The 47,155-nt window shown below is 53.8% G+C and carries 35 protein-coding genes; 13 read left to right on the top strand and 22 right to left on the bottom strand.

What is annotated here, in order from left to right:
- Positions 1–3,010 (top strand): hypothetical protein (locus tag ABTW62_RS07455; protein ID WP_430903968.1); only part of this gene is annotated, 3,010 nt, incomplete at its 5' end.
- A gap of 214 nt (positions 3,011–3,224) precedes the next feature.
- Here the strand turns inward: ABTW62_RS07455 and ABTW62_RS07450 are convergent.
- The 5 genes from ABTW62_RS07450 to ABTW62_RS07430 all read right to left on the bottom strand — a co-directional run bounded on the left by ABTW62_RS07450 (position 3,225) and on the right by ABTW62_RS07430 (position 8,528).
- Entirely contained in the window at positions 3,225–4,670 is a 1,446-nt protein-coding gene (locus tag ABTW62_RS07450; protein ID WP_430903967.1) for an efflux transporter outer membrane subunit, read from the bottom strand.
- Positions 4,671–4,860: 190 nt separating this feature from the next.
- Positions 4,861–5,571 carry an ABC transporter ATP-binding protein gene (locus tag ABTW62_RS07445; protein ID WP_430903966.1) on the bottom strand — a complete coding sequence of 237 codons (711 nt, stop codon included), beginning with the start codon at positions 5,569–5,571 and terminating at the stop codon, positions 4,861–4,863.
- Position 5,572: 1 nt separating this feature from the next.
- Positions 5,573–6,775, bottom strand: coding sequence for an ABC transporter permease (locus ABTW62_RS07440; RefSeq protein WP_430903965.1), 1,203 nt, complete (start codon positions 6,773–6,775; stop codon positions 5,573–5,575).
- Positions 6,772–7,923 carry an efflux RND transporter periplasmic adaptor subunit gene (locus ABTW62_RS07435; protein ID WP_430903964.1) on the bottom strand — a complete coding sequence of 384 codons (1,152 nt, stop codon included), beginning with the start codon at positions 7,921–7,923 and terminating at the stop codon, positions 6,772–6,774. The genes ABTW62_RS07440 and ABTW62_RS07435 overlap by 4 nt, the downstream gene beginning before the upstream one ends.
- Positions 7,920–8,528, bottom strand: coding sequence for a TetR/AcrR family transcriptional regulator (locus ABTW62_RS07430; protein ID WP_430903963.1), 609 nt, complete (start codon positions 8,526–8,528; stop codon positions 7,920–7,922). Before ABTW62_RS07430 ends, ABTW62_RS07435 begins: the two co-directional genes overlap by 4 nt.
- Positions 8,529–8,841: 313 nt before the next feature.
- Here ABTW62_RS07430 and ABTW62_RS07425 point away from each other — a divergent pair, with 313 nt between their 5' ends.
- The 5 genes from ABTW62_RS07425 (at position 8,842) to ABTW62_RS07405 (ending at position 17,211) form a co-directional block, all read left to right on the top strand.
- Entirely contained in the window at positions 8,842–10,350 is a 1,509-nt protein-coding gene (locus ABTW62_RS07425; RefSeq protein ID WP_430903962.1) for an alkaline phosphatase PhoX, read from the top strand.
- A 440-nt stretch (positions 10,351–10,790) separates the two neighbouring features.
- Entirely contained in the window at positions 10,791–11,537 is a 747-nt protein-coding gene (locus tag ABTW62_RS07420) for an ABC transporter ATP-binding protein (RefSeq protein WP_430903961.1), read from the top strand.
- Positions 11,538–11,565: 28 nt separating this feature from the next.
- Positions 11,566–13,683, top strand: coding sequence for an FtsX-like permease family protein (locus ABTW62_RS07415; RefSeq protein ID WP_430903960.1), 2,118 nt, complete (start codon positions 11,566–11,568; stop codon positions 13,681–13,683).
- 370 nt (positions 13,684–14,053) lie between these two features.
- Positions 14,054–15,541: a potassium/proton antiporter gene (locus ABTW62_RS07410; protein WP_430903959.1), complete on the top strand. Its 1,488-nt coding sequence runs from the start codon at positions 14,054–14,056 to the stop codon at positions 15,539–15,541.
- Positions 15,542–15,636: 95 nt separating this feature from the next.
- Positions 15,637–17,211 (top strand): porin, encoded by a 1,575-nt coding sequence (locus ABTW62_RS07405; protein WP_430903958.1) that lies wholly within the window; start codon positions 15,637–15,639, stop codon positions 17,209–17,211.
- A 1-nt stretch (position 17,212) separates the two neighbouring features.
- Here ABTW62_RS07405 and ABTW62_RS07400 read toward each other — a convergent pair whose 3' ends face one another.
- Complete coding sequence (locus tag ABTW62_RS07400) at positions 17,213–18,721, bottom strand: protein adenylyltransferase SelO (RefSeq protein ID WP_430903957.1); 1,509 nt, start codon at positions 18,719–18,721, stop codon at positions 17,213–17,215.
- Positions 18,722–18,900: 179 nt separating this feature from the next.
- On the opposite strand from ABTW62_RS07400, the gene ABTW62_RS07395 reads away from it, so the two are divergent.
- Complete coding sequence (locus tag ABTW62_RS07395; protein ID WP_430903956.1) at positions 18,901–19,188, top strand: PepSY domain-containing protein; 288 nt, start codon at positions 18,901–18,903, stop codon at positions 19,186–19,188.
- A 400-nt stretch (positions 19,189–19,588) separates the two neighbouring features.
- Here ABTW62_RS07395 and ABTW62_RS07390 read toward each other — a convergent pair whose 3' ends face one another.
- A complete protein-coding gene (locus tag ABTW62_RS07390; protein WP_430903955.1) occupies positions 19,589–20,371 on the bottom strand; it encodes a TSUP family transporter in 783 nt (260 codons plus the stop codon).
- A gap of 357 nt (positions 20,372–20,728) precedes the next feature.
- Between ABTW62_RS07390 and chrA the strand changes: the two genes are divergently transcribed.
- Positions 20,729–21,934: a chromate efflux transporter gene (gene chrA, locus ABTW62_RS07385; protein WP_430903954.1), complete on the top strand. Its 1,206-nt coding sequence runs from the start codon at positions 20,729–20,731 to the stop codon at positions 21,932–21,934.
- Positions 21,935–21,977: 43 nt separating this feature from the next.
- Here the strand turns inward: chrA and ABTW62_RS07380 are convergent, their stop codons facing one another.
- The 3 genes from ABTW62_RS07380 to ABTW62_RS07370 all read right to left on the bottom strand — a co-directional run bounded on the left by ABTW62_RS07380 (position 21,978) and on the right by ABTW62_RS07370 (position 26,793).
- A complete protein-coding gene (locus tag ABTW62_RS07380; RefSeq protein ID WP_430903953.1) occupies positions 21,978–23,072 on the bottom strand; it encodes a porin in 1,095 nt (364 codons plus the stop codon).
- A 113-nt stretch (positions 23,073–23,185) separates the two neighbouring features.
- Positions 23,186–23,878 (bottom strand): response regulator, encoded by a 693-nt coding sequence (locus ABTW62_RS07375; protein ID WP_430903952.1) that lies wholly within the window; start codon positions 23,876–23,878, stop codon positions 23,186–23,188.
- Positions 23,875–26,793, bottom strand: a complete 2,919-nt coding sequence (locus ABTW62_RS07370; protein ID WP_430903951.1) for a potassium transporter TrkG — start codon at positions 26,791–26,793, stop codon at positions 23,875–23,877. Before ABTW62_RS07370 ends, ABTW62_RS07375 begins: the two co-directional genes overlap by 4 nt.
- A 170-nt stretch (positions 26,794–26,963) precedes the next feature.
- Between ABTW62_RS07370 and ABTW62_RS07365 the strand changes: the two genes are divergently transcribed.
- Positions 26,964–28,283, top strand: a complete 1,320-nt coding sequence (locus ABTW62_RS07365) for a cryptochrome/photolyase family protein (RefSeq protein WP_430903950.1) — start codon at positions 26,964–26,966, stop codon at positions 28,281–28,283.
- Between the two features lie 35 nt (positions 28,284–28,318).
- Here ABTW62_RS07365 and ABTW62_RS07360 read toward each other — a convergent pair whose 3' ends face one another.
- Together ABTW62_RS07360 and ABTW62_RS07355 are read right to left on the bottom strand one after the other, a co-directional pair.
- Positions 28,319–30,040, bottom strand: coding sequence for an EAL domain-containing protein (locus ABTW62_RS07360; protein ID WP_430903949.1), 1,722 nt, complete (start codon positions 30,038–30,040; stop codon positions 28,319–28,321).
- A gap of 101 nt (positions 30,041–30,141) precedes the next feature.
- A complete protein-coding gene (locus tag ABTW62_RS07355; protein ID WP_430903948.1) occupies positions 30,142–30,861 on the bottom strand; it encodes an EI24 domain-containing protein in 720 nt (239 codons plus the stop codon).
- Between the two features lie 355 nt (positions 30,862–31,216).
- On the opposite strand from ABTW62_RS07355, the gene ABTW62_RS07350 reads away from it, so the two are divergent.
- From ABTW62_RS07350 to ABTW62_RS07340, 3 genes are all read left to right on the top strand, one after another.
- Positions 31,217–31,765: a hypothetical protein gene (locus ABTW62_RS07350; RefSeq protein ID WP_430903947.1), complete on the top strand. Its 549-nt coding sequence runs from the start codon at positions 31,217–31,219 to the stop codon at positions 31,763–31,765.
- A 14-nt stretch (positions 31,766–31,779) separates the two neighbouring features.
- Positions 31,780–32,325, top strand: a complete 546-nt coding sequence (locus tag ABTW62_RS07345; protein ID WP_430903946.1) for a hypothetical protein — start codon at positions 31,780–31,782, stop codon at positions 32,323–32,325.
- Positions 32,326–32,494: 169 nt separating this feature from the next.
- Positions 32,495–32,731, top strand: coding sequence for a thioredoxin family protein (locus ABTW62_RS07340; RefSeq protein ID WP_430903945.1), 237 nt, complete (start codon positions 32,495–32,497; stop codon positions 32,729–32,731).
- 123 nt (positions 32,732–32,854) lie between these two features.
- On the opposite strand, the gene ABTW62_RS07335 is transcribed toward ABTW62_RS07340, so the two are convergent.
- Genes ABTW62_RS07335 through purM form a run of 4 tightly spaced genes read right to left on the bottom strand, consistent with a single transcriptional unit; the run spans position 32,855 to position 36,580 of the window.
- Positions 32,855–34,138: an RsmB/NOP family class I SAM-dependent RNA methyltransferase gene (locus ABTW62_RS07335; RefSeq protein WP_430903944.1), complete on the bottom strand. Its 1,284-nt coding sequence runs from the start codon at positions 34,136–34,138 to the stop codon at positions 32,855–32,857.
- A gap of 16 nt (positions 34,139–34,154) precedes the next feature.
- Positions 34,155–34,874, bottom strand: coding sequence for a DUF3108 domain-containing protein (locus ABTW62_RS07330; protein ID WP_430903943.1), 720 nt, complete (start codon positions 34,872–34,874; stop codon positions 34,155–34,157).
- Positions 34,871–35,509: a phosphoribosylglycinamide formyltransferase gene (gene purN / locus ABTW62_RS07325; RefSeq protein ID WP_430903942.1), complete on the bottom strand. Its 639-nt coding sequence runs from the start codon at positions 35,507–35,509 to the stop codon at positions 34,871–34,873. Before purN ends, ABTW62_RS07330 begins: the two co-directional genes overlap by 4 nt.
- Before the next feature lie 12 nt (positions 35,510–35,521).
- The gene (purM, locus tag ABTW62_RS07320) at positions 35,522–36,580 is read right to left on the bottom strand and encodes a phosphoribosylformylglycinamidine cyclo-ligase (protein WP_430903941.1); all 1,059 of its coding nucleotides are present in this window, start codon (positions 36,578–36,580) and stop codon (positions 35,522–35,524) included.
- Between the two features lie 60 nt (positions 36,581–36,640).
- Between purM and ABTW62_RS07315 the strand changes: the two genes are divergently transcribed.
- A complete protein-coding gene (locus tag ABTW62_RS07315) occupies positions 36,641–37,699 on the top strand; it encodes an AI-2E family transporter (protein WP_430903940.1) in 1,059 nt (352 codons plus the stop codon).
- Between the two features lie 40 nt (positions 37,700–37,739).
- Here ABTW62_RS07315 and ABTW62_RS07310 read toward each other — a convergent pair whose 3' ends face one another.
- The 6 genes from ABTW62_RS07310 to ABTW62_RS07285 all read right to left on the bottom strand — a co-directional run.
- Complete coding sequence (locus ABTW62_RS07310; protein ID WP_430903939.1) at positions 37,740–39,065, bottom strand: TolC family outer membrane protein; 1,326 nt, start codon at positions 39,063–39,065, stop codon at positions 37,740–37,742.
- Between the two features lie 2 nt (positions 39,066–39,067).
- Complete coding sequence (locus ABTW62_RS07305) at positions 39,068–40,423, bottom strand: HlyD family type I secretion periplasmic adaptor subunit (RefSeq protein WP_430903938.1); 1,356 nt, start codon at positions 40,421–40,423, stop codon at positions 39,068–39,070.
- 107 nt (positions 40,424–40,530) lie between these two features.
- Positions 40,531–42,321, bottom strand: coding sequence for a type I secretion system permease/ATPase (locus ABTW62_RS07300; protein WP_430903937.1), 1,791 nt, complete (start codon positions 42,319–42,321; stop codon positions 40,531–40,533).
- 317 nt (positions 42,322–42,638) lie between these two features.
- The gene (locus ABTW62_RS07295) at positions 42,639–43,589 is read right to left on the bottom strand and encodes an SDR family oxidoreductase (RefSeq protein WP_430903936.1); all 951 of its coding nucleotides are present in this window, start codon (positions 43,587–43,589) and stop codon (positions 42,639–42,641) included.
- Between the two features lie 95 nt (positions 43,590–43,684).
- The gene (locus ABTW62_RS07290; protein WP_430903935.1) at positions 43,685–44,578 is read right to left on the bottom strand and encodes a glycosyltransferase family 2 protein; all 894 of its coding nucleotides are present in this window, start codon (positions 44,576–44,578) and stop codon (positions 43,685–43,687) included.
- Between the two features lie 205 nt (positions 44,579–44,783).
- Positions 44,784–47,155, bottom strand: a 2,372-nt coding sequence (locus ABTW62_RS07285) for a glycoside hydrolase family 99-like domain-containing protein (RefSeq protein ID WP_430903934.1), incomplete at its 5' end; no start/stop codon positions are given.

Genomic DNA, 47,155 nt, shown 5'->3' with positions numbered 1-47,155 from the left:
TTTGGTGTTGACAGCATGGAGAGCAAAAAACGTCACCCCGGTATTATATGACGCAACTCAGTCTCACCGTCTACTTCATCAATCACTTCATGTATGGTCGTCAATCTATCGTGATGGCGTTCGAGGCAAGGAGCGGCTAGTCACTCGCTACGCACGCAGGAATCCAAAGGAAACATCGACGCATGACGATTTCGTTGGCCGCCTGCTCTGGGCGCTGAGCGATCCGGATGGCCTGCCGGCCAGGCGCTTTGCCGACCTGGACCCAGTACCCTCACTGGATTGGCTGGAGCTCTTGAGCAAGGAGCGCTACCGGCACACCGACCTCGGCCGCTTCGGCGTCCCGCCCAAAGCCGTTCATGATGACAAGCTCGCCTTCAGTCTGCTCCGCAGGCCGTCGCCTTATCCGTTGGCGCCGAGAATGAGTATCGTCGATGCTGGCCGCTGGGATGAAGTGATGCAGCAATTGGCGTACTGGCTGATTCGTCATCTCGACGACCCGGCTCTGCTGTTATGGCTGGTCAAAGACTATGGTGAGCTGCACGATAAGTTTGTTCTGTTGCTGGATAACCGGCTAGACTATTTGGCCAAACTCGAACGCGATGGCAACACTGCCAAGCTGGCGCGCATTCGCGCAAGCGCATCCAACGCGATCCCCGGCCCACTGATGCGCACACTGTGGCGGCTGCTGCTCACCGGGCGGGTAAAATCGCGGGTTCCCAATCTCGATCTTTATCGCTGGCGCAGTCACTTACAGCGCGATGGGTTCACCACGACCTTGCGCCTGGAACTACGCGAGCTCCTGGTACCACGCGTATTGCTGCGTGAACCGTTCCGCTGGACAATAGCCGGTAATGAAAACGCCCAACCAGAGCGAATCAAGGACCTTGTTGAATGGGAAATCGTGCTGTTCGCCAATCATGTTCGTTCCGGTTTGCGCGATCTGTCCAAGGATAAGCACTGGAATACCGCCCTGCCCGAGCTGCTGTTCGATTTCAGTATGCTATTGCGTGACGCGTTCGATCTCATGCGCGAGCTCGGCGGAGCAGTGGATAAGCATGATTTGTCTTACACCTACCGGCCCTCGATCAGCGAACATCCGCAAAACGCGGACCGCCACGACTGGACAGTATTGATCGATCTGACCCTGGATGCGTGGATCGCCACTGCGGCGCAATCGCCGGCGCGGGCAGCGCTCGTGGCAGAATCCTGGTGGCACACGCCTTATCCGCTGTTCCGTCGCCTCGCGTTCTTCGCGGCGGCACAGGACAACGTGATTTCCCATCGCCAAGCACTCGACTGGCTGCTGGCGGACGATCATTGGTGGCTTTGGTCGGTGGAAACCCAACGGGAAGCCATGCGCTTGCTGGTTGCCCTGGCACCACAACTCGATGGAGCAATGCTGGCAGAACTAGAGCAAGCCATCCTTGCCGGACCACCCCGCGCCATGTTCAAGGCTGATATCGCCCCCGAACGCTGGTCCCAGATTGTGGATCACAAGGTTTGGCTACGGCTGGCAAAGATCGTTGAGACCGGAGCGGTGTTGAGTGCGGCCGGTAAAGAACAGCTGGGGGCACTTTCGGCCCAGTATCCGGAGTCGAAGCCGGCAGTGGATCAGCGCGATGAGTTTCCACTCTGGAGGGAAGATGGCAGTGAATTACAACAATTCAATGCCACACCACACCGCCGCAGAGATTTGATCGAATGGCTCAGACAGCATCCCTCTACAGATCATTTTAAGGAAAATGATGATTGGCAGCAGCGCTGCCGCGACCACTTCGCCACCACCGCATGTGCCTTGTGCGGATTGGCCCGCGAAGGTTTTTGGCCGACTGCTCGCTGGCAAGAGGCCCTGCAGGCTTGGTCCGAGAAAAAACTCCTCAAGCGTTCCTGGCGCTACCTGGCGCCAATTCTGAACCATGCCCCTGACGAGCTGCTGCAGTCCCATGGTATCAGCTGGTGGCTGCATGCCGTGGCCAAGGTTCTCGAAACTCACGAAACGATACTCTTTGCGCTTAGCAAACGAATTCTGGAATTTGATTATGAGATAGATACCGATGCCGGGGAGCCCGTTATGCGCGCCATCAATCACCAGACAGGACTTGTAACGGAAGCGCTGCTGCACTGGTGGTTCCGGAAAACCCCGGAGGATGAGCAAGGTCTGCCAGATCAACTCAGACCCATCTTCACCACACTTTGCGATACGAAAGTCGATAAGTTCCGGCATGGCCGCGTCCTGCTGGCAATGCATGTCATCGCATTGTTCCGTGTAGACCGAGACTGGACAATGCAATACCTGTTGCCGCTTTTCGACTGGCAGCACTCCAAAGAAGAAGCGCGCGCAGCCTGGTCCGGCTTCCTCTCGGCGCTGCGTCTCTATCGCCCCCTGATGGAAGTGCTCAAACCCCAATTTCTCGACACTGCGCGACACTACGCAGCGCTGGACAAATATGCAGGACAATACGCATCACTGCTGACATTCGCCGCCCTCGACCCTGGCGACACGTTCACCGTTGCCGAACTGGCCGATACCACCCGTGCACTACCTCCGGATGGGCTGCACGAGGCAGCTCGAGCACTGGTTCGAACGCTTGAAAGCGCAGGAGAACAACGCGCCGACTACTGGACAAACCGTGTAGTTCCTTATCTCAACCACATTTGGCCCAAGTCACGCCAGCATGCCTCAGCGGCTATCTCGGATGCTCTGGGGCGCTTGTGCATTGCGGCAAAAGATGCTTTCCCGGAGGCAATGCTGCTGCTTCATCCCTGGCTGCAACCACCTGAATATCCCGACTTCCTTACACACGAATTCAACCAGGCTGGCCTTTGCAGTAAATTCCCAAAACAAGCACTTGATTTTTTGAATCTGGTAATAGGCGAACTTACCCAGTGGCCGCCCGGCGATCTTTCGGCTTGTCTAAAAGCTATCCGAAATGAAATGCCGGCACTCGAGTCAGATGATCGATTTATCCGGCTCTCTAACTATTTGCGCAAACAAGGAATCGATATCTAATTGGTGCCGTTAACCAGGATCCGTTGATATTCGGTGATACATTGGTACTCAGCAGGTTAAGCGAAGCCCAGAATGATCCAACGTCAGTTTTATGGTGCGCAAGCGGCGCGGCAACCCAGAGATACCATGACGACGGAATTCTTACCGATTACACGAGCAAACTGGCTACGATCGGTAAATTTCAACCACTCTTTTCAGGATTCCTGTGACATAGTCAGTGAATGAAATTAGCCTCATCGCCGTCTGATCCCACACCTATCGCCTGATACAGGGCAATACTATCGAGAAGGCGTTGGGCTTGTGCGGCGATCAAGTTGATTTTGTTCTGTTGCATCTGTTGCATAGCAACAAGCAGTTGCAAATAGCTGGCAGCACCAAGCATATATTGTCTGCGCATCGATTCCATGGATTCCTGCGCGGCAGCATCGGCGGCTGCCAGCGCTACCAATTGCTGGGCGTCATACTGCAACGCGCGCAGAATATCGGCTACATTGCGCAGGGATTCGAGCACAACGTTTTGGTAATTAGCTGCAGCCGCATCGAATGCAGCCAAGGCTGCACGCTTTTCTGCCGACAAGCCAGGGTTGAAGAGAGGTTGAGTCAGTTGCCCAAGGAAATTCCAGATTAACGTGCCAGGGCCGAATAGAGCGGCTGTGGTCAATGCCTGTGAGCCGAGGTTAGCACTCAAGTTGATTTGTGGATAGAATTTAGCAATCGCCACGCCATATTCGGCATTGGCCGCTTGCAATAATGCTTCCGCCGCCTGTATATCGGGACGCTGGCGAACTAGCCCGGAAGGAACGACCCGCGGTAATTCGCTCGGCAAAGTAAAATCTGCCAATGTGAATTGGGGCATTTCCTCCGCCCCAGGCACCCGGCCAGCCAGCACCGCGAGCAAGTGTCGACTCTGCTCAAGTTGCAGGCGCAGCGGTAGCAAAGCAGCGCGCGTTTGTTCAACTTGGGTTCGTAACGCCAGCACTTCGTCTAATGAAGCTGCCCCCAACGCCTTCCGCTTTTGCTCGAGCTTGAGCCGCTCCATTTCAACTTGCAATATCGTCTCCATCGCCTCGACTTGAGCAGCCAACTTGGCCTGGGTAACGGCAGTGGTGATGAGATTGGCCACTAGCGCCAGTTGTGCGCCATGCAGCTGATAGCGTTGATAATCGATACGGGCTGCCAGGGCCGTCAGTGCATGCCGGTTCGCACCGGCTAAATCGAGCTGGTAATGCACACCGATGCCAGCGTTAAACAGGCTGAATTCCCGTGCATCCTCGGGTAGACCCAATGAACCAGGATTAAAACGCTGGCGCTGCCCACTCAAGCTTGCATCGATTTGAGGATAGCGCGCCAATCCCGCCCGCGCCGCATAAACCTCTTGCGCCTGCCGCAAAGTAGCTTGCGCAGAAAGCAGGGTTGGATTGGCTACCATAGCCTGTTCGATAAGTGCGTCTAGTTTGGGTGAACCGAAGCCATGCCACCACTGCGCGCGCACGCTCATGCTTTCGCTGAAACGCTGGGCCTCTCCAAGGAAAATCGGTGCGGAAGCGGTTTGCATCGGAAAACTGGTCGCCGTGTAATGTGCAGTATCGGGTGTGGCAGGACGTTTGAAATCGGGCCCGACAGCACAGCCAGCCAGTAATCCAACAAGAAGCAGTGTCATGAATACACGAACGAATGGGCTATCGCTACGCCTGCGATCGATGATGCAACTACTTGTCATACTCAGAGAATACGCACATGCTGAGCTTATATTCTGACTGTTGTTTCCTACAATAGCTTGAGTGGCTGGTGTGCCGTAAGGTTTCTCAGCGAAATGCCGGTTCTTCATCGAAAGCTCCTTGATTATCCACTCAATCGAATTCCCGGCCTTCGCCAATTTCTTCGTGAGTTATTCCGTCACGAATATGGTAGATACGCTTGAAAGTGGGGATAATTTTCTCGTCATGGGTGACGACAATAATGGCGGTCTCGAACTGACGCGCCATATCATTCAGAATCCGCACGACTGCCAAGGCACGTTCGCTGTCGAGCGGCGCTGTTGGCTCGTCAGCCAGAATCACTGGTGGACGATTGATCAGACCGCGGGCAATGGCCACGCGTTGCTGTTCCCCACCCGAGAGTTCTGATGGCATTGCCTGGGCCCGGTGTTGAATATCGAGCGCCTGCAGCAATGCCATTGCTTTTGTGCGCGCCACATCATTGGGTACGCCGGCCAGCATCGGCAGCAGGGCAACGTTATCGGTAACATCGAGAAACGGAATCAAGTAAGGCGCCTGAAACACGAACCCGATCCTGTCACGGCGCAGTGCGCGCAGATCCTTGATTTTCCAGCCGTTGTCATAGATTACCTCATTGCCCAGAATCATGCGTCCGGCAGTGGGCTCAATCACTGCACCCAGACACTTGAGCAGGGTGCTCTTGCCCGAACCCGAAGGTCCAATCAAGCCCACCACCTCGCCCGGTGCGACCCGCATGTCGACTTGCTTGAGTGCATCGACCGCTGTCTCACCCTTGCCGTAGCGCTTGTGCAAACCTTCGATACGGATGCCGTTACCCTCCATCTCAACCTCCTATGGCTTCGGCGGGATCGACCTTGAGCGCGGCGTGGATAGCAATAATGCTGGCAAGCACACAGATGATCATGAGTACTATAAAACCGCTGAACGCATCTCGCAGTTCGAGCAGCACATATTTTGGAAAGATTAACGCCCAGAAAGTAGCAGAGATCTTGCCCACCACGAAGCCGATGACACCCAATCCCAGCGCCTCTTGCATAATCATGCCGGCGATGGTGCGATTCTTGGTGCCGATGAGCTTGAGCACTGCAATTTCGCGGATTTTCCCCAAGGTCAGGGTATAGATGATGAACGCAACGATCGCTGCGCTGACAACTGCGAGAATCACCAGAAACATACCGATCTGCTGAGCAGAGGTGGCGATCAGCTTACCGATAAGAATATCTTCCATTTGCGACCTGGTATAGGCAGTCAAGCGTTTCCAGCGTTGGATCACTTCGGCGACTTCATCTGGAGCATAACCAGGCTTGAGTCTTATCAGTACGGCATTGACATAAGGATTGCTGCTTTGCGAAGTGATTACCGTATCCAACAGGTCGGGTATGGCTGGGCGGTTAAAGGCTGGATTTTCAGCAATGCGGCGACGATTCTGCAGAATAGCATCGTTATCCTTGAGAAACTGTGCCTCCTGCGCATCCTTGAGGGGAATGAATACCATCGGATCACCACTGGAAGATACCATCCGCCGGGTTAATCCCACCACGGTATAGTCATTGCGACGAATCTGGATGCGATCGTCCAACTTGAAACCTGTAGCCATATCAGCTACCGCTTCGTAGTGGCTACGGGTGATCTGGCGTCCAGCCACAAGATAGGGTGGCCACCCGGGTCTGCCCGCGCCACCAGGCGCAATACCGACTACCATTGCTCGAACATCGTTCTCGCCTTGACGAATTTGCATGGTCAAATAAGTGACATTGGCAGCCTGCGCGACACCCGGCAGGGCAAGAATGCCGCGATAGCTGTCATCGTAAAGGCTGGAAGGTTCCGCATAGGGTCCAAGTGTATTCTTTTGCACTACCCACAGATCGGCGCCGCTGTTGTCCAGCAACACTTTGCCATCGTCCACCATGCCTCGATAAACGCCGGCCATGGTCAAGGTCACACCAATCAGCAGCCCAAGACCTATACCGGTGAAAATGAATTTACCCCAGGCGTGCAGAATATCGCGTCCGGCGAGACTGATCATTGTGCCAATCCAGGAATATGTTCGACCAAGCGGAAGCGGCTATATGCATGCAATGCCTGCTCACTGTATACCACCACCTGGTCACCTGCCTTAAGCCCGACAAGAACTTGCACCTGGCCAGAGAGGTCGGCAGCCCCTAGCCTGACAGGGGTAAAGCGCAGCGCCCCAGCTTCGATTCGCCAAACCCCTATCCTGCCATCATGATGATGGATAGCGGCATTGGGAATCACTGGAGCAAGAGGAAGAGCGGGCAAATCAATCGTAACTTCGGCCAATTCGCCCACCGGCGGCAATAACAAAGGCTGAGAATCAAAAACCACTTTGGCAAGCATCTCCTCTGTCACCGCATCGGCCCGTGGTTCTACCCGGAAAACATGTCCGGTCAACGATTGGCCGCGCCGAGAGCGTAAGGCGATGTGCGCCGGCAGGCCAGCCGTGAGGCCTGAAGCACTGATCTGATCGAAGCGTGTATGGATCCATAAGCTCTTTGGATCGATTATTTCCAGTACAGCCCGCCCTGCTGCCACCGTCGTGCCGGGATCGGCGTCACGCACTGCCACCAAGCCCTCGGCCGGTGCAATGAAACGTAGATTTTCCCGTTGCACAACCGTTGCCGCAAGGTCAGCCTGGGCCCGGCTGAGATCTTCCTGTGCAGCCGACAACGCCGCATTGGCAATCTGTAATTCCTGCCGTTTGGTGGAAGCAATTTCCTCACTGGTCGAGCGAGCCGCCAGCAATTGCTCATAGCGATGCGCCTGGGTCTGTGCGTAGGCCTGCCGGGCCCTGGCCTCTCGCAATATCGCCTGCGCCTGCTTAAGCGTTGCTTCCCGCGAGCGAATACGCGCTTCAAAATCAACTGGATCCATCTCACCGAGCACTTGCCCGGCCGTCACCCGGTCGCCGACATGCACCGCCAGACTTTGGATACGGCCAGTAGTAATAGGGCCGATTTTATAGGTGTAGCGCGCCTCGATGGTGCCGATGCCAAAAAGAACCGGATGTATCGATCGTGCCTTGACTGTTTCAACAGTCACCGATACCGGCGCCAATGGGCCAGAACTTAGAGCGACATATACGAATAGGGCAAACAATGGAATGATTGCCACAAGTACTGCCAAGGTACGCCGTTGCAATGGCTGCCGCTTCATGGCCGGTAACCGATACCACATTGGTAAATCGAGAAAACCCTGGGCGCAATATGGCGCATTTGGTGTACATCACCCGCCAACAGTGACTGCATGACCAAACCCTGGATGCTTCCGATAAACAAGGTGACTGCCGCTTCAGTATCCAGGGTGGCAGACAATTCACCACAAGCCTTGCCCTGCTCAATGAGTACATGCAAGCGCTCACCATAACGTTGAATCAGCGTTTGCACCATCCGTTTGGCAGGAGTCGGCTCTGCACGTTGCAATTCACTTAACATCATCCTGGGTACGCCTGGATGTGCGACGACAAACTCGACATGACTCATAAACATGGCCTCCATTGCCGCCAATGGCGAATCAATTCCAGCCGAAGCCTGATCGATACGTGTCAGCAGACGTTCTGCCACCCATGCCATAACCGCCTGCCAAATGGCATCCTTGGTCGGGAAATGACGAAACAAGGCACCCTGGGTCAATTTCATATGCTTGGCGATAGCCGAGGTTGTAATTTCACTCGGATTTTGCAAAGCGGCAAGTTCAACCACGGCTTCGACGGTTACGGCCCGACGCTCGTCGGCGGAAAGATGCTTAGTGTGAATGTCCAAAACAACACCCCCAAAGATAGTAATTAATTACTATCTTATCATGTAAAATAACAACTGCAAGCAGATTTTCTGTTTGGTATTTGATAGCGATACAGACCTTTGACCTGATCATGCCCATCATCCAACCTTCATGCAACCGTCATTAACACGTCATCTTGCCCGCTTAACCTTCGAGCCTGATCCAGTTGCGACGAACAGGCATTGCCGTTCAATTCGCGTGTCTGGGCCAAGCGTGCGCCGCCATTTCAGGCTGGCCACATTGCTTTGTGATCCTCAATTCAGGATATCCAACGAAACCAACAGGAGCATACATATGACTGCTTTGAATCGACGCAAATTCCTGGCAATGCTTTCCGCCGCGACAGCGGGCACCGCCGTAGCGCCATTAGGTAATCTTTACGCAAGAAGTCATCCGCAGGGCATTTTTAACAAGCCAACACCGGGCCTGTGCATCGCCAATGGCATAAGCCAGGGCTTCGGGCCGATCGTCCCAAAACTGCCACTCAATGCCGCCGAATTGACCGATACAGTGGCAGGCGATTTGAGTCAGGCGCACTTGCTGGAGCTACCACAAAATTTTTCTTACACAGCACTTTCAATTACCGGCCAGACAATGGGTGATAGCTCGATTGTGCCAGGCGATCCTGATGGCATGGCCTGTTTTATGGGCCAGAATGGTAATTATGTGCTGGTGCGCAACCATGAGCTCAGTCGGGCTGAAAACAAATTCGGCAATCGTATCGGCTGTCAGCCACCCAACGGGAAAGTCTACGATCCGTTCAATTTGCCGGATGGTCAGGGAGCTGGCGGCACCAGCACGCTGATCATCAATCGCCAGGGCGAATTGGTCATGGACTACATTTCGCTAGGTGGCACCATCAGAAACTGCGCTGGAGGTCCGACGCCATGGGGTTCCTGGATCAGCTGCGAGGAAGATGTGTCAACTTTGTCGACTGCTGCCAATACCAAAATGCATGGCTACAATTTCGAAGTTCCCGCCATGCTCGGGCAAGCGGTCGATCCGATACCGTTGATCGATATGGGACGTTTCAACCATGAAGCAGTCGCCTGCGACCCTAGAACCGGCTATATCTATCAAACCGAGGATCGTGGCGACAGCCTGTTTTACCGCTTTGTCCCACATGTCAGACAGCCCCGCCATTTCGGCGACTTGCAACAGGGCGGTGAGCTCTATGCCATGGTAATCGATGCGCAGACCAACGCAGTTTGCGACGGATCGTCTCTGCCAGTGCTGAACGCTCATGACAGTGTCGATACCCGCCGCAACGTACAATCCTTCCTCGGCCAGCCCCTGCCTGTCAAATGGGTCAAGCTGGAGGATGTCAATCCGGCTGCCGATACCCTGCGCTTCGAGGGTCAAGCCAAAGGCGCTGCGATATTCGCGCGCGGCGAAGGAATGTGGTTCAGCAACAGCGATGGACTGGTTTATTTTGTCGCCACCAGTGGCGGCGACATCGGTCGCGGCCAGGTATGGGCTTACAATCCCAAGCAGGAAACCGTCACATTGCTGGTTGAATCGACGGATCGGGGCGTGCTGGATAATCCGGACAATATTACCGTCGGCCCAGATGGGGCACTCTACCTGTGTGAAGACGGCGGTGGCGAGCAATTCGTGGTTGGCGTCGACGAACAGGGCAATCTGTTCCCCTTCGCGAGAAACAACTACAACACCAGCGAGTTTGCAGGGGCCTGCTTCTCGCCCGACGGCCGCTTTATGTTTGTCAATGTCATGTCGTTCGGCGCAACCTTCGCCATCTTCCGCAATGATCATCGCCCCATCAAGCTTAACGCTCAGGCTTGATCACGCCTGGTAGCATCGCATCAAATGACTCTCTGCCTCTAAACTATTATCAGTGTCAGCACAGTGCATAAAATGCTTCCTGCTGAAAATTGAATAGCGGCATCAGCAACAATCCCCGGTGCAATGCCGGGGATTGTTGCATCAATCAATCGACCTTGATTGCACCAGCCCGATTGATTCAGTCCCACACTGCCTTACTGCACGCTACCGTTCAACACCTGCCCGCCGAAATCGCTCGAAAACAGGGTACACGACGAAGCAAGGCGCCATCGCGTTTGACAACTCATTCAACCTTAAGTACTTTCCCATGATGTAAGGCTTATATTGTGCTCACATGTCACGGGCCTTGTGGGCATCACGGTTTTTTCGGAATCATCTGGTTGCCGCAGGCACTGTGCATCTTTGCCTGCTGCCTGAACTTACTTCCTATCATATTACCCATGAACACAGCCTTGTTACATGTCGATGCTTTGGTCAAGGGTTATCGCCTGGGCCGGCAATCGATTGAAGTTTTGCGCGGCTTGACCTTGCATGTGGCGCAAGGCGAGATGGTCGCGATCATGGGGCCGAGTGGGTCGGGCAAAACCACCTTGCTCAATTGCCTGTGCGGGATCGATACGCCGCAAAGCGGGACGGTGACGGTCACTGGCGATATGATTGATTATCGTGACGAGCGTGCATGCACCCTTTTGCGAAGAAAACGGATCGGCCAGGTATTCCAGTTTTTCAATCTTATTCCGACGCTGACCGTGGCCGAGAATGTCGGCTTGCCGCTCTTGATCGACCGTGACATGCGCCATAGGGACGGCAAAAGAGTGCGTGAAATGCTCGCCCTGGTGGGGATGACCGAGCGCCGGGATCACCTACCGTTTCAACTCTCCGGGGGAGAAATGCAGCTGGTATCGATCGCACGCGCCTTGGTGCATGGACCGGACCTGCTGCTCGCCGACGAACCCACCGGCAACGTCAACCCGCAGGTGGGCCGCTCGATCATGCGCATTCTGCGTGACACCACACGCCGTCAGGGTAGCGGGGTGTTGATGGTGACGCACAGTCCGGAGCATGCAGCCTGGGCAGACCGGGTATGTTTTCTGAAGGATGGGATCATTGCGTCTGAACTGGTGCACAAGGGGCAGGCGGATGCTCCGGCTCCGATTCACGCACGCCTGCTGGCTTTGGGGATATGAGAACAAATAAACAGTACTGCAGAGTTATATGATGAACGGACGCCTGGCTGTTTATCTGGCCTTGCGCAGCCTGCGCCGCCACCCCACGGTAGCAGCCGCGACAGTGCTCGGCATTGCCCTGGCGATGCTGGTCATCGCGACCATTCTGATCGTGGATGCAAACAGCAGCGAGTCCCCCCTACCTAGGATGCAGACCCTGGATCTCGGCTCGCTTGCGCCCGACCCGGCAACCGGCGAAGAACGCCAGCTACAGGTCTGGATTGAACGTGCCAACGAGGCGCCGCGAGTGGCACGAAGCCTTGTGCCAACCCAGCAAGGCGCTGCGCGCGAGGGGTTGTCAGTGGCAGCGCCTCCCCCGCCGCGCGGAGAAGCGGACTATCAGGCCATGCGCCTGGCGGTGCGCTTGTCGGCTGTACTGGCTTTTGCGGTCGGCGCAGTGATCGTTTTCTACACCATGCGCTTCTCGGTGGCCTCCCGCGCGCGCGAACTGAGCCTTCTGCGGTGCCTGGGAGAGGAGCGGCACAACGTGGCCGGATCGCTCATAATAGAAGTGCTGATAATGGGCGTCATCGGCACTGCGCTGGGGCTGGCGCTGGCCTTGCCGGCTGCGCTCAGTTTGCTGGGCGCGGGGATATCCACCACCGGCCGCACGCCCTCGGCCGAGCTCGTGATTCCCTGGCTGGAGCTATTTGCCATGGGCAGTCTGGGGGTGCTGATTGCCTTGCTTGGCGTAATCGGACCGGTACGCTGGTTCTGGCGTTTGCCGGTGGTCGATATCCTGCAGCCGCGCTTTCTGGCGGAAACAGCACTGCATCAGCGCCAGCCGGCAGGGCTTGCGTGGTTGCTGCCCGCCGTGCTGGGCGCAAGCTGGCTGGCCTTGCGCCCTTTCGTACAATCCTGGCTGTCAGTGGTGCAGTTCTTCCTGGTCGAAGCCGTGGTCGTGGTCGGGGTGGCGATGCTCGCACTGTGGTGGGTGCGGCCTTTGTTGCGCGGCGCGATCCGCCTGGTTGAGGCTGGTCTGCGCATCGTGTTGCCTCTGGATGCGCAGCTGGTGGGTAAACGCATGGCCTTGACCAGTCATAAGCTGGTGTTCACGGTCGCCGCGGTAACCCTTGTGTTTGCGCTGCTCACCGCCTTGCATGACATCACCCGCGCCCTTAAACATGAGATCCACGCGTGGGCTGAAGCAGCGCTGTATCCGAATGTATTCTTGAAACGGGTGCCGAGTGCAATACCGGACCCGCAAACCTTTGCGCGCGCATTGGCCCAGCACGAGCTGCTGGCGCTGCGCCTGTCGCACAAGACGGGGGGAGAATTGCCGGTACGCCTGGTCGCGGCAACGGATATCAATCCCAACCGTCACGCCCAGGGCAAACTGCCACTGTTGCCCGGCGGGGTGATCTTGTCACGGACCCTGGCCGCGCGTTTCGATGTAACTGCCGGGGATCGACTGGTGGTGGACACCGGCGCGGCACAACATCGTTTCAAGGTCATCGAGGTCACCGATGAGGTAGGCTACTACGCTTATGACGGGCAGTATGCGGACATTAAGTCCTATGCCCTGTTCTCGGATGGCAATCCACTGTTTGCGGACAATCTGGAACCTACTCTGGGTGACTATCTGGTGGTGCGCAAACGCGATGGCAGCTGGGTGTCTGACGACGCATTGCAAGCCCTGTATCCCTATGTGCTGGATCGGCGCGGTGCGTTCCAGGCCTATTGGCAAATTCGCGAAATTGACCGTGATTTTCTGATTTTCGACTTCGTGCTTGTGATGACGGTACTGCTGGCAACCATCGGCGTGACCAACACCATGCTGATTCAGGTCCATGCCCGTGAACGTGAATTCGCCGTGCTGCGCACGCTGGGTATCTCGCGTGTGCAGATCGTACGCCTGCTGCTGGTTGAAGGGGCCGTGATCGGCACGGTCAGCGCCTTGCTTGCCCTGGTGCTGGGGCATACAGTCGGCGCAGTCAGCGTGGCTTTTCTGGATCGGTTTACACTGTTTGCGTACACGCTGGTTCTCTCTCCCATTGCTTCACTGGCGATCAGCGGCCTGGCTCTGCTGGCCTGCACGCTGGCCGCGTTGTATCCGGCCCTGGTTGCCAACCGGGTGTCTTCGGCTGAATCGTTGCATTACGAATAGGGGTCGACGGCAATTCTGGCTAACGCGCTATACTGGAGCGGCGCCAAATTCATTCAGACTGTTTGGCCGCAACAGCCACTGCTTTGCAATGGATGGAACTGTTTTGCCATTACCGAACGCTGGATGCATGGGGGTAAATACCCAGGTTGGCAGTCATCGCCGCTGACACGGCATAAGACACACTGCAATAATGTCGCATAATAATGCCCAGGCTCGGATAGAATTTATCCGGGACCGGATATGATGCGATATACCGGACCGGACCGGACCCGACCCAATCCCGGATCAATCCTTACCGAAATATCTCTGAGCAAGCCTTTCGTGCCGGAACAGCTTGCCTTTCCCCTCATTTTAACTGACAAGGAGGACCATGCTCTCGCTGGATTTTCTCGCTTTACCCCTGATGGCCGCTGCCACCCTGGTTTTTGTCGCAATATTGGGCGGCATCATTTCGTCCCGGATCGGGTTTCCGTTTCTGCTGGTTTTTTTACTGGTGGGCACCCTGGCAGGTGCCGACGGCCCCGGTGGTATCGTTTTTGATGATTTCAGCCTGAGCTTCTGGGTGGGCAACATCGCGCTGGCAGTCATTCTGCTCGACGGCGGCTTACGCACCGAATTTTCCACTTTCCGTACCGGCCTCAAACCGTCACTGGTGCTCGCAACACTGGGTGTGATTCTGTCTGCCGGCTTTACTGCCGTGGCAGGCGTCTGGCTATTTGCGCTCGACTGGCCACTGGCCTTGCTGATGGGGGCCATCGTCGGATCGACCGACGCCGCCGTGGTGTTTTCTTTGCTGAAGTCGTCCGGATTGCGGCTCAATGAGCGGGTCGCGGCCACGCTCGAAATCGAGTCCGGCATGAACGATCCGATGGCGGTATTTTTAACCCTCACTTTTATCAGTCTGACTTTGACCATGCTCGACACTGGCACAGCGCCGGACTGGCTGGAAACACTCAGCTATTTCGCGACCCAGTTCGTGGTTGGCGGTCTGCTGGGCGCCGGTGCGGGCTACGCCATCGCGGCGCTGATGAACAGTCTGCGCAGCCTGCTTGACAGCGGTTCCGGAATCCTGGCGCTCATGCTGATGTCGGCCGGCATTGGGGTGTTTGGCCTGGCCACCTGGCTGGGCGGCTCGGGCTTTCTGGCCGTCTACATTTTTGGTGTAATCGTCGGCAACCAGGGCCGGAAAGCGGTCCGGCAAGCACTCTCGGCCATGGATGGTTTCGCTTGGCTGGCACAGGCCAGCATGTTCCTGATTCTCGGCTTGCTGGTCACGCCGAATGAAATTGTGGCTAACCTGATACCCGCGCTCGGCATCGCCTTGTTCCTGATGCTGGTCGCACGCCCGCTGTCCGTCTGGCTGTGTCTGCTGCCCTTTCACTTTACCGCCAAGGAAATCGCCTTTATTGCCTGGGTTGGCCTGCGAGGAGCCGTGCCGATTGTGCTTGCCATCTTCCCCTTGATGGCAGGCGTTAAAGGTGCGGAAACGCTCTTCAATGCCGCGTTTGTAGTAGTGGTCGCCTCGCTGTTGCTGCAGGGATCATCGCTGGCTTGGCTGGCCCGTCGCATGGACCTGATTCTGCCGGAAAAAGCCGACAGCCAGAACTGGCGGCGGGTGTTCGGCGATTTTGTACTGGATGGGCGCATCACGATGGAGCAAGTGTGCGGTTTCTACGATCTGCCGCTGCCGGAGGGGCAGGAGGGGCCGGATCAGACGCTCGGCCATTGGCTGGCGTCCGAATTGCGGCGGCCACCGATCGTCGGCGACAAGGTAAGTCTGGGCCACGCGGAAATCGTGGTCCGCGAGATCAAGGGCACAGATATCAGCTTGGTCGGTCTCAAGCTGCCTCAACATTGAATCCGGAAACCTCGATGAGTCGTTAACAGAAGAGACTCCTGGCATGAATCAGCAAGCAGATGCAAATCATGCCCCGGATCCCAATGGTGAATCACATGATAAAATCGAAAGCGCGCCGTTGCACAAAGCATGTCTCGACTGCAATAGGGTCGACATCGGCATTGCAGGGCATTATGTTCAGCTTGGCATGCAGCATGCAAATGGCATCCGTCATGGCCGACGATGGCCAGCATGTGGAACTGTATTATGATCCGGGCAGCCGGCAAGTCGTCACCGAGCCCGGCCGCAACAGGATCAGGCTGAATACCTCACCGTCTCTGGAGAGCCTCGAAAGAAAAAAACAAGAGCTGCTGACAATCGAGAATCGGCTGGATGCCAAGCTCAGGGCACTGGATGAAAAATTGCAGCGACTGGAGCAATTGGAACCGGTTGCACCCACTGCCGGTACTGCACCACCGAAAGAAAACTTACCGACTGCTCAGACACAGGAAGCCAAGCCTCTGGCCGCCTCCACGGCCGCCCAACCTGCCAGCAAGTTCCCGGTCTCGGCCAGCTACAGCGACCGGGGACTGATGTTCAGCACCAAGGATGGCAATTTTGCGCTTCGGGTCCAGAACCGGCTGCAGTTTCGCTATGTCAACCCGTTCGATACCGATCCCCGCTCGCTGCAGGATTTGCAACGCGACCAAGGCGCTTTCATGGTTCGCCGCGCACGTTTCCGATTAAACGGACACGCTTTCAGGCCATGGCTCGAGTACTCCATGCAGTATGACTGGAGCCAGCCGGTGCTGCGCGATTTTTATCTGGATATCACCAAATTTCCCTGGGCGCAACTGCGCATCGGCCGCGGCAAAGTCATATGGAATGACGAACGGGTGACTTCCTCTGGTCGGCAGCAATTCTCCAACCGCTCGATCGTCAACGACATCTTCACGGTCGACCGGCAACAAGGCATACAGCTTCTTGGGCGCGTCTTTCCTGGCCGATGGTACGATTTCAGCTATGCTGCGGGAGTGTTCACTGGCCTGGGTGTCGGAGAACGCAGCAATGACGACAACAACATGATGTATGCAGGCAGATTGCAATGGAATTTTCTTGGAGAGGTGCTGGATTTTTCGCAGTCGGATCTCGAGTTTTACGCAAAACCAGCTGCCAGTCTGGCCTTTGCGGCCGCCACCAATCGCAGCAAGTGTACCGCCTTCGAAACTGACAAGACAAGCTGCCGTGCCTTGCCGGGATTTGGCATCGGTCAGGCTGGCCAGTTCCGGATCAACCAGGCCATGCAGGAATTTCGCCTCAAATGGCAGGGATTTTCGCTGCAAAATGAGCTGCACTGGAAACAGGTGATCGATACGCTCAAGACCAGCGATGACCCCGCGAAATCGACCCATCTTTTGGGTGCTTATGTCCAGGCGGGCTACTTCCCGCATTATTTGATCCCAGTCATGCCCAAACAGCTTGAGTTGGCGTTTCGCTACGCGTTTGTCGATCCGGATATCGATCAGCCCAAGAACCGGCAACGGGAAATATCCGCGGCGATCAACTGGTTCTTCAGCGGCCATGCCAACAAACTGACTCTGGATTTCAGTCATTTGTCAGTCGAAGACCCGCTCCTCCTGATCGAACAATCCGAACAAAGGGCCAGGCTGCAATGGGATATCTCGTTCTGAATCAGGTGCCGCAAAAAGTGCGCTGTACGCATTCCTCTGGTTTGGGCGGCAACCGATACTCGCGCCATTGCAGCTGCTCGTCATAAGGCCGGCTGAGTACTTCAAGCAATTCCTCGAATCTTGAAAAATCCTGCTGCTCGATCGCAGCCTGCAACGCCTGTTCAACACGGTGATTGCGCGGGATATAGGCCGGATTGACCTGCCGCATCACTTGCGCGCGCTGCGCGGGACTGATTGCTTCCTGGGCCAGACGGGCTTGCCATTGTGCCAGCCAGGTAACGAAATCAGGCGTATCGGGCAATATTCCCTGCGCACCGAGTTTTTCCACCTTGTCGCACAAGGCCCGGAACGTGTTCGTGTAATCGGCCTGGTGGCGGTGCATGAGTGCCAGCAGTGCGTTGATCAACGCCTGGTCCTGATCCTGGGCTGTGAACAGTCCCAGCTTGCGGCGCATGCCGTCGAGCCAGTGCCATGCATAGCGGTCTGGGTAACGGCCGATAATATCTTGCGCCTTCGCAAGCGCCCGTTCTTGCTCGTCGTCCAGCAGCGGCAACAGACACTCGGCCAGCCGGGCCAGATTCCATTGCGCGATATGCGGCTGATTGCCGAACGCATAGCGGCCGTAGGTGTCGATCGAGCTGAAAACCTTGTCCGGATCGTAACTGTCGATAAATGCGCATGGGCCATAATCGATGGTTTCACCCGAGATCGTCATGTTGTCGGTATTCATGACGCCGTGGATAAAACCGACCTGCATCCAGCGAGCAACCAGTACGGCCTGCGCTTCCAGCACCCTTTCCAGTAAAGCGCTATAGGGATTCAGTGCGGCTTTGATTTCCGGATAGTGACGGTCAATCGCATAATCGGCCAATGTTTTCAGCCCCTCGGTATCGTCGTGCAGCGCAAAATACTGAAAGGTTCCGATCCGAATATGGCTGGCAGCGACGCGCGTCAGAATCGCGCCTGGCAGTACCGTCTCGCGGTAGACCGGCTCGCCGCTGGCGACAATGGCCAGGCTACGCGTGGTGGGGATGCCAAGCGCATGCATCGCATCACTGATGAGGTATTCGCGCATGACCGGCCCGAGTGCGGCGCGGCCATCGCCACGACGCGAGAAAGGTGTTTGTCCGGATCCCTTCAAGTGCAGATCCCAGCGTTTATGATCGGCCCCGATCACCTCGCCCAGCAAGATCGCCCGCCCGTCACCCAGTTGTGGCACCAAATGACCGAACTGGTGACCGGCATAAGCCATTGCGATCGGCTCCGCGCCTGGCGGGAGGAGGTTACCGGAAAAGATTGCCGCTGCAGTCGCGTCGTCAAGCCGGGCGAGATCGAGACCGAGCGTCTCGGCCAACGATCGATTGAGTTTGATCAGGCGTGGATGCTGCACCGGGGTAGGGTGCAGGCGCGCATAGAAGCGATCGGGCAGACGCGCATAGGAATTATCGAACCGGAGCAAAGCGGGCACGGGTTGCGGCGCAACAGGACAAGTTTCAGTATTGTTTTCCATCTGGCAGAATTGTTTTGAACCCATTCCAAGGGATGTGGCTGTCTGGCAATATATTCTAACCCGCTGATGTTGCATGACCATTCCCTATTGCGTAGGATAGATCGCGAATACCAGGATGTTGACGGTATTCGATTTGCTCACCAGCAATTTTGCTCTGCAATCTTAACAGGAGAGTCAAGATGGACACCAAACTACGCCTGCTGGTTTCATTGATCACGGCATTTTTCGTCACAACCAGCTTGGCTGGTCCGTTCGGTGACAAGAAAGTCGAATGGTCTCAAGTACCGGAAAAAGTGCAGCAAACCATCACACAACACGCGCAAGGCGGGACCATTGAAAAAATCGAGCGTGAAACCAAAAAGAAAAAAATCACCGTTTACGAAGCCAAGGTGAGAATGCCTGACGGTAGAAAAATCGAAATCGAAGTTGAAGAAGATGGCACTTTGCTCGAAATCGAGGATGATTAAACACGCCAACCCATCCAATCAGAATGACACCGAACCCACTGGCTGGCAACTAGGAGGCTGTCCGAGAGACTGATCTACTGCGGACGAGCCTGATTGGCTGGATTTTACGATCCTTTTCGTTAAATAGAACGACTATTCGCCTCAAATGATCGAAAAATCCAACTCAACCAGCTTCGCCCTCGCTACGATCGCTATTCTCGGACAGCCTCCTAGTACTCCGTTCCGTCAATTAGCTTACAAATGAAATCGATGGATTCGCCTGCCAGGCTAGGCGCAAACCGCAGTCATAGCCGTAGCTATGGCGAGGCTTTGCAACAACGCATGACAGGCGAAAGCGCGATTTCATGCAAGCGGTTTGGCGGGACGGAGTACTAGTGGGTTCCGCCAGACTGGCTGTTCGTCAGACGATACCGAGCATCAGTCCCGATCCGATCAGAAGCATGGCACCCGCCACCACTTTCCGCACGGTATGCAGCGTAATCTTGTGCAGTATCCGCTTGCCAGCAAACGCCCCGATGAAGGCACAGAGCGAGCCGACGACCACAGGTGCGACCAGTTCACGGGAAACGGCAAAATGACTGGCCATGAAGGCCATGCTGTAGACCATCAAGCGAAAGGCATCGACGATTACGGCTGATACCACCCCGGTAGCGACAAAGGCTTCTTTCGATAAACCAGCCTTAAGCAAAAAAGCCGAGCGCAAAGCCCCCTGGTTACCCGACAGGCCACCGAAAAAACCGGATAGCACCCCGCCCAACGGCAGCCAGCGCGGGGAAAATGCCAGTGCCTGGAAACGCGGCCAAAGCTCCAGCCAGGCGAACACGATGATCAGGGCGCCAATCACGGCTTTGGTAAGGGTGATCTCAAATGTCGCCTCATTCAGCGTATAGCTCATCAGAACCGGCAGCCGATCGATCACACCAAGCAGGCCTGCACCCGCCATGGCTGCCCCTGCGGCCGGAATACTGAAACGCGCCACCACCCGCCAGTCAGCTTGGCTGGCCATCAGGCTGAATTTGAAAAGATTGTTGGCGAAATGCACCACTGCGGTGGCCGCAATCGCCAGCGGAACCGGAAAAAACAACGCAAACACCGGCATCAGAATCGTCCCCAGTCCAAATCCGGAGAAAAACGTCATACCGGAAGTGAGCAATGCTGCAACCCCTATCAAAACAAGTTCCACAAAGCCCCTCGTACAGATTACCGGAAACCGGCATTTGATCGATAATGTCATCGTTTATACTACAAGCTTCTAGGAGGCTGTTTGATAATTTCCGTTCAGGCCCATCTCTTCAACGTTATATCCGTTGCGGCGATACATTGCCACCGGAAAATGCCTGGATGGCCGCAGACGTAGGGCGTACTTGTACACCAGTTTTGTTATGCAGGGTGATTTGCTGGCAGCGGCCAGAGTTTGACGGCGCACAAATGCACCCGACGAGCCACGTCGATGTTATTAATCATAAAACCCACATAAGAACAAATTGTTAGTTTCATGTTTACCCGATTGGATTGCTAAGCACAGCAGCTGAAAACTCGCATGCCCAATACCCATAGAAACGACCATCATCCCTGGTCGGTTTTTCTCATTTTCCTGCGCCTGGGGTTAACCTCCTTCGGCGGACCGGTTGCGCATCTGGGTTATTTCCACAACGAATTCGTGGTGCGCCGAGGCTGGCTCAGCGAGCGCAGCTACGCGGACTTGATCGCCCTTTGCCAGTTCCTGCCGGGGCCTGCAAGCAGCCAGGCGGGTATCGCACTTGGGCTGTCGCGCGCGGGATATGCCGGAGCGTTGGCGGCATGGCTGGGCTTCACGCTGCCCTCGGCGCTCGCCATGATCCTGTTTGCGCAGGGTCTTGCCAGCTATGGCGATGCCATTGCACCTGGGATATTGCATGGACTGAAAGTGGCCGCAGTCGCTGTCATCGCGCAAGCAATCTGGAGCATGGGGCGCAAGCTTTGTCCAGACAGGTCGCGCATCACCATCATGACGATTGCAGCATGTATCGCCCTACTCTCGCCTTCGGTGTGGGGGCAGATCGGGATCATCGTCATGGCTGGCCTGGCAGGTTCGATGCTGCACAAGCCCGCACCCGTCAGCGCACATGATCCCCTACCGATTCCTGTCAATCCGCGTACTGCCTTGGGATGGCTGGCACTGTTCATCATTTTGCTGGCCGGTTTGCCCATCATGGCCCAGCTGGCACCGAGCCAGCCCATGTTCCTGCTGGACGCCTTCTACCGGACCGGCTCGCTGGTATTTGGTGGCGGTCATGTCATCCTGCCATTGCTGCAGGCCGAAGTGATACCCATGGGCTGGATCAGCAATGCCTCGTTTCTGGCCGGCTATGGTGCCGCACAAGCGGTGCCCGGCCCGTTACTGACATTCGCAGCTTTTCTCGGCGCCTCGATGCCCGGAGAATCGGGTGGCTGGCTTGGCGGGACCCTTGCCTTGGTCGCGATTTTCACGCCCTCTTTTCTCCTGGTCACGGGCGCCTTGCCTTTTTGGGAACGGATGCGCCACCAGGCACGCATGCAAGCGATGCTAGCCGGCATCAATGCGGCAGTGGTCGGCCTGCTGCTGGCAGCGCTCTATCAGCCAGTATGGATCCACGCAATATACCAGCCGCAGGACTTCGGGTTGGCACTGGTCGCATTGACGGCGCTCATGTTCTGGAAGCTGCCGCCGTGGCTGGTCGTGCTCGGGAGCAGCGCGGCGGGGTGGCTGCTGGCTACCGTGTCTTGAGGCAGCGATGCCAATCCGCCTGTCGGAAGCACGCGCGCGCCACTCAAAACCTCACCGCGATCGAGCCGATCACCGCCATACTGTCCCGGGCCATTGTTTCCCGCCTGGGCAGCACGGCATCGTTGCTGCCCAGCCAGCGTGCTTCCATCCGGCATAGCATATGCCGGAATGCGGCGTAATCAATGTTCGCCGATAGACCGACGATGCCGAACCCTTGGCCGGTGTCTGGCGCGACAATGACGCCATCAGGGTCGGCATAATATTCTCCGCGCAGTGCAAGATGCCATTTGTCGGCGAATCGGTAGCGGACAATCGCGACGGGGATGAACCAGACATCATAAGCCGAGCTGCCCTTCGCGGTCTGTTGCATGCCCATATCGAAACCAGCGAACAGGCTCAACCTGTCCGTTGCCTGAAAAGTGCCATACCAGTTATTGAAAATACGCAGCCGCCGGTTTCTATCCGGATCATCCGTGCCGATGAAGGTGCTCCAGTTCAGAGAAAGTCGCTCATCCAGGGTATAGGTCACCTGCGTGCCAACGCCTGGCAACGAGTTGCCGGCAGCCGGTCTGATTCTTTGCCAGCCACTGACGACCAGGGCCGCGAACTGCCAGTTAGAGCTCGCATCCCAGCTCAGGCGTGCGCCTGCCAGGTAATAGGGTGAATTCTCTGCGGCAAGCGAACGCGTCAGGGTGGGGTTGTCTGCCGAAATCGCGCTTTCAAACCCGATATGGGAGGGCATCACACCGATGTCCAGCCAGAGACTGCTGCGCTGATTAAGGGCCACGCCAATATTGGCAGCATATACATGCCGCAATAATTTGGGTTCATGCGCCAGATTGCGCTGCGCATAGGTGCCACCCATCAAGCCGAGATTGGCGCGATACCGGTCCTGGTCGAGATGCAACTGGAGCAGGGCCAGATTGGCATGAATCTTGTTATGACGGTGATGGTTGAACAGAAAATCGGGCCGCAGATTGTCGGCTGGCTGATTGAAATCGAATGTGTAATACATGTCCAGGAAACCACTCGCTTTCACTGCTGCATGCGGTGACAGGCCGGAATTGTCCTGGCAGATAACATCCATCGCCTGAAAGGCCAGCAGGAAAGCAGCCAGAAGGCGAATCGTGGCTCCCACATCAGACCTACCAGATACTGGCCAACCAGGCAAATGAGAATTGCTTCGATCAGCTATTGAACTTCTGTATTTAACGAAAAGAAACCGAATTTCGGCTAGCGTGGAATTGGCCATCAAGCTTGATCGATATGGCTGATAAAACGGTATCCGACACCCACTTCGGTTTCTATATAGCGCGGAGCAGTCGGATCATCACCCAGCTTGCGGCGCAGTCGGCCGATGAAAATACGCAAATAGTGGGTATCATGGCAATGATGCGGCCCCCAGATTTCCTGGAGTAGCTGCTGCTGTGTGATTATCCGGCCGGGGTAGCGAATCAGACAACGCAGCAATTCAAGCTCCTTTCTCGATAGGTGGATGTCTTGTTCCGCCAAGCAGACTCGCCGAGCCAACAGATCAATACGCAGATGGCCATCGTCATAACCTGTTGGCGGAGTATCGATACCTGTATAGGTTCTTAAAATGGAACGGATTCTGGCCAGTAATTCACCGGCACCAAAGGGCTTTTCGACATAATCATTGGCGCCATTATCCAACGCCATAATCTTATCGCGCTCTCTGTTGCGTACTGACAAGACAATGACCGGTCCCTCGAAGAACTCTCGCAAACACTGCAGCAACTGTTGTCCATCCATATCAGGCAGTCCCAAATCCAGAACAACCAGATCTGGTTGATGTAGTGCAGCCAACTGCAAACCGGTTTGACCATTGTCTCCTTCCAGCAGCTGATAGCCTTGGGAACCAAGGCAGATGGTTAGAAAACGACGAATTTGCGGCTCATCATCAATTATCAAAATACGCGTCATTTTTCTTCCTCCTCTTTCGGTTCGGGGAGGACACTACGTAACGGCAGGCTAAGGCGCAAGGTCGTTCCCTTGTCTGGTTCACTCTCCAGCACCTCAGCCCAGCCACCATGTGCGGCCATAATGCTGCGACAAATGGGTAAACCCAGACCGGTACCGCAAGAATATTGGTCACCATGGCTGAAAGTGTGGAACATATCGAATACCCGCTCATGATCAGCCGCAGCAATCCCAGGCCCGGCGTCATGAACATCAATATGCAACCAACCATTTTCATGTCTCGCACTCACACCAATGACTCCCTTGCTGGGAGAGAAGCGAACGGCATTCTCGAGCACGTTGAACAGCGCCTGCTCGATCAAAGCAGGATGTGCATGCAGCAAAGGCAAGTCAGGCGGGAGTTCGAATTTTAATTCAATATCTTGCAGTAAAGGTCGCACACGTCGAACCACCACGCTGACGATATCATCCAGACCAATCCAATCACGCTCCAGAGGCAGTTCACCCTGCCCAAGTCTGGCCATATCCAGTAGCTTCTGGATATATCGATCCAGCCGACGCGCCTCACTGAGGGTATTCATTAACAGTTCATTACGTTGGCTGGCATTCAGCGAACCGGCCAGATCAATCAAGCTGGACACGGAACCGATCATGGCCGCCAATGGTGTGCGCAAATCATGAGAAACCGACGATAACAGCGCGGACCTCAGCTGTTCGCGCTCTTTCTCCAGCGTTTCCTGTTTCAAAGATTCGGCCAGCTGGACTCTACTCCACGCCAGTCGTGCCAGGTTCACCAACACATCCAGCCGTTCGCGGTGCCAGGTATCCATCTGCTCGGTTGCCGATAGTCGTATCGCTCCAGCCAGTTCACCCTTGTTGCCACTGAAAATGACGGTAACGCCGGATTCGTCGCCATGCCATGTTACATCGCTCACGGCAATCGGACTTTGTAATTCTTCGTTTTCAAGCTGGCGAGCCTGCCAGTTAAGTGCTTCTCCCAGTTGCCCGGTGAAGGCTTTAATAATCTCGGGACCATCAACACAGATTGACAAGGCATTGGCGCAATTCATCTGCTGCCGACTCCAGCGCTCGCTATCGCGTAGCGCCGCAACCTGCTCGTTCAAGCGTGCTGCCAAATGACCAGTAATCAGAGCGACCATTACCAGCAGCAAAGCAGTCAGAATATCCTCCTGATGAAGCATCCGCAGAGAATAATATGGTTCGGTAAAAAAGAAATTGTAAGCAAGAAAGCTGACCATCGCGGAGAACAGAGCAGGCTTGACACGAGTGCTCACAGCCGTTACCAGTACTGCAGCAAGGTAGATCAACACCAGATCGGCAGCGGACAGCACCGATGCCAAGGATAGGGATGCACCCGTGGCAAGCATAGGCATCATCCAGGGAAGGCTGTATGACAAAATATTCTTACGTGACGGCCAGCTCATTTTTAACATGCTCCCCCTTCCTTCTCGGCCACGCCAAAAAATTGGTGTGAACAACACCATGATAGTCAGCAATTCCAAGCGGCCCAGCAACATGGCGAATGACAGCAACAACTTGGCTGTTTCGGGCAAGGATGCAAAATTGCCCGCCGGTCCTATGACGTCGCCCAAACCAGGACCAACATTCGTCAATGCGGTGGCAGCAGCGCTCAGGCTGGTAACCAAGTCCAGGCCCATCATGGCCAGAAGCAAGGTGATCACAGCCAGACATAAGAAAAACAAAAACGAAAACGCAATCACGGAAAGCGTGATGTCCTCTGCCACAGGCTTGCCATTATATTGTGTGACGAAGACTCCGCCAGGATGGATCAGCTTCCGGATCTGGTTACGCAAGAACAAATAGCTGAGCTGGAAGCGAAATACCTTCATGCCACCGCTCGTCGACCCTGAACAGCCGCCAATAAACATCACCACGAAGAAAAGTGCGATACTGAAATTTCCCCATAAAGTATAATCGGTGGATGCATAACCGGTCGTGGTAATGACGGACACCAAATTGAACGTTGATTGTGTCACCGCATCAAATAAGTCTACAGATTGCCAGCCAATCAAGTAACAGGTCAATAACAATGATGCCAGCATAACTGTCACTAGCAATCCCACCATTTGCTGGTTCTTCAAAGTCGACAAGTTCGGTTGTCGTACAAAGCTGATAATCACCGTAAACGGCAATGCACCGAGAACCATAAAAACGATGGCGATCCAGAGAATATGGCTCTCAAATCGTCCCATGGAACGATCATCCGTAGCATAGCCCCCGGTAGAGACAGTCGTCATCGCATGGTTCACTGCATCGAACAAGGTCATTCCTGCAAACCAGTAACATAAAAGGCAAGCAAGCGTTATACTGAGATAAGTAAAAACCAGCATGCGAGCCAATGTTTGGATACGCGGCATGGATTTATCCGACCAATCAGAGGACTCGGTCTGGAATAGTCGCATTCCACCAACTCGCAAGAAGGGTAGAATCGATACGGCCATTCCTATGACGCCGAGCCCGCCTAGCCACTGAAGCATGGAACGCCAAAGTAGCAAGCTTGGAGGCAGGGTTTCTAGTGAGCTCATAATCGTTGAGCCCGTAGTAGTAATTCCTGAGACCGCCTCGAACAGGGCATCCACAAAACCGATCTCGAAATCACTCAAGTAGAGTGGCAATGCACCCGCCAGTGACAACATCAACCAGCTGACGCTGGTGAGTAAATAGAGCTGTCGAACGACCAGGTTGAAACCGCTTGTCCTGCAGCCAAATACCAGGACCATCCCGACAATAACCGTAATGGCAGCAGAAAGCATGAAAACAGTCAACTCGGGATCACTCTGAATCCAAGCGAATATTCCTACGCACAACATTAAGCCTGCTGTGATTAACAGCAGGATACCGCAGACATAAATAACCGGCCGCAAGAAACTCAGCATTCAGTGACTCCTGAAAGAAGGACACTAGAATAATGAATGGATGCATAAATAAACGAGATACAATTTCGCTGGAAAGCGTAAATACTGCGTAAACATGGTATTAGTCTGCAGAGCCCAGTATTCAAAATACGCCGGGCCGCAAACCATACCACTATGGATAATAGCTTTGTATGGCCAAGAATTTGCCACCTGTCACCATTTTCTGGTTCAGAAGGGATCTGCGTCTGGAGGACAATACCGGATTGGTCAAGGCGCTTGCCACCGGGCATCCGGTTCTACCGATATTCATTTTTGATCCCAATATCCTGGACGGTTTGTCTCGGGATGACGCCAGGGTGACATTTATCTTCGATACCCTGCAAACACTGAAATCACAGCTACGGCAACCACACGGCAGCGATCTGGCGTTATATCATGGCCAGCCATCGGCCGTGTTCGAACAGCTTGTGCGCAGCTATTCCATTGCGGCTGTTTACGCCAATCATGACTACGAACCCTATGCCAGGCAGCGCGATGCACAGATAGGCGCCTTGCTCGGCCGCCACCAGGTTAAATTCTTCACGTTCAAGGATCATGTCCTGTTCGAAACCGACGAGATCGTCAAACAGGACAACCAACCCTATGTGGTTTATACCGCTTATATGCAGCGCTGGAAAACAGCCTGGCGTGAAAAGGGGTCCTGTACAGAAACGAGCTCACCAAACTGGGAAAATCTGCTCAAACATATTGCCCTACCCAGCTTGAGCCTGAGTGACATCGGCTTTAAGCGTGCTGCCGTCACGGTCCCGGCTGCCCGTACTGGACATGTATGGCTGCACGACTATCGTGATACCCGCGATTTTCCCGCACGCGAGGGCACCTCCCGGCTGGGCCCGCATCTGCGCTTCGGAACCATCAGCATCCGTAAGATCTTTCACAAAAGTGAGCAAGTCGGCGCGGAGGCTTTTTGCAACGAGCTGATCTGGCGGGAATTCTTCGGCCAGATTTTATGGCATTTTCCGCATACACCTGAAAGCTGCTTCAAACCACGCTTTGATCATATTGCCTGGCGCAATGACGAAAGCGAATTCAAGCACTGGTGCCAGGGCATGACCGGTTATCCGCTGGTGGATGCTGGCATGCGTCAACTCAATCAAACCGGCTTTATGCATAACCGAGTGCGCATGGTCACCGCCAGCTTTTTGTGCAAGCATCTGTTGATCGACTGGCGTTGGGGAGAAGCTTATTTCGCCGAAAAATTACTGGATTATGAGATGGCCAGCAATGTTGGCAACTGGCAATGGGTAGCTGGTTGCGGTGTCGATGCAGCACCCTATTTCAGGATTTTTAATCCGATGGCACAGGCCGATAAATTCGACCGGGATAAACGCTATATTCGCACCTGGATCAAGGATTTTAATACATCGAGCTATCCACAACCCATCGTCGAACATGCCTGGGCACGTAAACGGTGTCTGAATGCTTACCAGCGCGCACTGGGCGCATCTTGACCGGTTCATTCCGGTTTGCAAGAGGATCTGTGCGATCAAACCGTGCCGGTTTTACGTTGCTCAATCAGCGCAAAAAGCTTGTCTGCCGTAACCGGATAGCTGAACAGATAGCCCTGGGCATGATGACAACCGACTTTATGCAAAAAATCCAGCTGTGCCTGGGTCTCGACTCCCCCGGCTTCGACCGTCAAATCCAGGCTTTTTGCCAACGCAATGATCGCCGTCACAATGGCCGAATTATCGGAATCGCTGGCCATATCCCTGGCAAACGAACGGTCGATTTTAATGATATCAATCGGAAAGCGCCGCAGATAACTCAAGGATGAATAGCCCGTTCCAAAATCATCGATCGCAATCCTGACTCCCATTTGCTTGAGTTCATGCAGGGTTCTGATGCTGGCTTCTGCATCCTGCATCAGCACGGATTCGGTGATTTCCAACTCCAGCCGGTTAGGGTTCAGTTCGGTCGTATGCAGCACGCCTGCAACATGATTGATCAATTGGGACTGGTCCAGCTCGATGGCGGATATATTGACCGCGATAAAAATCGATTCGTGACCGATTTCCTGCCAGGCCTTTGCCTGTTTGCAGGCTTCGTACAAGACCCACTTACCGATTTCGATGATAAAACCGGTCTCATCGGCGATCGGAATGAATTTGTCCGGCATGAGCAACCCGAATTCAGGGTGGTTCCAGCGAACCAATGCCTCGGCACCGATAATCTCGTGGCTGTCAAGATCGATCACCGGCTGGTAATGCAAGACCAGTTCCTTGTTGTCAATCGCACGCCGCAACGACAATTCGAGATCCATTCTTTGCGATGAGGCTTCCCCGATTTCTTTGGCATAGAATTTATACGTGTTGCGCCAGGTTTCCTTCTTGAAAGACAGTGTATTCTCGGCATTGGCCAGTAGCATCTCAATATTTTTACCATCATCGGGATACATACAAATTCCCATGTTCAGGGTGACATAGAGCTCTAGGTTGTTGATGGTAAAAGGGGTTGCGGTCAGTCGCAAAATCTGGTTGGCAAACAGTTGCGCTTGGTGAACATTGGTCAAGCCGGCATGGAAAAAAGCAAATTTGCTGCCATCGATACGCGTCAGAATGCAATCCCTGTTGCTATAAATTGACAAACGATTCGCCAGCTGCTGGATCAGAATGTCGCCGACGCCAAAGCCATATGTGCTGTTGATGCGTGGCAAGCGATCGACATCAATGAAATAAACAGCAGAGAATGTGCCGTTTTCCCGCGCATTATCGGCGAGCAAGCTTGCAACCTTCTCGCAAAACAGGTTGCGCTTGGGCAGGCCAGTTAACTCGTCGAAATACGTCATGCGATAAATATAGCTATCGGCCTGCCGTTTTCTGCGCTTCAGGTCCATGTATTCCAATTCCCGATCAATCACCATCTTGAGGTGTACTGAATACCCTTTCTGGACACAATCACTCGCGCCATTGCGCAGCACGGAAAGCACGATCTGTTCATCAGTCACCGACGTATAGACAATAAAAGGAATGAACTGATTACTGGCCTTCAGCAGATCCAGTGCGCGAAGCGCATCGAACCCCGCCATCGAATGCTCCGAAACAATCGCATCCCAGCTGGATTCGTTCAATGCCGATTGGAAACCAGCCATGCTATCGACATGTTTGTATAGCAATTGTTTGCCGTTCCTGGACAGATCCTCGCATAGCCGATTCACATCCGCTTCGGAATGGTCGATGATCAAAAGTTTTAAATTACTATATGGCATTCTGTACTTTTCCCAAATGGTCGGTCTATGTGCTAACGGCGTAACGGGACAAAACTTTACACGCGGGAATCATTGGAAAAGCATGTGAATGCCGGTGTAGATCAGCCTGTTTGACGGCGCAGCTGCGACAGGCGCGCCAGTTCGAAATGTATGAAGGCCAGGGCGGTTAGGGTTGGAGCGAACAAGTTTATAAATGGTATGAATTGCAGCAGTGCCGTCAGAAACCCGAGTCCCCAGCGGGCGGGACGGTCCGCTGCCAGCAACTGCTCCAATTCGGACTGGTCGGCATGTTCACTCAGTGCATCATAGCAAAACAAGCGTTGATTCAGATACGCCGCCGCCAACAATGGTACCAGCAGACCAATGCCGACAAACCACAAGGGAAGGGTAACGGCCCAAATCATGATAAAAACAATCAGCGCCGAAATCATATGGCGCAGACTGCCGGCCACGGTTCCACCCTGCATCCGGACCATTGCCGGGTAATAACGCCTTGCCACAAAATTCACCAGATCCGACATAGCAAACATGGCGGTGATCACGAGGCTGGTGATCACGATCAAAATGATAAAGATGATCAGATTGAACATTGTTTCCACCCCTTCGGCGACCGCTTGCAGGCTGGAAGCCTCCAGCCAATCCTGCAGCTCGCTGACCGGCAACACCGTCAACAACCAGCCGGACATGGGTGTCCAGAAATACATGCCGATCACTCCCCAGAACAAACTGGCCGCCAGCAGCGGCCAGCTCCACAGCCATAACATACGGGGATTGAAAAGATTGATGGTCGCTCGCGCAAATGCATTCAAAAGTCCAGACATCCACAATTCCTTTAAATAGTTTAAAAATGATTCGTTCATGCGCGTGAAATCGCAAACAGAATTCGCCTGCCTGTTACCAGGTAACAGGTCTTCAATCTCACCCACTACGACTTGCACGCAAGTGAATAATATTAACCCGGATTTCCTCGCAGGCAACAGGTAGACAAGGTTAACATATTGTAAAAAAAGATAATTATCTCAATTATGGGATGTTCGCTGCCAGTCTCTGGCATGCATCGCAAGACGAAACTTCCAAAGCGGGTAGCCCGAACCTTCGTCGGGAAAGGTGGCCTAAATTTTCATTAAAAGGTAGCATGCAATTTGAAATAAGCTTGTCGTGAATAAGGAGCTGTATATGAAAAAGAACGGCTGGTTTTACCTGTCTTTGACACTGATGACCATGCTATGGCAGGATGCTTCATGGGCGGGGCACAGTCACAATCATAGATTCCAGCGCGCAAATCCGGGCTTTGCCCCTGGCCGCATAGCCGGAAGACCAAATTCCGCTTTTGGAACCGCCCGCCGGACCAGCGCCTTCGGCTATGGCGGATATTACAACTACCACACGCCCAGGACCCAATTTTTTGGCAGCATTACTTACGGGAGGCCGGCTGCTCCCTTTTACCGGCCTTATTACAGGCCCATCCATCGGCCCTATTACAGGCCTTTTTATGACCCTTTCTACTGGCCGGCCTACCCCCCTGTCTATCCCCCGATCGTCGTTGTGCCAGCCATGCCACCGGTTTATATTCAACAGCCGAGCGTCATTCAGCAAGCGCCCCCTGCACGGGTAACGTCAACGATCAATTATTGGTACTATTGTGAGAATCCGGCTGGCTATTACCCGGAAGTGAAAAGTTGTCCCGGCGGATGGATACAAGTGCCGCCGAGACCAACTCAATAATTCAGGAGCATGTGATGCAAAATATTTCCCGATCTATCGTATTCCTGCCCGTAGCGCTGCTGGCGGCATGCGTGCATGTGCCCTCCGGGCCGAGTGTGATGGTGTTGCCGGGTGCCGGCAAGAATTTCGATCAGTTTCGCGGCGATGATTTTCTGTGCCGTCAATTCGCCAGTCAGCAAATCGACGCGCAGACACCTAGACAAGCGGCCATCTCCAGCGGCGTGGAAACCGCCGCAGTAGGTGCCGCGCTGGGTGCCGCGGCAGGTGCCGCGCTGGGCGGCGGACGGGGTGCGGCCATTGGGGCAGGCACCGGCTTTCTTGGAGGCGGGCTGGCAGGTAGCGGCGCCGCACAGTCTTCCGGCATGATCCGTCAGGAACGTTATGACATCGCCTATATACAATGCATGTATGCCAACGGTCACCGCGTACCCGTCTCCGCGCAGCTGAGCGAAGGACTTGGTGGGCACACCCGTTACGATTACCCACCACCACAGCCACCCTCTGGACAATACATTCCTCCGCCACCGCCTGGAAGTCCGCCGGCCCCACCGCCTTATTGAGAACAAATATGGCATTTCACGTAGTATGTTGTAGAATGACTGATAACGAGAAAAACTGGCCGGGAATGTTTTGAGATTTGTTCAATCGCAATCAGGCGTTACCCGGCTCTCGTTATTCTTTACTCACATCAACATTTACATTTGCTTTTTGATAAAGGAGAAATTTCATATGGCAGCTAAAGCCATTTTCTACCATGCAGGTTGTCCTGTTTGTGTCTCTGCCGAGCAAACTGTTGCCAATGCGATCGACCCCTCCAAATACGAGGTCGAAAGCGTGCATCTCGGTACAGATAAATCCCGCATCGCCGAAGCCGAAGCCGCCGGTGTGAAATCTGTTCCCGCGCTGGTCATTGATGGCACCGCATTCCACATCAACTTTGGTGCCGGCATTGCGGACCTGAAATAACAGCAGTTACATGGGGCCATAACGGGGCCGTTGGATAACCGTTAGGCTATAAAAAGGGGCATGGCGCCCCTTTTTATATGGACGCCGAGTTCGCTCTTCCTGAAGGGATACCCGCTACAGTTTTTAGGATAAAGTGGGGGTGATTTTCGTATATTCAAGGGCGGCAGCAAAGAATCCATCGGTATTATGCTGCAACGGGGAAAGTTGCAAGAATTCTCCGGTCTCTGATGCTGGCAAGCGCAACTGCTGTTGCGCAAGCAGTTGCTGGCAATTCAGCAGCGAAAATTCGAGATGATCGGCCAGAAAATTTTTTACAACCGCTTGGTTTTCTTCCGGCAGCAGACTACAGGTAGCATAGACCAAGCGGCCACCAGGCTTGAGCAGCTTGGCTGCGGCGGCCAGAATGGCTCTCTGCTTCTGGATCAGCTCTTCGACGCTCTCGGGGCTGTGCCGCCATTTCAAATCCGGATTACGGCGTAATGTGCCCAAACCGCTACATGGCGCATCGACCAGTACCCGGTCAATTTTTCCTGCCAGACGCTTGAGCTTTGTATCCCGCTCGCTATCAATCCGTTGTGGATGCACATTGGACAGCCCTGAACGCTTGAGTCGCGGCTTAAAGTTGTTGAGCCGCTTTTCGGAAACGTCAAAAGCATACAAACGCCCGCGTGAATGCATCAACGCGCCGAGCAACAGGGCCTTGCCTCCTGCCCCCGCACAAAAATCGACCACCATCTCGCCACGTTTCGGAGCCAACAAGAAACCCAGTATTTGGCTACCCTCATCCTGTACTTCGATTTTGCCGGAGAGAAACAAGGGATGCCGGTTGATTGCCGGTTTGCCTGCCAAACGAATCCCCACCGGTGAAAAGGGTGTTGCATGTGCCTCGATCCCCTCCTGATTCAGGATGGCAAGCACCTCATCACGCTTGGCAAGCAATGTATTGACGCGGATATCGAGTGGGGCCGGTTGCTGCAAAGCCTGACCGAGACGAACGATCGCGTCGTCGCTCAGGAATGCCTGCAGCTTTTCGATCAACCATTCCGGAAATTCCGCCTGGATGGCAAGCGGCTGGGTCGCTGGTGACATGGCCTTTACTTGCGGAATCCATTTGGCTTCAGCCTCCCGCACCAAAGGAATCAATTCCCGCAAGTTCATGCCCTGATATTTGGCCAGATAAGCCAGTACCAGTTCACGAGCGGTTGCTCTCTCGGTGATGGCTTCCAGAAAGAGGCGATGGCGCAGGACACCGAATACGGTTTCAGCAATCATCGCTCGCTCATGCTGCCCCAATTGCGGATGATCACGAAAAAACTGGCGAAGCAGGGTATCTGCCGGGGCTTGCAACGGCAACACCTTGCGCATCGCCGCAATCAGGAAATCGAGCTGTTCGGGAGTCAGACGCATGGTAAGAAGTGTTGGGTCATTGGCCGCCATCCTCATCTCGGTAATGGATATGGGTCACGATCTGATCCACTTCCAGCCCACCTTTCTCCGTCGATACGATGCGCACTGGCAGTAGATAATGATCGATCGCGAGCCAGATTTGCTTGCGGAATGGATCATCTGCCGCTTGCTGCTTGGTCAGGACAATGGTTGCAAGCGTTCCCATCGGTGTTTCGAGCATTTCCCGGCTGACGCGATAGCGTGCGCTCTGCAAGTGACGGTGATCCGTTTCATGCAGCGTGAATTCCGCTTCTGGCAGAGGCACAAACATAAAATGATAGGGCAGGCTGAGTTTGTCCAGTGTACCGGCCGGCAGACTCGTTTCCATCTGCTTGCCTTTACGCCGATAAATTATGCGCTGTTCGTCCCAGTCAAACTCGACTTCACGTGCCCCCTTTTTGCCACGCTGATCAGTGAAGCGCATCGGTTGCAGGCCGGCCTGATTGATCTTGCCGTGGCTGGCACGGACAATACTGCCGGGTTTGATCAGGCGGAGAAAACCGCTGGCTGAAATCTCGCTCTGAATGGTATATTGGCGGCTGTTGTTTTCCTGCTGGATGGCAAGGGTTTCATGCGCCTTTCCCTTACCGATGCTGCCATTGAGTGCATAATCGATTTCAATCCGCGCCGGTAAATCGTCCGCCAGCGTGGCGCTGGCAGTCCAGCCTAACATTACGATAAGCAACAGATATCTCATGACTCCAGATCCGGTGAATACAAAACATGCTGTTCGCGATTAACACCCATGATTTCTACATGACCGTCGACCAGGGTCAAACGTTCCTGCAAAAACCAGCGGACCGCCTGCGGGTAAATACGGTGTTCCTGCGCTAATACCCGGGCTGCCAGCGTTTCAGGTGTATCCCGGCTCAGCACCGGCACCGCAGCCTGAATAATGACCGGGCCATGATCCAGCTCAGGTGTCACAAAATGGACCGTACAGCCATGAATCCTGATGCCTTCCTGCAGCGCCCGCACATGGGTGTTCAGGCCAGGAAAGGCGGGTAGCAGGGAAGGATGGATATTGATCAGCTTGCCTTGGTAATGATAGACGAACTGATCACAAAGAATGCGCATGAAACCCGCCAGCGCGACCAGATCGGGCTGACAGGCATCGATTACCTCCGCCAGTGCCGCATCGAAGGATTCCCGGCTGGCGTAGACCCGGTGATCCACGACATGCGTGGCTATGCCGTGGGCTTGGGCAAGTGTTAATCCCTCAGCTGCCGGGTTGTTGCTGATAACCGTGATGGAGGTCGCCGGCAGGCTGGCTTCCAGCAGTGCTTGCATGTTGCTGCCTCGACCGGAAATCAGGATGACCAATGATTTCATGGTATCCATACTTCAATCGATCGCAATAGCACTCGCTCCGGATTGACGCCGTTGTATGGTACCGATTTGCCAGACGGTTTCGCCGTTGGCGCTCAAACTATCGATGGCTGCCTGGCCATGCTCGGGTGCAACGATGACGGCCATACCGATGCCGCAATTGAATACGCGCAGCATTTCCTCGTCTGCCACATTGCCATGCTGCTGCAACCAGTCGAACAAAGGCGGGCGCACCCAGCTGCGCTGGTCGATATGCGCCATCACGTTCTCCGGCAGTATGCGTGGAATGTTTTCCAATAAACCGCCGCCAGTGATATGCGCCAGTCCCTTGACCGGCAAGGCCTGAATCAATGCCAACAGTGACTTGGCATAAATGCGGGTAGGCGCCAGCACGACATCCAGCAGCCTCGCATCGCCAAGCCTGGTATCCGCATCCACTGCATGCTGCGCGAGTATTTTGCGAATCAACGAGAACCCATTGGCGTGCGCGCCGCTGCTGGCAATGCCCAATACCAGATCCTGGTCAGCGATCTGGCTGCCGTCTATGATCTGGTCTTTCTCCACCACGCCGACCGCAAAGCCGGCCAGATCGTATTCGCCTTCCGGATACATGCCCGGCATCTCGGCTGTTTCACCGCCGATCAGTGCACAGCCAGCTTCTTCACACCCTTTTGCAATACCCTGAATGACCTGCGCAGCGGTCTCCACATCCAGTTTGCCGCAGGCAAAATAGTCCAGAAAAAACAGGGGTTCAGCACCCAGCACCAGAATATCGTTGACACTCATCGCGACCAGATCAATCCCAATCGTATCATGCCGTTTTGATTGAAAGGCAAGCTTGAGTTTGGTGCCGACACCATCCGTGCCGGAGACCAGTATCGGTTGCCGGTATTTTTTGGGCACCTCGAACAGCGCGCCAAAACCACCGATGCCGCCCAACGCTTCCTGACGAAGCGTCCGCTGGGCAAAAGGCTTGATTTTTTCGATCAAGCGGTTACCCGCATCAATATCGACTCCGGATTCTCGATAGGAAGTCTGAGGCGTCATGGAATTTTTTGGATTGGATACAGTCAAGTTGAGTTCTCGCTGGGTTAAGACTAGAGTACGATCTTTACAAGCATGATTTTACCGTAAATGAACAACAAGCATTCCTTGGATTCACATTTTTTCTGGTGGCTGACACTCATCGGCGTCGTCAGTGCACTGATCTATCTACTCAGTCCTATCCTAACGCCTTTTCTGCTCGCTGCAGTCATTGCCTATATCTGTAATCCGCTCGTGACCTGGCTGGCCGCCCATAAAATTCCAAGGACGCTCAGCACCATTTTGGTCATGCTAATGACGATGGGTGCATTCACGGCCATGATACTGATCATGCTGCCACTGTTTGAAAAAGAAGTTTCGCGCCTGATCGAACGAATCCCATTTTTTCTCGACTTCATCAAAAGCCGGCTCATTCCCTGGCTGGAAATCCATTTCAACGTCGAGTTACAGATCGATATTGCCTCGCTCAAGCAAGTATTAATGGACCACTGGCAAAGTGCGGGCGGGATCGCGGCAAAAGTATTACCCACTTTGAAAAGCGGCGGTCTGGCTATACTGGAATTTTTAATGATTTTGATCCTGGTACCAGTCGTGCTGTTTTATTTGTTGCGCGACTGGAATGTTCTGGTCAAACAAACTGGAGAATTGATTCCGCCTGTCTGGCAAAAGCAGATCTTTCCCCTGGCACAGGAAACGGATCGTGTGCTGGCCGAATTCCTGCGAGGAGAAATTGCCGTCATCATCATCATGTGCACCTATTTCATAACCGGCTTGTGGCTGGTCAGACTGGAATTCGCTCTGCCGATCGGACTGGTCGCCGGGCTATTGGTATTCGTACCCTATCTCGGTACCATCGTCGGTTTTGCACTCGCCACCCTTACCGCCATCACACAATTCCAGGAATGGAGCGGTGTCATCGCTGTCTGGATTGTGATCGGCTCGGGACAACTACTCGAAAGCATGCTGATCACCCCGCGGCTGGTGGGTGAGCGCATCGGTCTGCACCCGGTTGCGGTCATTTTCGCCCTGCTGGCTTTTGGTCAATTATTCGGTTTTATCGGGATACTGCTGGCATTACCGGTCAGTGCGGTATTACTCGTCTGGCTCAGGCGTTTGCACAAGCAATATATGGAAACAATGAAGGAGTAAAAGCGGATATTCCAGTCTTTCCAAACGAGCTTTTCAGGTTCTATTTACTGGCTACAAAATACCCTGCGATGCTTCGCAAGTCTTCCAGTTGCAGCGTACCGGCAGCATAACGCAAACGTAGAAAAGCGAGCAGATAATTATAGCGCGCGTCCGCTAGATCAACCTGGGCGGAAAACAGCTGTCTTTGCGCGTCCAATAAATCAAGATTGATCCGTACCCCACCCCGTATGCTCTTTTCAGTCGCCTCTACCAGTAATTGGGCAGATTCGACCGCAATCTCCAGCGATTCGATCCGCAGGATGCTGCTTTGCAGCAACTGATATTGTCTACGTAACTCAAGCAGTACTTTATCGGTGATCGCATCCAGATCCGCCTCGGTACGCGCCTGATTGGCACGCGCCTGGCTGGTCACGGCATTCACCCGCCCCCCGGCATACAGTGGAATATTGACTTCAACGCCAACGCTCGCCAGACGGGCATTGCGGTTAGCCGTGACAAACGAAGCCGAATTGTTGCGGCTGAGACTCGCCACCAATTCGACCCTGGGTGCATGCCCGGAACGGCTTTTCTCCACCTCCTGCTTGCTGGAATCCACCATATACCGTTGGGTGACCAATTCGGCATTGCGCACCAGCGCCATCTCCCGCCAGCTCTCATAATCGGCAGGATGAATCGACTGTGCCCGGAACGCTTCGCCCAGGGAATCCAGTTGCGTGACGGGTTGTCCGATGAGGGTGGCCAGCGCCAGGCGCGCGGCCTCCCATTCATCCTGGGCTTCGATCACCTCTGCCTGGGCCAGCGCATAGCGTGAACGGGTCTCCAATACATCGGTCTTGGTTCCTTCTCCCCGCATCAACATATGTTCATTGACCAGCTTGAGCTCGGCCAAGGCGTCGCGCTGGGCATTGGCAAGCATCAAACGATCCTGTGCCAGCAGGGCATTGAAATAGGCCTCCGCCAGCCGGACGATCAGCAAATGCGTATGGCCGGCAAATCTGGCCTGACTGGAATTGGCTTCCGCGATGCCCTGACGGTAGCCGGCCACCGCTTCGAGATTCAGCAACGGTTGCCGCAAGGCCAGTGTCGTGACCTCATTGTTGAAATCGAGCGGTTCCGATATGCCTCCCTGGCTGATCGTGCCGCGGTTGATCCCGTGAGCATGGGTGATTGACAGAGTCGGCAACAAACCGGATAGCCCAATCTCGGCCGACTGTTGACCCGCTTCGTTTTCATGAACAGCCGAACGAAAAACCGGATCATTGCGCAGCGCTTCTTCATAGGCTTCCAGCAATCCCATGGCCTGTGCCTGACTGAAATGCCACAACAAGGCCAAAACAACCTTCAGTTTGACTACCTGACGCCGCACGACTAATCTTCACCCAATGAAGTATGCAATCGATCCAGAATGGGTTTCAGCAAGTAATTCATCAGCGATCGTTCACCCGTTTTGACAAAAATCTCCACTGGCATCCCGGCACGGATCTGGTGTTTGGCCAGCAGCTGCATGCTTTCCGGCTTGACGCGGGCCCGCAACTGATAATAGGGCATACCCGTATGCTCATCGGTCAGGCGATCGGCGGACACCTGCGTGACCTCACCGGCAATATGCGGGGTCTTGTTCTGGTTGAAGGCACTGAAAATCAGATCAACATCCAGACCGGCATGAACCCGGTCGACAAGGTGTACGGGCAACTGTCCTTCAATAACCAGCATATCCTCGCTCGGCACGATATCCATCATGCGAAAACCGGGCCCGATCACCCCGCCATGCGTGAAAACATTGATACCCACGACAATACCACCGACTGGTGCTTTGACAAGCACGTTGGCCAATTCAAAGTCCTGGGCGATCAGGCGGCTTTGCAATGCTTCCGCTTCACGCTGGATGTCTGTCAATTGCTGGCGAACTTCTCGCTGATGTTCTTCGACGCGCTGAGCCCGACGCAAGTTGAGTTCCGCAATCTGCCGCTGAGTGCGCCCGATGTTACCGTCATCCTCGGAAATATCACCGATCAGCTGAGCGCGTGTGCGTTCCAGCTCAAGCACTCGGTTGCGCGGCACAAACCCTTCATTGGCGAGCGCTTGCAAATTATCAAGCTGCTCTTTCAGAAGCGCCAGTTGTTGATTTTTGCTGGCGCGGGACGACTCCAGCCCGCGCAATTGCACCTTGAGACCGGCTATATTCTCAGCCAATGCAGCCAAATCATGCTCCAGCACCGCCTGACGCGAAATGAACAACTGCTTTTGTAACATGATCACGCCGGCAACGCGTGGATCGTCCATAACCGCTGCCAACAGGGAATCCGGGAAATTGATTTCGGATTGATTGTCGCGCTCAGCGATCAGCCGGGCCTCCACCGCCCGCGCAGTGATCAATTGGGCACGCGTCACTTCCGCCTGTGCCTTGACCTGGATTTCGTTCATGCGCACCAGGGGTTGGCCGGCCGTGACCATATCGCCTTCCTTGACCAGGATTTCATCCACGATGCCGCCTGTCTGATGCTGCACCGCCTTGCGATTGGTCGCCACCATCACCGAACCGGACAATGGCACGCCTTTGTCCAGTGGCGCAAAAGAAGCCCACAGCAAAAATCCCCCAACCCCTACCAACACGATCAACCAACCAAGGCGAGCATGGCTGGTCTCATCGGTCTTGACCAGGTTGGAAACCTCTGTTGGCGAAGCGTCCATCAGCATTGTTTCTTTATGTTCTGATAACTTCATATAATCCATGCCTTCAGGCTTGTTAAACGGCTGTTGTGGTTACAGAAATCGTTAGGAACACTCCCCCCCCCCGTAAATCGGGTCAGTTCTCATCATTTCCACGCCACTCAGGATCGGTTCGATCCCATCGTTTTGGATGCCGTCACCGCGCTCAGCCCGGCAGGTTGTGCCGGTTTTGTTGAGGATGTCTGCTGCTGTTGGGCCAGCGCAGCCATGACTTGTTCCGTGGGCCCAAATAATTTTGCTGTCCCTTCATGCAACAACAGCAACTTGGTCGTGGCCGCCAGAATGCGCGTGCGATGGGTGATGACCACGATGGTTTTGCCGCGCTTGCGCAAATCCAGAATGGCCGCCAGCAGCGCTTGCTCACCCACATCATCCAGATTTGAATTGGGCTCATCCAGTACGATCAGCGAGGGATCGCCATACATGGCGCGCGCCAGGCCGATACGCTGCTTCTGACCGCCCGACAAGCCACCACCGCCTTCGCCCAGGACTGTATCGTAGCCTTTCAGCATAGTCAGGACCATCTCGTGCACACCTGCCCGCTTGGCGGCCAAAATGACTCTCTCGGGATCGATTTCACCAAAGCGCGCAATATTCTCGCTGATGGTACCGGCAAACAATTCGATATCCTGGGGCAGATAGCCGACATGAGGCCCCAGTTGATCCTTGTTCCATTGGTAGATATCCGCGCCATCCAGACGCACCTTGCCAGTCGCTGCGGGCCAGACACCGACCAGTAATCTGGCCAGCGTGGATTTACCCGAGCCGCTCGGACCAATCACACCCAATACTTCACCTGGCGCTATCGAAAAACTCAATCCTTTGATTACGGCAACCTTGGCGCCTGGCGGGCCGGCTATGATGTTTTCGACCGAAACCTTTCCTTCCGGCCTGGGCAGCGCCATGCCAGGCTGACGGGCGGGATTTTCCTCCAACAGCTTGGAAAGCCGTTCATAAGCACTGCGCGTGTTGCCAAACTGCCGCCAGACATTGATCAACAGTTGAACCGGGCCGATCGCCTTGCCCAACAAAATTGAACCGGCAATCATCATGCCGGGAGAAATGCTGTCTTCCAGCACCAGCAAGGCGCCCAAGCCCAGCATCAGCGATTGCAATGCGACCGATACTGATTTGCTGAAGGCGGTTACCACCCCCGATTTTTCACTGGCTTGCGCCTGTAAATTCAGGAAGCGGCCATGCATGGCGTACCAGCGCGCCTGCAGATTGGGCAGCATGCCCATGGCTTCGATCACTTCGGCATTGCGCAGGTTATTGTTGGCCATGGTATTCGATGCGACCGCCACGGCATTGGCCTCCGCCAAAGGCTGATGTGAAATCTTCTCATTGATATAGGCCAGAAATATCAGAACTGCAGTACCGAACAAAGCGAATACACCCAGCCATACATTGAACAGAAAAATAACCAACAAATACACCGGAAACCAGGGTGCGTCAAAAAAAGCGAACAATGCATTGCCGGTCAGAAACTGGCGCAGATTGGTCAGATCCTGCAGGGCCTGACCCGCATTGCCATTCCCTTGCCGCAGGCTTTGTTCGAATGCCGCCGTATAGACGCGGCGGTTCAGTTTCATATCAAACTGTGCCCCCACCCGGATCAGGACAAAGCTTCGCACATACTCCAATGCACCCATGAAAATATAGGCGCCCAGCATGATCAGCGTCAGCATCAGCAATGTCATTTCATTGCGGCTGGTCAAAACGCTGTCGTAAAGCTGCAACATATAGAGCGCAGGAGTCAGCATCAGTAAGTTGATGACCGCGCTGAATGCTCCCACCGTCCGAAAAGCGCGTTTGAAGCTGGTCAATATCTGACCTAGTTCGCTGGGTGGGGTATTGCTTGCTTTCATTTGTAACCGCTCAGCCTGCGACATTCGAATACCATGCGTTATTGAATTTGCACGGCCTTGGGCTGTGAAATTTGGAAAAGCAAAGGGATTGCACCCAGCGTGCGGTGCTGAAACCGGTTGTTACCAGACAAGCAGTAATATCAGAGGTCATAAGCATATGAATTGAAATAGGTGATAGATAGCTTGCAGCCTTGCAACCAAGGATTTGCGCATTCACAAATAGCGATTGAAGCAGACATTCCCCAGGCTTCATGGCCGATCCGATACCCTCCGGTCGCCCTGTACGCCGCCTTTTCACTATGCTTGTACCAGGCTCCGAAACGACAGCCAGGCGTTTCCGGTTACCCAAGCAAATCACTTTTGGTTAATCTGAAAGGCCTCGGGGCATACCCAAAATCACAGACCGCATCCGAATTGTCGAACACGAGATCGCGATTCATGCGTTTGGCCATTCCCAAAGTCCAATATCGATAACGAGGGAGCGTGCGAATGGCAGTCACGCCCAATTGTATAATCCATTCGGGGACTGGCAGCAGCCGGGGAGCCCGATCCATCGCCCTGAAAACTCGCGCGACCATTTCCCGGTAGGTGAGTATCTCACTGCCACCGATATTATAAGCGCGATTGCCCGTTTTTCCGGATAAAAATGCAGCCAGACAGGCTTCCGCCACGTCTTCCACATGAACCGGTTGACGCGAGCCACAGGCCTTTCCCAGTAGCGGAAAAAAACCGAATTTTTGTATGATATGCGCAATTTCCGAGATATTCCGGTCGCGCCCCTGTCCATAAATCAGGGTCGGGCGCAACACTGTCCAAATCACACCGCTGCCTTGTGCCCAACGGCGCAGGCGTTCCTCCCCTGCAGCCAGGCTACGCGCCACCTCCCGCTCACCGGGATCGTCGGAATCACCCTTGGTATAAACACTGGTCGATGACAAAGCGACAATCCGGCGCGCGCCTTGCGCGGCCAGAAAATCAAAATAATCCGGTAATGTCCAGATCGGCGCCAAATAAAACCACACCGGAATATTGTCCTCGATCGCCTGTGACGGATCGTCTCCTTGGGGAAGATCCACTTCTCGCCAGGCAATCGATGGAAACCGGGCCGGCAGTTCATCCAATTTGCGGCGCATAAATGCCGTGACCTGCCAATCCTGGTTCGATAACCTCGCCAACAGCGGTTCACCGACAAAACTGGACGCGCCGATCACACCGACCCGCTGTCTAGGAGGCTGTCCGAGAATAGCGATCGTAGCGAGTGCGGAGCTGGCTGAGCGGGATTTTTCGATCATTTGAGGCGAATAGTGGTTCTATTCAACGAAAAGGATCGAAAAATCCAGCCTGGCAGGTTCGTCCGCAGTAGATCAGTCTATTCTCAGACAGCCTCCTAGCCATGCCTCAGACCCAATACACGCATCAGATGCACCACGCCATTGACCGACACCACCAGCACAAACCGCAACCAGACACCGATCGATACCAGCCAGGTCAAAAGCACGGGATAACGGTCAAGAAAGAACTTGCGATAAAAACGCAACATGCCTTTGTGCTTGTGCCAAGCCACAAAAAAAGGTCGGGCATGGCTGCATGCGCCCTGATGATGCAAGGCTTCCACATCGGGTACAAATAGAATCTTCCAGTTATGTTGCCCAAAACGCATGCACCAATCGAGATCCTCACAATGCAGAAAATAGCCTTCATCCCATGGGCCCACGTCCTCGATCGCTTCCCGCCGCACCAGCATCAAGGCACCGGAAATCGCTTCCACTTCGATCGGTGTGGACGGCAATGGTTGATGATGCAAATGAAAATCATAGAACAACCGGGGGAAAAAAGGTGCCAGCCGGTACAGCCCGCACGCACGAACCAGCGCCCGCCAGGGAGTCGGCATCGCGCGCCGGCTTCCGCCTTGCTCGCTGCCATCATGATTGAGTAGCCGCCCTCCAACCATCCCCGCGCGCTCATCTGATTCAATGACCTGGCGCAGGCGATTGACCGCCCCCCGGCCCAGCAAACAGTCTGGATTCAAAAACAAAACAAATGGCGATTCTGTCGCCAGCAAACCGATATTGCAACCCGCCGCAAAACCCATGTTTTGATCCAGACGAATGACCTGCAGCTGGTCAGCAGCCAAACATCTCGCTGCCAGCTCACTCAAACTGCTATCGCTAGACGCATTATCTACTACTACAACCTGCTGGACTTGTGCCTTGACCGCCTCAACACACTCGGCAAGCAGATTTCCAGCATTGTAATTCACGATCACAGCCGATACGGGCATTGATACATTTTTTAGCAAAATTGTTTGAACACTTTAGCGAATGAAAAAATTAAGCTATGGATGGGAAAAATATCACAATTTAGCGGTAGTCAAAAAACTGGTCAGGCATTATCGGTGTGACAGCGGATTTTATGCTGACTTTGACTAACATAAAAACTTTACCGTAAATGATATTTATGGTGAAACAGCACTGTCTCGACATTTGTCATTCCAGCTTTAAGCGAGTAGGCTGCACCGTTTTTTCAGCATATGAATAGTTATCAGTTACTTCGCCGTTGCGCGTTATGACTTGATATCCAAGACTGTTGGCGGATACCGCAAATAGTCGTTCGATAGCATGCGCCAGCGTGCCATCAACCTGACCCTGTTCCGGTTCAAATTCCTTTTCTTCAAAATTTAGCAACAATAATGGCTTCAGTGCATGAACACGCGCACTGAACATCGAGCCTGCAGCGAAACTAAGATGCATTACCGTATCCATTTCAATACCCAGCCTTGCCGCCTGAATACCAATGTTATCCGCATTGCTTGCTAGATAATGATTCATTGATACCAAATGGTTTTCCGGTGCAAGTATGCCGATTTCACTGTTTTCGCGAATATACTGAATGTTTTTTAGTAATGCTGAACTATCAAGCAGCTTCGAGTATAGGTCGTTGCGCCAGGAATCACCATCAGCGCGATGCGTCGATTTCTTGGTATGTACTTTTACCAAAAAGGTGAAATTTTGCCGGATGATCTCAGGCAAAATCTTCAAGAATGGCAGAATATCTCTACCTCGGTTTGTGACACCCAAACATAAAAAATCGTAACCATCTTCAGTCAATCGCGCATTCACAACTTCTAGTTGATGTTCGGGCGTAGTTACAAAAAGCTTGATTGCATTTTTTTCAATGGTAGCTAAATATCTCAGTATCTCATCAAGCACATCCAAGTAAAATGCATGAATGACAATCGCGATATTTTTTTCTACCCTCAATTCATCCACCGCCAATTTGGTTTTCTGCTCCCTTAACTGATGCAGTTGGCTGGCAACGCGACAAGCCTCCAGATAGCTAAAACCATATTTTCTGTCAGGCTCCAGATGCGCGCCTTCGGCCCATTCATTCCAAGCATTGATAAAGACCAGCTGCTCACTCTTTTTAAAATTTTTCTGAGTGTAACGCAACAGATGGGACAACCATCGATGAAATCGTAAGGGCGTTGAATAAGTATAAGTAATGCCACGCCCGGGCCTTCTCGCTTCATTATCCCAACCCGGGAACAGGCATCTGAATTTTTTATACCGAGACGGTGAACGACTCTCACCATAATCAGCAGCCTGATTATAGTCAAAGATTATGCCGCGGTAGCTTGGATTGACGATTTTACCCGCCGCCGCGATCTGGCGGGTGATGGGAAGCATGGGATAAGTATTCGGTGTATACTCGACAGCAGCATCAAACCCTATATCAACCGGACTGACATGCTCAAACGCATGCGTAACAACCAAGAAGATTTCACCAATTGCGTTTTCCCGGCACCACTTTCGCCATCGCTTCGCAGTTGCACGAACGTCAGGCAATAAACCGGGGCGGTAAAGCATCAGCAAAGGCTTCCCGTCTATGCGGATATAACGCTTGTCCTGCATATATCGCGCAGCGTCCGTAATAAAAGCAATGTCATCCTCTGCTGAATGCCGTTGTGCCAGCAAAACATCTTGCTCTAGACCATCCCAACGGCGCGTCCAGTTTTCATTAGCCCAGTTTATACAAAACGGCAAATCCAGTTCTGGATTTTTCAGAACATTGTCTAGTGGTGTTTCAAGAATTCTTTTTTTGTCAAACCAATAATGATGATAACAAAAACCATAAATACCATACTGCTTCGCAAGCTCAATCTGCTGCAACTGAACTGACTTGAGCCGCAAATCATAAAAACCGAGCTGATCTGGCAAATGGGGCTGGTAATGTCCTATGAATTGAGGTACAGCCTTACTAACATTGGTCCATTCAGTAAATCCCTTCCCCCACCATTCGTCATTTTCTTTAACCGGATGAAATTGTGGCAAATAAAATGCGATGAGTTTAATTTCAGCACTTGGTACTGCTGAATTGTTCTGTTTGAAGGGTAAATAGGTTTTTGATCGAAAAGCTTGCTTGAATAATTCGGAAAAATAACTGCTTGAGCCATTTTCATCAGAGCGATTCTCAACAAGAATTGGATAACTGTCTAACGGCTGCCATGCCTGTTTTAAAAACAACAATACTTTCCCGATAGCAGATAGTAGTCCGTTGGTTTTAATTTCTCGAAAAAATTTTTCTAATCTGTGCTTACTAAAAATATTCAGAAAAAGGAATTTGAACATGAAATCTAGTTCTTGTTTACAAAGCCGAGTTATATAGAGCTTACTCAGAAATCCAGCACCCACTTCTGCGCAGCCAGGTAAAAATTCCGCTTTGAGGTCAATTGACAGGAATGGGTAAACGGAATTTTTCCGGGCATGCAGTTTTTTGTCGCCCATATTGCCATTTTGGCAGTAAATTTCTTCAGGCGAATAAAAACCCGCACCAGTACAAGCAGGTTCATGACCAGGAG

The organism is Nitrosomonas sp. ANs5 (assembly GCF_050584665.1).
GTDB lineage: Bacteria > Pseudomonadota > Gammaproteobacteria > Burkholderiales > Nitrosomonadaceae > Nitrosomonas.
Note: the sequence above shows the minus strand (reverse complement) of the source record. Positions and strands in the feature narration are given on the sequence as shown.

Coding starts and splice junctions, on each gene's coding strand:
- ABTW62_RS07340 (WP_430903945.1), top strand. CDS start 32,495: ATGGCAGCTAAAGCCATTTTCTACCATGCAGGTTGTCCTGTTTGTGTC.
- ABTW62_RS07290 (WP_430903935.1), bottom strand. CDS start 44,578: ATGCCCGTATCGGCTGTGATCGTGAATTACAATGCTGGAAATCTGCTT.
- ABTW62_RS07360 (WP_430903949.1), bottom strand. CDS start 30,040: ATGCCATATAGTAATTTAAAACTTTTGATCATCGACCATTCCGAAGCG.
- ABTW62_RS07425 (WP_430903962.1), top strand. CDS start 8,842: ATGACTGCTTTGAATCGACGCAAATTCCTGGCAATGCTTTCCGCCGCG.
- ABTW62_RS07405 (WP_430903958.1), top strand. CDS start 15,637: ATGATAAAATCGAAAGCGCGCCGTTGCACAAAGCATGTCTCGACTGCA.
- ABTW62_RS07355 (WP_430903948.1), bottom strand. CDS start 30,861: ATGTCTGGACTTTTGAATGCATTTGCGCGAGCGACCATCAATCTTTTC.
- ABTW62_RS07295 (WP_430903936.1), bottom strand. CDS start 43,589: ATGATCGAAAAATCCCGCTCAGCCAGCTCCGCACTCGCTACGATCGCT.
- ABTW62_RS07370 (WP_430903951.1), bottom strand. CDS start 26,793: ATGCTGAGTTTCTTGCGGCCGGTTATTTATGTCTGCGGTATCCTGCTG.
- ABTW62_RS07395 (WP_430903956.1), top strand. CDS start 18,901: ATGGACACCAAACTACGCCTGCTGGTTTCATTGATCACGGCATTTTTC.
- ABTW62_RS07315 (WP_430903940.1), top strand. CDS start 36,641: ATGAACAACAAGCATTCCTTGGATTCACATTTTTTCTGGTGGCTGACA.
- ABTW62_RS07435 (WP_430903964.1), bottom strand. CDS start 7,923: ATGAAGCGGCAGCCATTGCAACGGCGTACCTTGGCAGTACTTGTGGCA.
- ABTW62_RS07420 (WP_430903961.1), top strand. CDS start 10,791: ATGAACACAGCCTTGTTACATGTCGATGCTTTGGTCAAGGGTTATCGC.
- ABTW62_RS07345 (WP_430903946.1), top strand. CDS start 31,780: ATGCAAAATATTTCCCGATCTATCGTATTCCTGCCCGTAGCGCTGCTG.
- purN (WP_430903942.1), bottom strand. CDS start 35,509: ATGAAATCATTGGTCATCCTGATTTCCGGTCGAGGCAGCAACATGCAA.
- ABTW62_RS07335 (WP_430903944.1), bottom strand. CDS start 34,138: ATGCGTCTGACTCCCGAACAGCTCGATTTCCTGATTGCGGCGATGCGC.
- ABTW62_RS07300 (WP_430903937.1), bottom strand. CDS start 42,321: ATGTCGCAGGCTGAGCGGTTACAAATGAAAGCAAGCAATACCCCACCC.
- ABTW62_RS07365 (WP_430903950.1), top strand. CDS start 26,964: ATGGCCAAGAATTTGCCACCTGTCACCATTTTCTGGTTCAGAAGGGAT.
- ABTW62_RS07450 (WP_430903967.1), bottom strand. CDS start 4,670: ATGACACTGCTTCTTGTTGGATTACTGGCTGGCTGTGCTGTCGGGCCC.
- ABTW62_RS07330 (WP_430903943.1), bottom strand. CDS start 34,874: ATGAGATATCTGTTGCTTATCGTAATGTTAGGCTGGACTGCCAGCGCC.
- ABTW62_RS07440 (WP_430903965.1), bottom strand. CDS start 6,775: ATGATCAGTCTCGCCGGACGCGATATTCTGCACGCCTGGGGTAAATTC.
- ABTW62_RS07410 (WP_430903959.1), top strand. CDS start 14,054: ATGCTCTCGCTGGATTTTCTCGCTTTACCCCTGATGGCCGCTGCCACC.
- ABTW62_RS07350 (WP_430903947.1), top strand. CDS start 31,217: ATGAAAAAGAACGGCTGGTTTTACCTGTCTTTGACACTGATGACCATG.
- ABTW62_RS07415 (WP_430903960.1), top strand. CDS start 11,566: ATGATGAACGGACGCCTGGCTGTTTATCTGGCCTTGCGCAGCCTGCGC.
- ABTW62_RS07445 (WP_430903966.1), bottom strand. CDS start 5,571: ATGGAGGGTAACGGCATCCGTATCGAAGGTTTGCACAAGCGCTACGGC.
- chrA (WP_430903954.1), top strand. CDS start 20,729: ATGCCCAATACCCATAGAAACGACCATCATCCCTGGTCGGTTTTTCTC.
- ABTW62_RS07305 (WP_430903938.1), bottom strand. CDS start 40,423: ATGAAGTTATCAGAACATAAAGAAACAATGCTGATGGACGCTTCGCCA.
- ABTW62_RS07375 (WP_430903952.1), bottom strand. CDS start 23,878: ATGACGCGTATTTTGATAATTGATGATGAGCCGCAAATTCGTCGTTTT.
- ABTW62_RS07400 (WP_430903957.1), bottom strand. CDS start 18,721: ATGGAAAACAATACTGAAACTTGTCCTGTTGCGCCGCAACCCGTGCCC.